This window comes from Mesorhizobium sp. LNJC391B00, assembly GCF_000502535.1.
Lineage (GTDB): Bacteria > Pseudomonadota > Alphaproteobacteria > Rhizobiales > Rhizobiaceae > Mesorhizobium.
In genome coordinates, this window is sequence record NZ_AYWI01000001.1 from 56,051 (window position 1) to 113,229 (window position 57,179).

Annotated in this window: 51 protein-coding genes and 1 tRNA gene (1 of these 52 cut by a window edge); 32 read left to right on the forward strand and 20 right to left on the reverse strand. The window is 64.2% G+C overall.

From position 1 onward, the window contains the following. From X750_RS162270 to speB, 5 genes are all read right to left on the reverse strand, one after another. On the reverse strand, nt 1-386 hold the 5' end (the start) of the coding sequence (locus X750_RS162270) for an extracellular solute-binding protein (RefSeq protein ID WP_031193903.1). Its footprint begins 694 nt before the window's first position; 386 of the gene's 1,080 nt are visible here — the first part of the coding sequence; its start codon is at nt 384-386; its stop codon lies beyond the left edge, outside the window. Between the two features lie 77 nt (nt 387-463). Then, nucleotides 464-1,111: an amino acid ABC transporter permease gene (locus tag X750_RS162265; RefSeq protein ID WP_023746517.1), complete on the reverse strand. Its 648-nt coding sequence runs from the start codon at nt 1,109-1,111 to the stop codon at nt 464-466. Next, nucleotides 1,108-1,764 carry an amino acid ABC transporter permease gene (locus tag X750_RS162260; protein ID WP_023746518.1) on the reverse strand — a complete coding sequence of 219 codons (657 nt, stop codon included), beginning with the start codon at nt 1,762-1,764 and terminating at the stop codon, nt 1,108-1,110. The genes X750_RS162265 and X750_RS162260 overlap by 4 nt, the downstream gene beginning before the upstream one ends. A gap of 6 nt (nt 1,765-1,770) precedes the next feature. Next, nucleotides 1,771-2,565: a transporter substrate-binding domain-containing protein gene (locus X750_RS162255; protein WP_023739695.1), complete on the reverse strand. Its 795-nt coding sequence runs from the start codon at nt 2,563-2,565 to the stop codon at nt 1,771-1,773. A gap of 83 nt (nt 2,566-2,648) precedes the next feature. Further along, nucleotides 2,649-3,710, reverse strand: coding sequence for an agmatinase (speB, locus tag X750_RS162250; protein WP_023695895.1), 1,062 nt, complete (start codon nt 3,708-3,710; stop codon nt 2,649-2,651). A 207-nt stretch (nt 3,711-3,917) separates the two neighbouring features. On the opposite strand from speB, the gene gcvA reads away from it, so the two are divergent. The 8 genes from gcvA (at nt 3,918) to X750_RS162210 (ending at nt 12,906) form a co-directional block, all read left to right on the forward strand. Continuing rightward, entirely contained in the window at nt 3,918-4,886 is a 969-nt protein-coding gene (gene gcvA, locus X750_RS162245) for a transcriptional regulator GcvA (protein WP_023746519.1), read from the forward strand. A 168-nt stretch (nt 4,887-5,054) separates the two neighbouring features. Continuing rightward, nucleotides 5,055-6,359 carry a nicotinate phosphoribosyltransferase gene (pncB, locus tag X750_RS162240; RefSeq protein WP_023683568.1) on the forward strand — a complete coding sequence of 435 codons (1,305 nt, stop codon included), beginning with the start codon at nt 5,055-5,057 and terminating at the stop codon, nt 6,357-6,359. A gap of 191 nt (nt 6,360-6,550) precedes the next feature. Continuing rightward, nucleotides 6,551-7,993 carry a hypothetical protein gene (locus X750_RS162235; RefSeq protein ID WP_023746520.1) on the forward strand — a complete coding sequence of 481 codons (1,443 nt, stop codon included), beginning with the start codon at nt 6,551-6,553 and terminating at the stop codon, nt 7,991-7,993. A gap of 152 nt (nt 7,994-8,145) precedes the next feature. After that, a complete protein-coding gene (locus tag X750_RS162230; RefSeq protein WP_023689191.1) occupies nt 8,146-9,450 on the forward strand; it encodes an ABC transporter substrate-binding protein in 1,305 nt (434 codons plus the stop codon). Nucleotides 9,451-9,609: 159 nt separating this feature from the next. Then, nucleotides 9,610-10,491 carry a branched-chain amino acid ABC transporter permease gene (locus X750_RS162225; RefSeq protein WP_023671284.1) on the forward strand — a complete coding sequence of 294 codons (882 nt, stop codon included), beginning with the start codon at nt 9,610-9,612 and terminating at the stop codon, nt 10,489-10,491. Beyond that, nucleotides 10,488-11,450 (forward strand): branched-chain amino acid ABC transporter permease, encoded by a 963-nt coding sequence (locus X750_RS162220; RefSeq protein WP_023689192.1) that lies wholly within the window; start codon nt 10,488-10,490, stop codon nt 11,448-11,450. Before X750_RS162225 ends, X750_RS162220 begins: the two co-directional genes overlap by 4 nt. After that, entirely contained in the window at nt 11,447-12,172 is a 726-nt protein-coding gene (locus tag X750_RS162215) for an ABC transporter ATP-binding protein (protein ID WP_023693111.1), read from the forward strand. Before X750_RS162220 ends, X750_RS162215 begins: the two co-directional genes overlap by 4 nt. Continuing rightward, nucleotides 12,169-12,906, forward strand: a complete 738-nt coding sequence (locus tag X750_RS162210) for an ABC transporter ATP-binding protein (RefSeq protein ID WP_023707773.1) — start codon at nt 12,169-12,171, stop codon at nt 12,904-12,906. The genes X750_RS162215 and X750_RS162210 overlap by 4 nt, the downstream gene beginning before the upstream one ends. 161 nt (nt 12,907-13,067) lie before the next feature. On the opposite strand, the gene X750_RS162205 is transcribed toward X750_RS162210, so the two are convergent. Beyond that, a complete protein-coding gene (locus tag X750_RS162205) occupies nt 13,068-14,435 on the reverse strand; it encodes a sodium:proton antiporter (protein ID WP_023823943.1) in 1,368 nt (455 codons plus the stop codon). Nucleotides 14,436-14,520: 85 nt separating this feature from the next. Next, entirely contained in the window at nt 14,521-15,135 is a 615-nt protein-coding gene (pncA, locus tag X750_RS162200; RefSeq protein ID WP_023683560.1) for a bifunctional nicotinamidase/pyrazinamidase, read from the reverse strand. A 283-nt stretch (nt 15,136-15,418) separates the two neighbouring features. Between pncA and X750_RS162195 the strand changes: the two genes are divergently transcribed. From X750_RS162195 to X750_RS162170, 6 genes are read left to right on the forward strand one after another with little or no spacing between them, the layout of a single operon-like run. Continuing rightward, nucleotides 15,419-16,282, forward strand: coding sequence for a xanthine dehydrogenase family protein subunit M (locus X750_RS162195; RefSeq protein ID WP_023745842.1), 864 nt, complete (start codon nt 15,419-15,421; stop codon nt 16,280-16,282). A gap of 11 nt (nt 16,283-16,293) precedes the next feature. Beyond that, complete coding sequence (locus X750_RS162190; protein ID WP_031242442.1) at nt 16,294-19,257, forward strand: molybdopterin-dependent oxidoreductase; 2,964 nt, start codon at nt 16,294-16,296, stop codon at nt 19,255-19,257. Next, nucleotides 19,254-20,795 carry a hypothetical protein gene (locus X750_RS162185; RefSeq protein ID WP_023703689.1) on the forward strand — a complete coding sequence of 514 codons (1,542 nt, stop codon included), beginning with the start codon at nt 19,254-19,256 and terminating at the stop codon, nt 20,793-20,795. Before X750_RS162190 ends, X750_RS162185 begins: the two co-directional genes overlap by 4 nt. Beyond that, nucleotides 20,795-21,679: a thiamine biosynthesis protein ApbE gene (locus X750_RS162180; RefSeq protein WP_023703688.1), complete on the forward strand. Its 885-nt coding sequence runs from the start codon at nt 20,795-20,797 to the stop codon at nt 21,677-21,679. The genes X750_RS162185 and X750_RS162180 overlap by 1 nt, the downstream gene beginning before the upstream one ends. Next, nucleotides 21,672-22,256 carry an amino acid synthesis family protein gene (locus X750_RS162175; RefSeq protein ID WP_023746523.1) on the forward strand — a complete coding sequence of 195 codons (585 nt, stop codon included), beginning with the start codon at nt 21,672-21,674 and terminating at the stop codon, nt 22,254-22,256. The genes X750_RS162180 and X750_RS162175 overlap by 8 nt, the downstream gene beginning before the upstream one ends. Next, nucleotides 22,253-22,714, forward strand: coding sequence for a MarR family transcriptional regulator (locus tag X750_RS162170; RefSeq protein ID WP_023689200.1), 462 nt, complete (start codon nt 22,253-22,255; stop codon nt 22,712-22,714). Before X750_RS162175 ends, X750_RS162170 begins: the two co-directional genes overlap by 4 nt. A gap of 1 nt (nt 22,715) precedes the next feature. Here the strand turns inward: X750_RS162170 and X750_RS162165 are convergent, their stop codons facing one another. Continuing rightward, a complete protein-coding gene (locus tag X750_RS162165; RefSeq protein ID WP_023703685.1) occupies nt 22,716-23,831 on the reverse strand; it encodes an aminomethyltransferase family protein in 1,116 nt (371 codons plus the stop codon). Between the two features lie 70 nt (nt 23,832-23,901). Continuing rightward, nucleotides 23,902-24,672, reverse strand: coding sequence for an ABC transporter substrate-binding protein (locus X750_RS162160; protein ID WP_023671296.1), 771 nt, complete (start codon nt 24,670-24,672; stop codon nt 23,902-23,904). A gap of 254 nt (nt 24,673-24,926) precedes the next feature. On the opposite strand from X750_RS162160, the gene X750_RS162155 reads away from it, so the two are divergent. Then, the gene (locus tag X750_RS162155) at nt 24,927-25,817 is read left to right on the forward strand and encodes an SGNH/GDSL hydrolase family protein (RefSeq protein ID WP_023703684.1); all 891 of its coding nucleotides are present in this window, start codon (nt 24,927-24,929) and stop codon (nt 25,815-25,817) included. A 22-nt stretch (nt 25,818-25,839) separates the two neighbouring features. On the opposite strand, the gene X750_RS162150 is transcribed toward X750_RS162155, so the two are convergent. Together X750_RS162150 and X750_RS162145 are read right to left on the reverse strand one after the other, a co-directional pair. Then, on the reverse strand, nt 25,840-27,522 hold the full coding sequence (locus X750_RS162150; RefSeq protein WP_023746524.1) for a hydantoinase B/oxoprolinase family protein: 1,683 nt from the start codon (nt 27,520-27,522) through the stop codon (nt 25,840-25,842). Nucleotide 27,523: 1 nt separating this feature from the next. Next, nucleotides 27,524-29,608, reverse strand: a complete 2,085-nt coding sequence (locus X750_RS162145) for a hydantoinase/oxoprolinase family protein (protein ID WP_023746525.1) — start codon at nt 29,606-29,608, stop codon at nt 27,524-27,526. 219 nt (nt 29,609-29,827) lie between these two features. Here X750_RS162145 and X750_RS162140 point away from each other — a divergent pair, with 219 nt between their 5' ends. The 5 genes from X750_RS162140 (at nt 29,828) to X750_RS162120 (ending at nt 36,539) form a co-directional block, all read left to right on the forward strand. Further along, complete coding sequence (locus X750_RS162140) at nt 29,828-30,655, forward strand: ferredoxin--NADP reductase (protein WP_023700427.1); 828 nt, start codon at nt 29,828-29,830, stop codon at nt 30,653-30,655. A 218-nt stretch (nt 30,656-30,873) separates the two neighbouring features. After that, on the forward strand, nt 30,874-31,923 hold the full coding sequence (gene deoC, locus X750_RS162135; protein WP_023703681.1) for a deoxyribose-phosphate aldolase: 1,050 nt from the start codon (nt 30,874-30,876) through the stop codon (nt 31,921-31,923). A 226-nt stretch (nt 31,924-32,149) separates the two neighbouring features. Next, the gene (locus tag X750_RS162130) at nt 32,150-34,522 is read left to right on the forward strand and encodes an aldehyde dehydrogenase family protein (RefSeq protein WP_023746526.1); all 2,373 of its coding nucleotides are present in this window, start codon (nt 32,150-32,152) and stop codon (nt 34,520-34,522) included. Between the two features lie 293 nt (nt 34,523-34,815). After that, nucleotides 34,816-35,547: an SDR family oxidoreductase gene (locus X750_RS162125; RefSeq protein ID WP_023746527.1), complete on the forward strand. Its 732-nt coding sequence runs from the start codon at nt 34,816-34,818 to the stop codon at nt 35,545-35,547. A 146-nt stretch (nt 35,548-35,693) separates the two neighbouring features. After that, on the forward strand, nt 35,694-36,539 hold the full coding sequence (locus tag X750_RS162120) for a fumarylacetoacetate hydrolase family protein (protein ID WP_023746528.1): 846 nt from the start codon (nt 35,694-35,696) through the stop codon (nt 36,537-36,539). An 81-nt stretch (nt 36,540-36,620) separates the two neighbouring features. Here X750_RS162120 and X750_RS162115 read toward each other — a convergent pair whose 3' ends face one another. Next, entirely contained in the window at nt 36,621-37,640 is a 1,020-nt protein-coding gene (locus X750_RS162115) for an LLM class flavin-dependent oxidoreductase (protein ID WP_023746529.1), read from the reverse strand. A 340-nt stretch (nt 37,641-37,980) separates the two neighbouring features. On the opposite strand from X750_RS162115, the gene msuE reads away from it, so the two are divergent. The 5 genes from msuE to X750_RS162090 are packed head-to-tail and all read left to right on the forward strand — an operon-like array spanning nt 37,981 to nt 42,674. Then, nucleotides 37,981-38,538 carry an FMN reductase gene (gene msuE, locus X750_RS162110; protein ID WP_023671307.1) on the forward strand — a complete coding sequence of 186 codons (558 nt, stop codon included), beginning with the start codon at nt 37,981-37,983 and terminating at the stop codon, nt 38,536-38,538. A gap of 58 nt (nt 38,539-38,596) precedes the next feature. After that, nucleotides 38,597-39,973 (forward strand): LLM class flavin-dependent oxidoreductase, encoded by a 1,377-nt coding sequence (locus X750_RS162105; RefSeq protein WP_023746531.1) that lies wholly within the window; start codon nt 38,597-38,599, stop codon nt 39,971-39,973. Nucleotides 39,974-39,997: 24 nt separating this feature from the next. Beyond that, on the forward strand, nt 39,998-40,846 hold the full coding sequence (locus X750_RS162100; RefSeq protein WP_023746532.1) for an ABC transporter permease: 849 nt from the start codon (nt 39,998-40,000) through the stop codon (nt 40,844-40,846). A gap of 40 nt (nt 40,847-40,886) precedes the next feature. After that, nucleotides 40,887-41,885 carry an ABC transporter substrate-binding protein gene (locus X750_RS162095; protein WP_023746533.1) on the forward strand — a complete coding sequence of 333 codons (999 nt, stop codon included), beginning with the start codon at nt 40,887-40,889 and terminating at the stop codon, nt 41,883-41,885. A 24-nt stretch (nt 41,886-41,909) separates the two neighbouring features. Beyond that, nucleotides 41,910-42,674: an ABC transporter ATP-binding protein gene (locus tag X750_RS162090; RefSeq protein WP_023683542.1), complete on the forward strand. Its 765-nt coding sequence runs from the start codon at nt 41,910-41,912 to the stop codon at nt 42,672-42,674. Nucleotides 42,675-42,716: 42 nt separating this feature from the next. Here the strand turns inward: X750_RS162090 and X750_RS0132090 are convergent, their stop codons facing one another. The 4 genes from X750_RS0132090 to X750_RS162075 form a co-directional block, all read right to left on the reverse strand. Continuing rightward, the gene (locus tag X750_RS0132090; RefSeq protein WP_245261929.1) at nt 42,717-43,052 is read right to left on the reverse strand and encodes a hypothetical protein; all 336 of its coding nucleotides are present in this window, start codon (nt 43,050-43,052) and stop codon (nt 42,717-42,719) included. 1,088 nt (nt 43,053-44,140) lie between these two features. Beyond that, nucleotides 44,141-44,797 carry an outer membrane protein gene (locus X750_RS162085; RefSeq protein ID WP_023688264.1) on the reverse strand — a complete coding sequence of 219 codons (657 nt, stop codon included), beginning with the start codon at nt 44,795-44,797 and terminating at the stop codon, nt 44,141-44,143. A gap of 196 nt (nt 44,798-44,993) precedes the next feature. Continuing rightward, nucleotides 44,994-45,069 (reverse strand) — tRNA-Ala (locus tag X750_RS162080). Between the two features lie 173 nt (nt 45,070-45,242). Then, nucleotides 45,243-45,635, reverse strand: a complete 393-nt coding sequence (locus tag X750_RS162075; RefSeq protein WP_023683538.1) for a TIGR02300 family protein — start codon at nt 45,633-45,635, stop codon at nt 45,243-45,245. A gap of 206 nt (nt 45,636-45,841) precedes the next feature. Between X750_RS162075 and aroA the strand changes: the two genes are divergently transcribed. The 4 genes from aroA (at nt 45,842) to X750_RS162055 (ending at nt 51,075) form a co-directional block, all read left to right on the forward strand. Then, nucleotides 45,842-47,200 carry a 3-phosphoshikimate 1-carboxyvinyltransferase gene (gene aroA, locus X750_RS162070; RefSeq protein WP_023746535.1) on the forward strand — a complete coding sequence of 453 codons (1,359 nt, stop codon included), beginning with the start codon at nt 45,842-45,844 and terminating at the stop codon, nt 47,198-47,200. Nucleotides 47,201-47,458: 258 nt separating this feature from the next. After that, nucleotides 47,459-48,103, forward strand: coding sequence for a (d)CMP kinase (gene cmk / locus X750_RS162065; protein WP_023746536.1), 645 nt, complete (start codon nt 47,459-47,461; stop codon nt 48,101-48,103). Between the two features lie 204 nt (nt 48,104-48,307). Beyond that, nucleotides 48,308-50,005, forward strand: coding sequence for a 30S ribosomal protein S1 (gene rpsA / locus X750_RS162060; RefSeq protein ID WP_023703671.1), 1,698 nt, complete (start codon nt 48,308-48,310; stop codon nt 50,003-50,005). Between the two features lie 248 nt (nt 50,006-50,253). Then, entirely contained in the window at nt 50,254-51,075 is an 822-nt protein-coding gene (locus X750_RS162055; RefSeq protein WP_023746537.1) for an MOSC N-terminal beta barrel domain-containing protein, read from the forward strand. A 137-nt stretch (nt 51,076-51,212) separates the two neighbouring features. Here X750_RS162055 and X750_RS162050 read toward each other — a convergent pair whose 3' ends face one another. The 4 genes from X750_RS162050 to X750_RS162035 form a co-directional block, all read right to left on the reverse strand. Beyond that, on the reverse strand, nt 51,213-51,920 hold the full coding sequence (locus X750_RS162050; protein WP_023739672.1) for an SDR family NAD(P)-dependent oxidoreductase: 708 nt from the start codon (nt 51,918-51,920) through the stop codon (nt 51,213-51,215). A 187-nt stretch (nt 51,921-52,107) separates the two neighbouring features. Next, on the reverse strand, nt 52,108-53,688 hold the full coding sequence (locus X750_RS162045; RefSeq protein ID WP_023746538.1) for a 5-guanidino-2-oxopentanoate decarboxylase: 1,581 nt from the start codon (nt 53,686-53,688) through the stop codon (nt 52,108-52,110). Beyond that, complete coding sequence (locus tag X750_RS162040) at nt 53,685-54,353, reverse strand: TetR family transcriptional regulator C-terminal domain-containing protein (protein WP_023746539.1); 669 nt, start codon at nt 54,351-54,353, stop codon at nt 53,685-53,687. The genes X750_RS162045 and X750_RS162040 overlap by 4 nt, the downstream gene beginning before the upstream one ends. Beyond that, a complete protein-coding gene (locus X750_RS162035; protein WP_023746540.1) occupies nt 54,323-55,195 on the reverse strand; it encodes a dimethylarginine dimethylaminohydrolase family protein in 873 nt (290 codons plus the stop codon). Before X750_RS162035 ends, X750_RS162040 begins: the two co-directional genes overlap by 31 nt. Between X750_RS162035 and X750_RS1000000166285 the strand changes: the two genes are divergently transcribed. From X750_RS1000000166285 to X750_RS162025, 3 genes are all read left to right on the forward strand, one after another. Beyond that, nucleotides 55,122-55,277: a hypothetical protein gene (locus X750_RS1000000166285; protein ID WP_196813766.1), complete on the forward strand. Its 156-nt coding sequence runs from the start codon at nt 55,122-55,124 to the stop codon at nt 55,275-55,277. The genes X750_RS162035 and X750_RS1000000166285 overlap by 74 nt on opposite strands. Before the next feature lie 144 nt (nt 55,278-55,421). Beyond that, nucleotides 55,422-56,237: an ABC transporter ATP-binding protein gene (locus tag X750_RS162030; RefSeq protein ID WP_023729738.1), complete on the forward strand. Its 816-nt coding sequence runs from the start codon at nt 55,422-55,424 to the stop codon at nt 56,235-56,237. A 54-nt stretch (nt 56,238-56,291) separates the two neighbouring features. After that, on the forward strand, nt 56,292-57,092 hold the full coding sequence (locus X750_RS162025) for a transporter substrate-binding domain-containing protein (protein WP_023671323.1): 801 nt from the start codon (nt 56,292-56,294) through the stop codon (nt 57,090-57,092). The last annotated feature ends 87 nt before the right edge of the window (nt 57,093-57,179 follow it).

Genomic DNA, 57,179 nt, shown 5'->3' on the forward strand with positions numbered 1-57,179 from the left:
TTGACGAAGCGCGGCAAGAGGTCGTTGTAGTGCTTGAACTTCGACGTATCGAGCGGCGTCCACAATTCGGTCGACTGGCCCTTCAGCGTCGAGGTCTGCGACATCATCGAAAGGTCCGCCGGCGCCTGGCCGGCCTTGGACGCCTGTTCGAGCTGCACCAGCCAGGCTTCGCCGGTCGGCTCGGCGACCGATTCCACTGCAATGCCGGTGGCCTTGGTGAAATCTGGGAAGACGTGCTCGTCGAAGGATTTCTTGAAATAGCCGCCATAGACGCCGACCTTCAGCGACTTGTCCTGCGCGCGCAGGATCGACGGCATGGCGAGCACGCCGGCTGTAGCGAGGCCCGCACCAAGCACGCCGCGCCGTGTCAGGGATTTTCCAATCAGTCTGTTCATCTGGTTTCTCCTCAGTTGATGCCGTTCTATTCCGGCAGGTTCCCTTCACGCACTGTCGCCGCCTGGCGTCAGTGGGCCGCCGCTCGTTGTTCGAGCGTACGGGCGTATTGCGTCAGTGGAAAGCACATGACGAAGAAGATCAGCGCCACCAGCCCGTAGACCTTGAACGGTTCGAAGGTGGCGTTGTTGATGGCGTTGGAGGTTCTGACCAGCTCCTCGAAGCCGATGATCGAGGTCAGCGCCGTCGATTTGATCAACTGCACCAGGAAGCCGACGATCGGCGCCCTTGTGATCGAGAACGCCTGCGGCAGGATGATCAGCCTGAGCTCCTGCAGACGGTGCAGCCCAAGGCTGGCGCCAGCGTCCCACTGCCCGCGCGGCAGCGCATTGACGCCGCTGCGCCAGATCTCGGCCAGATAGGCGCTGGCGAAGAAGGTCAGGCCGAGCACCGCTGCCGTCCATGGCTCGATGCGCAGGCCGAGCATCGGCAGGCCGAAGAACATCAGGAACAGCTGCATCAACAGCGGCGTTCCCTGGAACAGGGCGATGTAGCCGGAAGCGATGCGCCGGCTCCATTTATTTTCGGCGATGCGGAAGAACAGCACGATCAGCCCTACCACCGCCCCGCCGACAAAGGCCGCCAGCGACAACAGCACCGTCCAGCGGGCGGCGAGCAGCAGATTGCGAACGATGTCCCAGAAGGTGAATTCGATCATGTGACACCTGCCCTCAATACGCGGCGCCCGCCTGTGACCAGCAGCCGGCGCAAGGCCATGGACAGGACGAGGTAGACCAGGGTCACGACGAAATAGGTTTCGAAGGAGCGGAAGGTGCGGGCTTGCAGCATGTCGGCCTCATAGGTCAGCTCACGCACGGCGATCTGCGACACCACGGCCGATTCCAGCATCATGATGACGATCTGGCTGGTCAGCGCCGGGTAGATCACCTTGAGCGCCTGCGGCAGCACGATCTTGATGAACACCTGGCGCGGTCTCAAGCCCAGTGCAAGCGCTGCTTCCGTTTGTCCGCCGGGCACGGCATCGAGACCGGCGCCGACGATTTCAATGGTGTAGGCTGCCATGTTGAGCGTCATTGCCAGCATGGCGGCCAGGATCGGATCGAGCCTTATGCCGAGGCTGGGCAGGCCGAAGAAGATGAAGAACAGCTGCACCAGGAACGGCGTGTTGCGCATCACCTCGACATAGACCGCGATGGCGCGCTTCACGAATACCGGGCCGTTGCGCCGGCCGGCAGCGCCCAGGATGCTGAGCAGCGTGCCCACGAGCGTGGTCACGACGATCAACAGGATCGTCGTGGCCGCGCCGCGCGCGATGTCGCCCACAGCGCCTGGGAGCCAGGCAAAGGCCACGAGAACTCAATCCTTGAGGTTGTCGGGATTGAGCGGCGTCTTCAGCCAGGCCTTCGAGCTCTCATCGAGCTTGCCGTCGGCCAGCATCTTGGCAACCGCATCATTGACCGCCGTCTTCAGCCGGTCCTCTTTCTTGTTGAGGCCGATATGCGAAGGCGAGGTCAGAAGCTGGAACTTCTGCTCCGGCTTCAGCGCGTCCTGCTTGGCCAGCACCTGGGCGCCGACATCATTGCCGACCACCATCAGCTGGGTCTGGCCCGAGATGAAGGCCTGGATGACGGAATTGTAGTTGTCGAAGCGCTTGATGTCGGCCGATGCCGGCGCCGCTTCGGTCAGCGACGTATCCTCCAGCGTGCCGCGATTGACGGCGATCGACTTGTCGGCAAGGTCTTCCTTGCCTTTGACGGAGAGCGCTGCCGGACCGATGACGGCGATGTAATAGGGCGCGTAGGCGGCGGCGAAATCGATCACCTCCTCGCGCTCCTTGGAATAGCCGACGCTCATCAGGATATCGACGCGCTTGTCGGTGAGATACGGGATGCGGTTCTGGCCGGTGACGCTGACCAGATTGAGCTTCACCTTGAGTGAATCGGCGATCGCCTGCGCGACGTCGACGTCGTAACCCTTGATGCTCATATCGGCGCTGGCCGAGGAGAAGGGCGGAAAGTCGGAGAAGATGCCGACATTGATGGCGCCGGCCTTGGTGATGTCGTCGACGGCGTCGGCATGGGCCTGGGAGGCGAAGCCGAGGCCGGCGAGCATCAGCGCGGCGGCGATGGTTGATTTCATTTGGATTGTCATTGGTATTCCCCTTCTGGAAGCTTGTTTGTTTTGGAAACGGCCGCCGGCTCCAGCGCGGCGGCCGCCTTTGCGTGTGAAATCCGTCAGGCCCCCTTGCCGGTGATCGCCGGGCTGAACACCATCAGGCTCAGGATCTCGAACAGGACCTGGGCGCCGACATGGGCGGTGTTGGTGGTCGCGTCATATTGCGGCGCCACCTCGACGACATCGCCGCCGACAATGTTGAGACCTTTCAAGCCGCGCAGCAGTTCGAGCACCTCGCGCGTCGTCAGGCCGCCTATTTCCGGCGTGCCGGTACCCGGCGCGAAGGCCGGATCGACACTGTCGACGTCGAAGGAAATGTAGGTCGGGCCGTCGCCGACTATTCTGCGCGCCTTCTCGATGATGGCCGGGATGCCGAGACCCGTCACCTCTTCGGCATGCACGACCGTCATGCCGGATTCATAGGTGAACTCCCACAGATACTCCGCCGAGCCGCGGATGCCGATCTGGATAGTGCGGGTCGGGTCGAGCACGCCGTCCAGCACCGCGTTGCGGAACGGTCCGCCATGATGGAACTTGGTCATGTCGAACAGCCCGCTTGTGTCGCAATGGGCGTCGATATGGATCATGCCGACCGGCGCCTTCTTGCCGACCGCCTTCAGGATCGGATGGCTGATCGAGTGGTCGCCCCCGACCGAAAGCGGCAGCACGCCGGCATCGACGATCTGGTTGGTGCGGCGCTCGATGTCTTCGTGGCTGACCTCCAGCCGGTAGCGGCTGCGGAACGGCGTATCGCCGATGTCGGCGACGCGCAGCTCATGCGTCGGCGCGCATTCCAGCACATGATTGTAAGGGCCGATGCGCTCGATGGCGCGCAGCGCCCTTGGCCCGAAGCGCGAGCCGGGCCGGTTGGTGACGCCGAGATCCATCGGCACGCCGATGATCGCCACCTGCAAATCGCCGAAATCCGGATTGTCGGCAGCGATTTCACGGTAGGGCGCGGCGAGGAAGGTCGGGATGCCGGCATAGGGCGCGAGTCGGGTGCCGCTCTTGGAGAAGATCTTGTCGGCGACCTTGCGGAACTTCGGGTCGAACATCTCGCCGCCATGGCTCTCGCCATATTTGCGGCGCAGCGCGTCGAGCTTGCCTCTGTCATAACCCATGTCGGTCTCCTCCTGCCGGGCTGGTGCATGCGGCAGCGTCTGCAAACTGACCATTATCCGGCCGGGTCGCTGTCCCGCTGGCTGCCTGTAGATTTCACGTCATTGATGCTGTTGACCTGCCAAAGTGTCCGGCAGCCGCATTGAAAAATCAATTGATATTGTTACGGTGCTGATTGTGAGAAAATCTCACAGAGTATCCGGTTGCTCATGGCCAAGCGTCTGCCCCCCTTGAATCCCTTGCGCGCCTTCGAGGCGACGGCGCGGCATGCCTCGCTGACCAAGGCGGCGAGTGAGCTCAACGTCACCCACGGCGCGATCAGCCACCAGATCAAGGCGCTCGAGCAATCGCTCGGCGTAAAACTGTTCGAACGCACCGGACAGCGGGTAAAGCTCACCCCGCACGGCGCCGAATTGCTGCCGGCGGTCTCGACCGCCTTCGACGGCATCGCCGCCGCCACCCAGCGCATGACCAGGCCAGCCAGCGCCGGTACGCTGTCGGTCTCCTGCGTGCCGGCGCTGCTGCTTCTGTGGATGACGCCGCGGCTCGGCAGCTTCATGGCGCAATATCCTGATATCAGGTTGACGCTGATCCCGTCCAACGACCCCAAGGACATCCGCGCCCCACAGGTCGATGTCTGCGTGCTCTATGGCGACGGCAGCTGGACCGATTGCTGGATGCGCAAATGGTCGGGCCTCGAACTGTTCCCGGTGGTCAGCCCGACGCTGATCAACAACCGGCCGCTCCGCATCTGCCGGGATCTTGCTGGCCATGTCATCCTGCATGGCGATGATGGCCGCGAATGGCACACCTGGCTGGCCGCCGCCGATGGGCTCGACCTCGAACGTGGCCGCCGCCACCATCTCGGCGACGCCCGTACGGCGATCGAAGCCGCGGTGCACGGACATGGCGTGGCGCTCGGCGATTCCGTCACCGCCAGCATGCTGCTCGCCAGGGGCCTGCTGGTGGCGCCGTTCAGCCTGTCGGTGCCGGCGGTCGATGATTTCTACGTCGTCTGCCGCAACGAGATGCGTTCGGCCCCTATCGTGCAATTGTTCGTCGACTGGCTGTTTGCCGAAAAGGAACAGGCCGACAGCCGGGCCGACGCGCCGGTGGCCGGCCGCATCGGCAGCCGCAGGAAGCGTCCGGCGCTGCGGATGGTGGGCGCCAAGAGTTGAGGCTGGACCTGAGCGGCTGCTTTTTGTCGGGCCAGCCCGGAAAGCGGGAGGCGCTTTCAAAAATTCAATGCTAATAAGCTCTTGCCCGGCAATTCCAGGAAAACTGTGCGGCGGTTTCCCGTCCGGAATTGCGTAAGAAGACGTGAGCAGCGAAGGCGACGGCAGGACATGGCAAGAACCGATATAGCGCGGCGCGTCTACAACCACACCTGGAAGCTGGACCCGATCGTCCGCAGCCTGCTCGACACCGATTTCTACAAGCTTCTGATGCTGCAGATGATCTGGGGCATGTACCCCAAGGTCGACGCCACCTTTTCGCTGATCAACCGCACCACCTCGGTGCGCCTGGCCGACGACATCGACGAAGGCGAATTGCGCGACCAGCTCGACCATGCCCGCACGCTGCGCTTCTCCAAAAAGGAGATGATCTGGCTTGGCGGTAACAATTTCTATGGCCGCAAGCAGATCTTCGAGCCGGAATTCCTCGCCTGGCTGGAAGGTTTTCGGCTGCCCGACTACGAGCTCTCCAAGCGCGACGGGCAGTACGAGCTCTCCTTCAGTGGCCCCTGGATGTACACTACGCTGTGGGAAATCCCGGCGCTGGCGATCATCAATGAGCTTCGCTCCCGCGCCGCCATGCGCGCCTTCGGTCCCTTCGCGCTTGACGTGCTCTATGCACGCGCCAAGGGGAAGATGTGGGCCAAGACCGAACGCTTGAAGGCGCTGCCCGGCATCCGCATCTCCGATTTCGGCACCCGCCGCCGCCATTCCTTCCTGTGGCAGCGCTGGTGCGTCGAGGCGCTCAAAGAAGGTATTGGCGAAGCCTTCACCGGCACCTCCAACGTGCTGCTGGCCATGGACAACGACCTCGAAGCGCTCGGCACCAACGCGCATGAACTGCCGATGGTTTTTGCCGCCCTTGCCAAGTCGGAAAAGGAATTGAAGGAATCGCCCTACAAGGTGCTGCAGGACTGGCAGCGTTATTATGGCGGCAACCTGCTGATCGTGCTGCCCGACGCTTTCGGCACCGCATCCTTCCTGCGCGACGCGCCGGACTGGGTCGCCGACTGGACCGGCTTCCGCCCCGACAGTGCGCCGCCGATCGAAGGCGGCGAAAAAATCATCGACTGGTGGCGCGAGAAGGGCAAGGACCCCAGGCAGAAGCTGCTGATTTTCTCCGACGGGCTCGAGGTCGAGACCATCGAGGAGACCTACAGGCACTTCAAGGGCAAGGTGCGCATGTCCTTCGGCTGGGGCACCAACCTCACCAACGATTTCGAAGGCTGCGCGCCGACCGAAACCAACAGCCTGGATGCGATATCGCTGGTCTGTAAGGTGACGGAGGCCAATGGCCGGCCGGCGGTGAAGCTGTCGGACAATCCGGCGAAAGCGACGGGCGACAAGAAGGAGATCGAGCGCTATCTCCGGATTTTTGGGGCGAAGGACCGCGTGGAGCAGCTGGTCAAGGTTTGAGGGTCGGCGGGTGCCTTGCTGGACGAAATGGAAATCGCGATAGCGTGAGTTCCCGCCCACCCCCCTCTGTCCTGCCGGACATCTCCCCCGCAAGGGGGGAGATTGGCAGCGTCGAGTACCGCGCCTCTTTCTTTACCCTTGAAAGTTGGCGAAAGCCCCGGCGACATCCAATCTCCCCCCTTGCGGGGGAGATGGCCGGCAGGCCAGAGGGGGGTGTGAAGGATCGCATCAGGCTGACATATGTCGCCTGCTCCCCCACCCTCACACTCCTCCCCAACCCTGCCTTCGCCCACGCCTCCGACCGCGGCCACGTCCTCCTCCTGCCCACCGGCTACTACATCGCCGGCGGCGCGCTCGCCGTCGCCCTCAGCTTCCTCGTCCTCGCCCTGCTGCCACCCGCAACCCTCGACCGCTTCTGGCGCCGCCGCCTGCCGCTCTTCCCATTCGCCGACACCGCCCGCACAATCATCAGCCTCATCTCCTTTGCCGGCTTCGCAACCCTCGTCGCCGCCGGCCTGTTCGGCAGCCGCGACCCGCTCTCCAATCCGCTGCCCCTGATCATCTGGACGCTGCTCTGGGTCGGCCTTGCCATCGCCCAAGGCCTGTTCGGCGATCTCTGGTCGTGGCTGAATCCATGGTATGGCCCGTGGCGGATCGTAAGCCGCCTGTTCAAGCTTCGTGGCGGTGAGGGACAGAAATCGCGTTTGCCTTCATGGCTCGGCCGCTGGCCGGCCGTTATCCTGTTCTTCGCCTTCGCCTGGTTCGAACTGATCTACCCGGCGCCCGACGACCCGGCGCGGCTTGCCTATGTCGCTGGCCTCTACTGGTTGCTTACCTTCATCGCCATGCTCGCCTTTGGCTACCGCGATTGGAGCCGGCGCGGCGAATTCCTGACGATCTTTTTCGCCATGGTGGCTCGTTTCGCCATCGTCGAGCGCGATGAACACGGTCGCCTCGCTCTCTGCTGGCCGGGCTCAAAACTGCTCGGCGCAGCGCCCCTGCCGGCAAGCGGTATGGCCGTCCTGCTGCTCAGCCTGTCATCGGTGTCCTTCGACGGCCTGTCGAAAACCTTCTTCTGGCTCGGCCTGTTCGGCATCAACCCGCTGGAATATCCCGGCCGCACGGCGCTCATCGGCATAAGCAGCTTTGGCCTCGTGCTGACCTTCGTCCTGCTCGCGGCGGCATTCCTGCTGGCCGTCATACTCGGCCAGCGCCTTGCCGGCAGCCGACATTCCCACGGCGAGGCCGCCGGGCTGCTGGTCTGGTCGATCGTACCGATCGCGCTCGCCTATCATGTCGCGCACTATCTGACGGCGCTGCTGGTCGACGGCCAGTATGCGATTGCCGCTTTGTCCGACCCGTTCGCGCTGGGATGGAACCTGTTCGGCGCCGCCGACATGCAGATCGAGGCCGGCATCGTCGCCGGGGCCCACTCCGCCTGGTGGCTGTGGAACCTGCAGGCCGGCATCATCATCGCCGGGCACATGCTGGCGGTGCTCGTTGCCCATGGACTGGCCTGGCGACTGCACCAGGTGCCATCGCGCGCCGCCCTCAGCCAGTTGCCGCTCACCATGCTGATGATTGCCTACACGATCTTCGGCCTGTGGTTGCTTGCCACGCCGACGGCCGGATGAGACAAGCTGATCCACATGCCTTTGCGGAAAGCCCGCTTGCAAGCTCTGTGCTTTGGTGATTTAGTTTGTACACATGCAATTTCTGCCCCTCCTGCAAGGGAGTGGCCTTGCCTCGTTACAGACAGTCAAAACTCAAAAACAGGGGAACTGCCGTGACTGACAAGAATGGGTTTTTCGATCTCTCCAAATCCACCCTTAGCCGCCGCACCGCGCTGAAAGGTCTCGCCGCCGGCGCCGGGCTGACGCTCGCGCCCGGCTTCGTCCGCTACAGCCAGGCGCAGAGTTCGGCGCCAATCAAGATCGGCTTCCAGTCGCACCGCACCGGCATCGGCGCCGCCTATGGCCGCTGGTATGAAAAGACCAGTGCCGCCGCGGTCAAGGCGATCAACGACGCCGGCGGCATCAATGGCCGACCTGTCGAACTGGTGATCGAGGATGACGGCACCGATCCCGGCCGTGGCGCCGAGGTGGTCGGCAAGTTCGCCACCCAGCACAAGACCGACATCGTCTTCGGCACGCTGTTCTCGCATGTGGTGATCGGCTCGGCGCCGGCCGCCGGCGAAAACAAGATCCCGTATTTCGTCGTCAGCGAAGGCCACCACGTCGCTTCGACCAAGCTCAACCGCTACGTCTTCCAGCCTGGCATCACCGATGTGAAGAGCCAGATCCAGTCGATGGCGCCGTGGATCGCGGCCAATGCCGGCAAGAAGGTGACGCAGATCTTCCCGGATTTCGCCTTCGGCTACGACCATCGCGACTACCTGCCGCCGGCGCTGAAGGCCCAAGGCGCCGAGGTCATCGCCCAGATCGCCATCCCGCCGACAGAGTCGTCTTTCACGAAATACTTCCCGCAGATACCCGCCGAGACCGAAGTCATCTACCACGTGATGGTCGGCCCGGCCGTGCTCACCTTCGTCAAGGAACTCGGCGAGTTCTACGGCTCCAACCGGCCGCAGCTGTTCGGCTTCATCGATTCGCTCGAAGCCACCGACATCAACAGCCCCGGCCTCGAATTCCTGGACGGCAGCCATTTCTGGGAAGGCTCGCCGCGCTATGCCCAGGCCAATGACTCGGCCGCGCAGAAAGCCTACCGCGCCGCCGTTGGCATCGACGAAAATGGCGCTGCCGTTGGCGACCCCAAGGACGTCTCCACCGCCGCCCACATGTTCGGCTGCTGGGAGACGCTCTATGTCGTCAAGAAGGCGATGGAAGACGCCGGCTACAAGGGCCCGGAAGACCGCGCCAAGCTGGTCGAGGCGACCGAGGCGCTGACCGAATTCGCCGAAGGGCCGGAGCATCCGCAGGGGCCGAAGACCTTCAACGGCAAGATCCACCAGTGTTTTGGCATCCAGAACATCTCCAAGGTCGAAGGTGGCAAGCTGAATGTCGTCCACAAGACCAAGATCGAGGACGGGCTTTACGAGGCCGAAGGGGATTATACGACGCAGGCGCTGTGAGGCGCCTTACCCTCCCCCTTGTGGGGAGGGTCGGCACGCAAGCTTCGCACTTTTGCGAAGCTTGCGAGACGGGGTGGGGGTCGCGACGGCCCGTGCCCAACCCCCACCCGACCGCTGCGCGGTCACCCTCCCCACAAGGGGAGGGTAAGGGCGCCCTGAATGCATTTCGGACCCCATCTCCTCCTCGCCGCCCTCGAAGGCCTTGTCACCTCCGCCGTGTTGGCGCTGACGGCGCTTGGGCTGTCGCTGGTGTTCGGCGTCATGCGCGTCGTCAACGTCGCCCATGGCGAGTTCTTCATGCTGGGCGCGGTGCTGGCCTGGGCGATCTCGACGGCGATACCCGGCCATCCCACGCTCGGCTTCCTGGCGGCGCTGGTGATTGCGCCGCTGATTGTCGGCGCCATTGCGCTGGTCGCCGAGCGGCTTGTGCTGCGCCGGCTCAATTACAATCCGGAAGCCACCATCGTCGCCACGATCGGCATGCTCTACATCATCCAGCAGCTGGCGTTGAGCTTCTATGGCCCGGAAGCCCGCCCGGTGGAGCCGCCCTTCAGCTACCGCATCCTTTTACCCTGGTTCGGCTATTCCGGCTACAAGCTGTCGATCATTGCCGCTTCGGCCCTTCTGCTCATCGCCACCTGGCTGGTGCTGACGCGCACCAAGATCGGCCTCATCATGCGCGCCACCCAATATGACAGCGAGACGGCGCAGGCCTTCGGCATTCCGGTCGACCGCGTCTATGCCGGCGTCTTCGGGCTCGGCGCCATGCTGGCGGCCATCGCCGCCGTGCTGATCGTGCCGATCAGTCAGGCGCATTATCTGATGGGACAGGACCCGCTGCTGTTGTCCTTCATCGTCGTCATCATCGGCGGCCTCGGCTCGCTGCGCGGCACCGTCGTCGCCGCCGTGCTGATCGGCCTGTCCGACGGCATCATCTCGGTGTTCTTTTCGCCGACTTTGGCCAAGATCATCGCCACGCTGCTGGTGGCCATGGTGCTGGTATTCCGGCCGCAGGGCCTGTTCGGGCAGGCGTCGCGATGAGCGAAGCTTCGCCGGCAAAAGCCTATGCATTGCATCTCGGCGTCATCGCGCTACTGTTTGCGCTGAGCTTCGTCCTGCCCGACTACCATCATGGCCTGCTGGCCCGAATCATGGTGCTGGCGGTGTTCGCCATGGGCTACAACATGCTGTTCGGCTATGTCGGCCTGCTCAGCCTCGGCCACGCCATGTTCTTCGCCGCCGGGCTCTATGGCGCTGGTCTCGCGGTCATCCATCTCGGCTGGAGCGTGCCTTTGGCTTTCCTCGCCGGCATCGCCTGCGGCGCGCTGCTGGCACTGGTGATCGGCCTGCTGGCGCTGCGCACCACCGGCGTCGCCTTCATGATCGTCACCATGATGTTCGCGCAGGTGTTTTACCTCGTCATCCTCTATTTCGCCGCCTGGACCGGCGGCGACCAGGGTCTGGTCGTGCCGCAGCCGGCGCGGGTTCTGGCCTTCGGCGCGACATCGCTCGACCTAACCAACCCGACCGTGCGCTACATGAGCGCGCTGGCGCTGTTCTCGGTCGTGCTGCTGATCACCCTCGCCATCGTCCGCTCCCGCTATGGCCGCGTGCTGGTCGCGGTGCGCGAGAACGAGGAGCGCACGAAAATGCTGGGCTACGACACCTTCTCCAACAAGCTGATCGCCGTCGTCGTCTCCGGCACCATCTGCGCCGCCTCGGGTGCGGCCTATGCGCTGCTGTTCGGCTATGTCGGCTCGAGCTTTGCCTCGGTGCAGTATTCCATCCTGCCGCTGCTCTGGGTGCTGCTCGGCGGCGCCGCCACGACGCTGGGCGCGCTGCTCGGCACGGTGTTCATGTACTATGTCATCGACACCGCCAGCGGCTACACCTCCGCCTATCTCCTGATCGTCGGTATTGCGCTCATCCTGCTGGTGCTGTTTTTCCCCAAAGGCATTCTGGGCACCATCCGCCAGCGCTGGCTCGGGTGGCTCCCATGATGCCGTTGCTGACCACCAAAGGCCTGGCGCGCAGTTTCGGCGGCCTGCGCGCCGTCGATGGTGTCGATTTTCAGCTGATGCCGGGCGAGATCCGCGCCGTCATCGGCCCCAATGGCGCCGGCAAAACCACCTTCGTCAGCCTGGTCAGCGGCCGCATTCAGCCATCGTCCGGCATGATCGTCTTCGACGGCGCCGACATCACCAGCCAGCCGGCCTATCTCAGGGTGCGCCGGGGCATCGCCTACACCTTCCAGATCACCAGCGTCTTCGCCAACCTCTCTGCCTACGATAATGTCGCGTTGCCGGTGCAGCGCACGCTGACCGATGGCCGCTCGAAAGGTGCGGTGCGCACCGGCGTCATGGCCGCGCTGGAACGCACCGGACTTGCCGGCCGCGCCCATATGCCGGCCGGCCAGCTTTCCTACGGCCACCAGCGCCTGCTGGAAGTCGCGATGGGCCTGGCGCTTAAGCCGCGGCTTTTGATCCTCGACGAGCCGACGCAGGGGCTGGCCGACAGCGAGATCGACAATTTCATCGGACTGGTGCGCGAGATTGCCAAGAGCGCCACCGTGCTCCTGATCGAGCACAACATGCCGGTCGTCATGCAGCTGGCCGACCGCATCACCGTCTTCAACGCCGGCAGGATCCTGGCCGAAGGCACGCCCGAACAGGTTCGCGCCAACACACAGGTGCAGGAAGCCTATCTGGGGACGGCGCCATGAGCGAAGCCCCCAAGACTGAGGCCCACGAGACTGAAGCGTTGACCATCTCCAGGCTCGATTGCTTCTATGGCGAGGTCCAGGTGCTCTACGAGCTTGATCTCGTGCTCAACAAGGGCGAGGTGCTGTGCCTGTTCGGTCGCAACGGCGCCGGCAAGACGACGGCGCTGAAAGCGATCATGGGGCTGGTTCCGTCGAGCGCCGGCTCGATCCGGCTCGCCGGCAAGGAGTTGACCGGCCTGCCGGCGCATGAGGTGCCCAAGGCCGGCGTCGCCTATGTACCGCAAGGCAGGCGGCTGTTCGCCGAGATGACGGTGGCGGAAAACATCGAGATCGGTCTGATGGCGCGCGGCAAGGGCAGAGCGACGCGCGAAAGCGTGCTCGATCTCTTCCCGCTGCTGCGCCAGCGGCTGCGCCAGCGCTCCGGCACTTTGTCCGGCGGCGAGCAGCAGATGCTGGCCATGGCCCGTGCGCTTTGCCTTGAGCCGCAGGTGCTGTTGCTAGACGAGCCGACGGAGGGGCTGATGCCGTCGATGATCGCCAAGATCCGCGAGACGGTGGTGAAGCTGCGTGAGCTAGGTGTCTCCACCATTCTGGTCGAACAGCGCGTCGACGCCGTGCTGTCCGTCGCCGACCGCGTCTGCTTCATCGAAAACGGCCGTAACCGCGAGACGGTGGATGTCGAACAGCTTCGCGCCGATCCGTCGGCGGTGCGCCGATATGTGGGCGTCGGCTAAGATTACCCTCCCCCTTGTGGGGGTCCGAAGGACGGGCGAGACCCGTGGCTCGCCCCGACAAGTGGCTGCGAAGCAGCCGGGTGGGGGCGGCACCGACCCCCACCCGGACCTTCGGTCCGACCTCCCCACACGGGGTAGGTAAGGGCCCAGCGCCCTTCGCATCACGCAAAGAAGACAAAACCTGTAATCAGAAATATCGGGATCAGCACCACGCCCGACCACGCCATGTAGCCGAAGAAGCCCGGCATTTTCACGCCGCGATGCCGGGCGATGGCGTAGACCATGAAGTTGGGGGCATTGCCGATATAGGTGTTGGCGCCCATGAACACCGCGCCGGCCGAAATGGCAGCCAGCGTCGAGGCCGCCTCCGTCATCAGGTGCCGCGCGTCGCCGCCTGCGAGTTCGAAGAACACCAGATAGGTCGGCGCATTGTCGAGGAAGGACGACAGCCCGCCGGTCAGCCAGAAATAGGCGAGATCATTGGGCTGGCCGGTGGGTGACGTCACCAGCGCGACCAGCGGCGCCAGCGCCCCGTCATGGCCGGCGCGAAGGATGGCGATGACCGGCACGATGCAGACGAAGATGCCGGCAAACAGTTTTGCCACCTCCGCGATCGGGCCCCAGGTGAAGCCGTTCGCCTCGCGATGGCTCTTGAGGGAAACGACAAGCGACAGTCCGGCGAGCCCCAGGATGATGGCGTCGCGCGCCAGGTTCTGCAATTCGAGGCTGACGCCCAGCACTGAAAAGCTCACGCCCGGCTTCCACGCTGCCGACAGCAGGATGGCGGCGATGACGCCGGCCAGCAGCGGCAGATTGGCCAGGCCGCGCAGACGCACCTTCGTATCCGGCGTCGGATCCTTGATCTTCGGCGCGCCGCCTTCACGGCGATGCAGCATGATGTCGATGGCCAGGAAGACAAGCAGCACCAGGCCGCCGGTAAACAGCGTCTCGCGCCAGAGGTTCGCCGTCGTCCAGAAGAAGTCGACGCCGCGCAGGAAGCCGACGAACAATGGCGGGTCGCCCAAGGGCGTCAGCGAGCCGCCGATGTTGGACACCAGGAAGATGAAGAAGATGACGACATGGGCGTTGAACTGCCGGTTGTCGTTGGCGCGCAGCATCGGCCGGATCAGGATCATCGAGGCGCCGGTGGTGCCGATCACCGAGGCCAGCATTGCCCCGACGAGCAGCAGCCCGGCATTGACCAGCGGCGTGCCATGGATGTTGCCGGCCACAAGGATGCCGCCCGAAATGGTGTAGAGCGCGAACAGCAGGATAATGAACGACATGTATTCGGTGAGCAGCGTGTGCAGCACGGCTTCGCCGGCTACCGGAACGCCGAATGCAACCATCAGGGGGATGATCGCCAGCGCTGCCCAGCCGGCGGCGATCTTGCCGTAATGATGCTCCCAGACATGGTGGAACAGCAGCGGTCCGGTGGCGATCGAGAGCAGCAGGCCGGCGAAAGGCAGCGCCCACCACAGCGACATGGCAGCATCGGGCAGGCCGCGGGCCTCGGCCGCGAAGGCCATTTGCGGAGACACAGCGGAAGCGAGTACACCTGCCGCGAAAGCCTTCCCCAACTGTGTGCAGCCCCCTCGATGCGTCACGATCCAGTCACTCCGAGATCGGGTCTTCGAGCTTCACCCCGGCATCGCGCATCCTCTTCAGCATCGCCTCGACCGAACCGTTTAGATCGATGCCGCGGCACGCGTCGAGCCGCACCGTCGTCTTGAAGCCTTGCTTGACCGCGTCGAGGGCCGAAAAGGCAACGCAGAAGTCGGTCGCCAGGCCAACCAGGGTCACACTGTCGATGCTGCGCTCCTTGAGGTAGCCGGCGAGCCCCGTCGGCGTCTTGTGGTCGTTCTCGAAGAAGGCGGAGTAGCTGTCGATATCAGGGCGAAATCCCTTGCGGATCACCAGCTCGGCCTTGGTCCAGGCGAGCCCCGAGTGAAAATCCGAGCCGAGGCTGCCCTGGATGCAATGGTCCGGCCACAGCGTCTGCGGCCCATAGGGCATCTCGATCGCGCTAAAGGGCTGCGCCCCCGGATGGCTGGAGGCAAAGCTCGAATGTCCGGCCGGGTGCCAGTCCTGCGTCAGCACGACATGCTCGGCATGCCGAATCAGATCGTTGACCAGCGGCACGATTTCGTCGCCGCCGGCAACCGCCAGTGCGCCGCCGGGGCAGAAGTCGTTTTGCAGGTCGATGACAACAAGCGCTTCGTCGGCCATGGCGCCTCTCCTCTTCTACGTCTCGAACGGGGGATCGAGTGAAATACGCCGCTGATGCGACCGGATGCTGAAACTTGACCGGATGGCCGCCTGCGTCAACCTCTGCAAGCGTAAGAAATGCTTGGCGGCCGGGTTCCCTTAAACTCCGGCTTTGACAATTTCCGCCAGCTTGATATCATTTGCATACGAATGAATTTGGCCTGATCAGACATTGGCGGGGTTCGGGAAGACCCCACCTTTTGAAGGTCCCAATGGGAAGGCCTATTTTTTTGGAAGGCAAAGCGTGATCCGTTACGCGAAACCCGCCACGCTCGACGAGGCGCTCGCTCTGCTGGGCGAGGGCGCCTGGCGCGTGCTTGCCGGCGGCACCGATTTCTATCCGGCGCAGGGCGCCAAACCGTTCCGCGACAATGTTCTCGATATTAACGGCCTGGTCTCGCTGCGCGGCATTGCCGAGACCGAAACCCATTGGGTTTTGGGCGCCCGCACCACCTGGACCGACCTTGTCCGCCATCCATTGCCGGCGGCTTTCGATGCGCTGAAGCAGGCCGCGCGCGAAGTGGGCTCCCTGCAGATCCAGAATGTCGCCTCGATCGCCGGCAATCTCTGCAATGCTTCGCCTGCCGCCGATGGCGTTCCGGGACTGCTGGTGCTGGACGCCGAGGTCGAGCTGCGCTCTGCAGCCGCGACGCGTCATCTGCCGCTGCAGGAGTTCATTCTCGGCAACCGCCGCACCGCTTTGCTGCCGGGCGAACTGGTCACCGCCATCCGCATCACGAAGCGGGCCTCTGCCGGCACGTCGGCCTTCGTCAAGCTCGGTGCGCGGCGCTACCTCGTCATCTCCATCGCCATGGTGGCGGCGCGCCTCGTTGCCGAGAGTGGCATAGTCATGGAAGCCGCTGTCGCGGTCGGGTCCTGCTCGGCCGTCGCCAGGCGGCTCGCCGCTGTCGAAGCCGTGCTGGTGGGCAAGCCTGTCGGCCCGGCACTCGCCGATGCTCTCCTGTCCGCGCCGATGGCCGAGCTCTCGCCGATTGCCGACGTGCGCGGCAGCGCCGAATACCGGCTCGACGCAGCGCGCGAGCTTGTCGCTCGCGCCGTGCTGGGGGCCTGCGGGCTGACGAACGACAACAGCATGGTGGCGGCATGAGCCACTCTGAGATGATTGAAGCCCTGCCCGACCTCGTGCCGGGCCTCGGCATCGAGCGCGCCGAGATCGCCTTCGCCGTCAATGGCGCCGCCGTCTCGGTCAATGTGCCGCCGCTGCGCCGTCTGTCGCAGGTTTTGCGCGACGAATTGCAGCTGACGGGCACCAAGGTTGGCTGCGATGCCGGCGATTGCGGCGCCTGCACGGTGCTGGTCGACGGCGACGCCGTCTGCGCCTGCCTGATGCCGGCGGCCTCCGCAGCCGGGACGTCCGTAACGACCGTCGAAGGCCTCGCCGATCGCCGGCTGTCGGCGCTGCAGGCGTCTTTCCTGGCGCATGGCGCCGCGCAATGCGGCATCTGCACGCCGGCGCTGCTGGTCGCGGCAACGGCGCTGCTGGATGGCACGCCGAATCCGACCGAGACCGAGGTGCAGGATGCGCTGGGCGGCATCCTCTGCCGTTGCACCGGCTACAGAAAGATCGTCGCGGCAGTGATGGATGCGGGACGGTTCGGGACGTCGACCGACGGCGCTGCCCCTCATCCGCCTGCCGGCACCTTCACCCCGTATAGTGACGGGGAGAAGGGAAGTGCTCCAGCGCCGACGCTCCCCTCTCCCCGTTCTTCACGGGGAGAGGGTAAGGGTGAGGGGCAGCGCCAACGTCATTCGTTGGAATTCAACTTTGAACGTAGAATGCCAACCACAGGGAATGCTGTAGGCGCCTCCCCGGTCCGGCTCGACGGCGTGCCAAAAGTCACCGGCGCTGAAAAATTCGGCGCCGATGCCTTTCCCGCCGATGCGCTGGCCGTGCTGGTGGTCCGCTCGCCGCATTATCATGCCGGCTTCGCCTTCGGCGACCTGGAGGGCTGGGTGAAGTCGCATCCCAGCATCGTCGGCGTCTTCACCGCCGCCGACATTCCGGGAAAAAACTGTTTCGGCGTCATCGGTCCGTTTGCCGACCAGCCGGCGCTGGCCGAAGGCTTTGCGCGGCTGCGCGGCGAGGCAGTGGCGCTGGTCGCCGGCGAGCGCGAGGCCATGCTCGATCTCGACCTCCAGGATTTCCCGGTCCGCTGGACCGAGCTGCCGCATTTTCTGCAGCCCGGCGACGCGCAGGCAGAAGGGGCTGCGCTCATCCACGCGAACCGCCCGGCCAATTTGTTGACCAAGGGCTTTGTCGAGCGCGGCGACCCCGAGGCGGCGCTTGGCGAGGCTGCTTACACGGTGTCCGGTGCCATCGACACCTCCTATGTCGAGCACGCCTATATCGAGCCGGAAGCCGGCCATGCCTACATGGACGGCGACACGCTGGTCGTCGTCGCCTGCACCCAGGCCCCCTATATGGACCGTGACGAAACGGCAAAGGTGCTCGGTCTTGCCGTCGACAAGGTGCGCATCGTGCCGACCGCGACCGGCGGCGGCTTCGGCTCGAAACTGGACGTTTCACTGCAGCCGCTCATCGGCCTTGTGGCGCTGAAAACCGGCCGGCCGGCGGCGCTTGCCTACACCCGCACCGAATCGATGATGTCGACCACCAAGCGCCACCCAGCCGAGATGAAGGCGACGATCGGCACTGACGCCGAGGGCCATGTCACCGGCATGATCTTTTCCGGCGATTTCAACACCGGCGCCTATGCCAGCTGGGGCCCGACCGTCGCCAACCGCGTGCCGGTGCATGCCTCCGGTCCCTATGCGACGCCGAATTACCGCGCCGAAGGCCGCGCCATCCACACCCACGGGCCGATTTCCGGCGCCTTCCGCGGCTTCGGCGTGCCGCAGGCGACGATCATGCAGGAGACGCTCTATGATGAGCTCGCCGGCAAGCTGGGCATGGACCGGCTCGATTTTCGGCTGAAGAACTGCCTTCGGAACGGATCCGAAACGGTTACCGGACAGCGACTGGAGTCGGGCGTCGGCATATTCGAGTGCCTCGACTCCTTGCGGCCGCATTGGGCTCGCGCGACGGCCGACGCAGATACATTCAACAATGCCAATACGAGCAAAAAGCGCGGCGTCGGCATCGCGTCCTGCTGGTATGGCTGCGGCAACACCTCGCTGCCCAATCCGTCGACCATAAGGGTCGGTATCTCGCCGGAGGGCGACGTCATCCTGCACCAGGGCGCCGTCGATATCGGCCAGGGCTCCAACACCGTCATCGCCCAGATCTGCGCCGACGCACTCGGCCTGCCGCTGGAAAAATTCAAGCTGAAGAGCGCCGACACCGCGATCAGCCCCGACGCCGGCAAAACATCGGCCTCGCGCCAGACTTTTGTCACCGGCAGGGCGGCCGAGAAGGCCGGCCGCGCCTTGCGCGAAAAGATCCTGCGTTTTGCCAATGTCTCGGAGAACGCGAGCCTGCAATTGGACGGCCCGGCGATCGTCATTCGCGAGGGCGAAGCCACTCGGCGCATCGATCTCCCCGCCCTCGATGTCGATGCGGACGGCTACGTCTTCCGCGCCGAGGAAACCTACGACCCGCCGACGCTGCCGCTCGACGCCAAGGGCCAGGGCAAGCCTTACGCCGTCTATGGCTATGGCGCGCAGATCGCCGAACTGGAGGTCGACCTCAAGCTCGGCACGGTGAAGCTCTTGAAAATCACCGCCGCGCACGATGTCGGCAAGGCGATCAACCCGCTTCTGGTCGAAGGCCAGATCGAGGGCGGCATCGCGCAAGGCATCGGCATGGCGCTGATGGAGGAATACATCCCCGGCCGCACCGAGAATCTGCACGACTATCTCATTCCGACCATCGGCGACGTGCCTGAGATCGAGCACATATTGATCGAGGTTCCCGATCCCGAGGGGCCGTTCGGCGCCAAGGGCCTGGGCGAGCATGTGCTGATCCCGACCGCACCCGCCATCCTCAATGCCATCCGCCACGCAACCGGCCTTCTCATCACCAAGGTTCCGGCGACGCCGACGCGCATCCGCGCCGCCATCCGCGAAAAAGATGGCATCCGCGACAAGGAGGCACGCCGATGAGCGAGCTTGCCGAACGCTTCGAAACCCACGATCCCGGCGAAAAGCTGGTGGCGGAAAAGATCCGCTGCGATGCCTGTCCGGTGATGTGCTACATCGCCGATGGCCGCACCGGCGCCTGCGACCGCTACGGCAATGTCGGTGGCCGCATCGTGCGTATGGACCCGCTGACCATCCTCGACCATGCGGCAGAGAGTGGCGCCGCGGTCGTGCCCTTCACCGCCGAGGGCGAGCAATGGGACGGCGAACTGGTCAACACCGGCCGCCGCTTCGTCACTGCGATCGGCGCCGGCACCACCTATCCCGACTACAAGCCGGCCCCCTTCATCGTCAGCCAGGAGGTCGAGGGCGTCGATCTGGTGACCGTGGTCACCGAAGGCATTTTTTCGTACTGCGGCGTCAAGGTGAAGATCGACACCGACCGCCATCTCGGTCCCGAAACGGCAATCGTGCGCGCGCAAGGCGAGCCGATCGGCCACGTCACGACAGGCGAGTATGGCTCGCAGATGCTGTCGCTGGGCGGCGTGCATCATCTGACCGGCGGCTCCAAGGCCGAAGGCCGGGCAACCTGTGACGCGATGCTCAGTCTGTGCAATCGCAAGCCGGTCGAACTGACCATCGATGGCGGCGCCACCATCATCGTCGAAGCCGGCAAACCACCTGTCATCGACGGCAAGCAGGAACACCGTATGCGGGTCGGCTGCGGCTCGGCCACGATCGGCATGTTCGCCACGCAATGGCGCGGCCTAGTCGACGAGGTGGTGGTGGTCGACGACCATATCACCGGCGTTGTCTCCGAGCATCAGGCCGGCAAGGTGCTGGGCTGGCAGGACACCGGCATCAAGATCATCGGCCGCCGCTCGACGCCGGGCCGCTATTTCAAGGTCTCCGAGCCCGGCCTTGGCTGGGGCGGCACCTCGATTTCCGACCCGCTGTCGATCCTCGGCGGATGGAACGCCAAGAAGGGCGCCCGCCCCGGCCTGTCGCTGCTGATGGTGTCGACCACCGGCGAGCAGTTCGCCTATTACGAACTCGACGACGAGTTGAAGCCGGTTGAAAAACCGTTCCCCGAGCGGCTGCAGAAATCGGTCGGCCTGATCGAGGACAATTGCGAGCCGGCGCTCTGCACCGTGCTGTTCATCGGCGGCGCCGGCGGTTCGCTGCGCGCCGGCGTCACCGAAAACCCGGTCAATCTCACCCGCTCGGTGCAGGGCTTGAAGACCTATGTTACCGTTGGCGGCGCGCCGGTCTATGTCTGGCCGGGCGGCGGCATCACGCTGATGGTCGACGTCATGCGCGTGCCGGAAGGCGCGTTCGGTTATGTCCCGACCCCGGCACTGGTGGCGCCGATCGAATTCACGCTGCGTCGCGACGACTATGTCCGGCTGGGCGGCTACGAGGCCGAGATACGAAGCGTCGAGGATATCGTTGCCAAAGGCGGCGAGTATCTCAACCCGCGTCGCGGCTCAGCCGCCGAGGCTCAAAACCCATGGCCGCCGCTCGCGCAATTGCGCCGCGTCGGCTCGAACGGGGCCACCTGATGCAAGGCCCGCAAGTCCACTGGCTGCAGGACGGTAAGCGGCTGCACCTCAACCACGGGCCGATCGACCTGATCGTCGAAGCCTTTGGTGAGGCGGCTGAGTGTCGTGCCGCCTACGATCAGGCGATCGAGCGCTTCCAGACGATCCTGATCGAGTTGGTCGAGGAGCTTCCCGAATTGCGGCTGCCGGCATTTTTCCTGGCGCCGCGCACCTTCGCCGGCCCGACGGCGCGGCGCATGGAAGCAGCCGTCATGCCCTTGGCGGAATGCTTCATCACGCCGATGGCCGCCGTCGCCGGATCGGTAGCCGACGAAATGCTCGCCGCGCTGCTTGCCGGTCGCAGGCTCGACCGCGCCTATGTCAACAATGGCGGCGACAGCGCACTCCACATCGGCAAGGGCCAGTCGATGAACCTGGCGATCGCCGGCACCGGCAACGGCATGGCCGACCGCCTCGCCATTCGCTCGGCGGACGGCGTGCGCGGCGTCGCCACCAGCGGCTGGCGGGGCCGTTCGTTCTCGCTTGGCATTGCCGACGCCGTCACCGTGCTGGCGCGCACCGGCGCCGAGGCCGATGCGGCGGCGACACTCATTGCCAACGCCGTCGACCTGCCCGGCAATCCTGCCATCAAGCGCATTCCCGCGCAGGACTTGGCGCCCGACAGCGACCTCGGTGCACGGCTGGTGACACAAGCCGTCGGCATGCTCGCGCGTGGCGATGTGGAGCGGGCGCTGGACAATGGCCTTGCCGTCGCCGAAGATTTTCGCCGGCGCGGCCTGATTGCCGCATCGGCGCTGTTTCTAGGTGGGGAAGCGCGCATCAGTGGTTCCATGGCGCTTGCCGCGCCCAACAAAAATCCAGGGAAGGAAGTTGCCCATGCCTGAGTTTCCGATCCGCAAGATCGCGGTTCTGACCGAAGAGATCTTTCACGATGGCGGGCCGGTCGCTGCTCTGCCGCGCCGCCGCGCTGCAGCCGTGGCCCTGGTGAAGAACCCGTTCGCCGGCCGCTACGTCGAAGAACTGCAGAGCGCCATGGACGATCTGAAGCCGCTTGGCCTGCTGCTCACCGACAAGCTCATTGCCGCATTGGGCGGCGACATCAAGCAGATCGACGCCTACGGCAAGGGCACCATCGTCGGCTCGTCAGGTGAACTCGAACACGGCGCGCTGTGGCACGTTCCTGGCGGCTACGCCATGCGCGAGCGGCTGGGCGACGCCAAGGCGATCGTGCCGTCGGCAACCAAGGTCGGCGCCTTCGGCTCGCAGCTTGACGTGCCGCTCGGCCACACCAACGCTGCCTATGTCCGCAGCCATTTCGACGCCATGGAGGTCGGTCTCAGCGACGGGCCGCGCGCCGACGAAATCCTGTTCTGCCTCGCCATGAGCTGCGGCCCGCGCGTGCACGACCGCATGGGCGGCCTGGCTGCAGGCGACATCAAGGCCTGGGATGGCTTGCGATGAGCGGCGGTGACAATCTTCTCAAGCTGGTCGAGGCCGAAGAGCCCGACGAACACGATTACCGCCTGCAGGAGCAGGTCGGCTTCATCCTGCGCAAGGCGCATCAGCGCCATGTCTCGATCTTTGCCGCCCAGATCAGCGACCTGACGCCGCCGCAATTCGCTGCACTCGCCAAGCTGCACGATGTCGGCGAGACCTCGCAGAACCAGTTGGGAACGCTGATCGCCATGGATGCGGCGACCGTCAAGGGCGTGATCGATCGGCTGAAGGCGCGTGGCCTGGTCGACCTGACCAAGCATGAGGTCGACAAAAGGCGCCTGCTGGTCAGTCTCACGCCAGAGGGACGCGAGGCGATCGAACGGCTGATCCCGTTGGCCCGCGCCATCACCCAGGAGACACTGGCGCCGCTGACGGCCAAGGAAGCGGCCACGTTTATGCGGCTGCTAGCGAAGTTAGCCTGATTTAGGCCCGCAGCCGAGCGCCTTCAGGATCGAAGAATGGCATCGGCGCCACCACCGCGCGGGTCGGCTTGCCGTCAATGTCGATGCTGAGTTCGGTCCCGATGGCGGTGAACGGCAGCCGCAAATGCGCCGTCGCCAGAACTTTGCCTAAGGAATAGCCGTGATCGCTGTAGGTGACGACGCCGGCATCCTCGCCGTCGGCGAAAACCCTGGCATCCGTCGCGGCCGGCTTGTCACCGTCGAGAATCAGCCCGGTCCAGCGTTCGTCGAGCCCCTTGTCGCGAATTGTGAGCAATGCCTCGCGGCCGATGAACTCGCCCTTGTCGAACTTGATCCAGCGATCGAGCCCGACATGGAAGGGCGTACGGCTCTCGTCCATGTCGATGCCATGCGCCGGATAGGCCTTTTCCAGCCCGAGCGTGAACATGGCCAGCACGCCGTATGGCTTCAGGCCGAAATCGCTACCGGTCCGCATCAGCGCGTCCCAGACGGAAGTGGCCTCGTCCGCCGGCACGAACAGTTCGAAGCCGAGCTCGCCGGTCACCCCGGTGCGTGAGATCATGACTTTGGTCTCGCCGACGCGCCCTGAAGTGAACGCCCAGCGTTTCAACTCATCGAGATCGGCATCCGAAACCAGTGCTTTCAGCAGCTCGCGTGAACGCGGCCCCTGTATCGTCGGAAAGGCGACGGCCGCGGTGATGTCGGTGACATAGGCCTTTCGCGCTTCAGCATGATGCTGCAGCCAGGGCAGCATCTTCAGTCGGTTGACCGAGCCGGTCACCAGCATGAAATGCTCTGATGCCAGCCGAAACACGGTGAGGTCGTCCATGATGCCGCCATCGTCGCGGCAGACGGTGGAATAGCGCACCTGGCCGGGCTTCATCGCGGCGGCATCGTTGACGATGACGTGGTTGACCAGCGCCTCGGCTTCCGCCCCCTTGATGTCCATCTTGCCCATGGTGCTGAGATCCTGCACGCCGACATTCTTGCGCGTGTTCAGATGCTCGTCGGCGATGCCGGAATAAGTTTTGGCCGAGACGAAGTCGCCGCCGACCCGGCCCATCGTGGCGCCGAGGCCAACGATGCTGGTGTAGAAAGGGGAGCGCCGCTCAACCAAGAAACTTCTCCGTCATCTCATGAAAACGGCAGCGCCGGGTGGCGCTGCCGAGGTCGGGTTGGCTGAGGGATTAACCCCCGTAGACGTCGAAGGCGAAGTACTTGTCGTTGATTTCCTTGTACTTGCCGTTGGCGCGCAGCGCCTCGATTGCGGCATTGAACTTGTCGGCAAGTTCCTTGTTGCCCTTTTGCAGGGCGATGCCGACGCCGGGGCCGTGAATGGCCGGATCGGCGGTCAGCGTGCCGAGCAATTTGCAGCAGGCGCCATCGGGCTTCTTCAGCCATTCGGTCAGGATGATCGAGCCGTCCATCATCGCGTCGAGCCGGCCATTGGCCATGTCGGTGCGGGCGTCGTCGCCCGTCGGATAGGCTTTCACGGTCGAGCCGGAGTATTTCTGCTCGGCGAAATTCTGGTGGATGGTTGCGCTCTGCACGCCCAGCACCTTGCCCTTCAGATCGTCCGGCGATGTGCCGGCGATGGTCGAATCCTTCGGCACGGCGATGGCCGGCGGCGTCTGGTAATATTTGTGGGTGAACTCGACCTTCTCGGCCCGTTCCGGCGTGATGGTGATGTTGATGATGGCGTCGAACTTGCCGGCCTGCAGCGCCGGAATGGAACCATCGAAATCCTGTACGGAGAATTCGCACTCGGCCTTCATCTCGGCACACAGCGCCTTGCCGAGGTCGATGTCGAAGCCGCCCAGCGTGCCGTCCGAATTGGCATAGTTGAAAGGCGGATAGGCGCCCTCGGTCCCGATCCTGAGTTTCTCGGCGGAGGCAGCACCGGTCCCAAGCAGCAGGGCGGCGGAAGCGGCAAGCACGAAACGACCGAAAAGACGCATGTTCCTGATCTCCGTTGACTAAGCAATTCCAGGGAAGGTGTTGGCGGTTTCCCGTCCGGAATTGCGCGAAAACAAGGATAGAAGTCTATGGTCTTTTGCAGGCCCCACGGAGACGGAAACGACATGCTCTGCGGCGATCACGGCGCGGCAAGCCGTCCTTCCCCAGGAATCTTACTGTGATCTAAATTACAGACCGATCATGGACATGGGCGCATGTTCAGCTGGAAGTAGACGGTCGTGGGAGGGACCTGGGGATGGACCAGCAGGAATTCGTGCAGGAAGCCGCGCAGCGGCGCATAGACGACGACATCGCCAAGCGCATCAAGGTTCACCAGGCCAACATCGAGCGGCTCGAAACCGCAAGGGAAAGCGCCGGCAATCTCGAGGCGGCCGTCGCCAACCGGCCGCTGGTGATGCTGGCGCAGGGCGATTCCTGGTTCGACTATCCGCTCACCGGCAACGGCTTTCCGTTCGTCGACACCGACGTGATCGCGCAGCTGCGCCGCATCGGCTCGATGCCGCCGACCATCCTCAACCTTGCCCATCATGGCGATGCGGCGACCGACGAGATGTCGCTGCCCAAGCAGCAGCGCATGATCGCCGCCCTGCGCAACAAGGCCAACTGGCTGGACGGCAAGCCCGATGCCATCCTGTTCTCTGCCGGTGGCAACGACATTGCCGGCGACCAGTTCTGCATCTTCCTTGACTTCAATGACGGCCACGCCCCCGGGCTGAACAAGAACCGCTTCACCAAGGCGCTCGGCATGGTCGAGGCCTGCTATCTCGATTTGTTCGCGCTGCGCGACCGCGTCGCGCCAGGCGTGCCGATCTTTGGCCATTGCTATGATTTTCCGATCCCGAACGGAGCGCATCCGTCCTGTGTCGGCCCGTGGCTGAAACCGTCGCTCGATTTCTGCAACTGGACGGTCGGCAAGGGCACGGTCATCGTTCACGACGCGCTGGCGGCGTTCCGCGATGTGGTGAAGCGCCTGGCCGACGATCCCAACAACAATTTCCATCTGGTCGACACGCAGGGAACGTTGAAGGTGGCCGACTGGGCCAACGAACTGCATCCCGATCCCGCCGGCTTCAAGAAGATCGCGCAAAAATTCGCCGATGCGCTGAAGGCCAAGCTGCAGACCTGACGCGGCTCGGGCCTGTCGGCTGTCAGGTTCCGAACAGCTCTTTGGCTTGTTCAACGGTGTAGTAACCAAGCCTGATGTCTTCGGCGACCAGTTTCGGGTCGCGCTCACGCGGATCACCATAGCCGCCGCCCCCGGGCGTGCCGACCCTCACGCGGTCGCCGGCCTTGAGCGCGATGTCCTGTTCCTTGGACAGATGCGGCGGCACATGTGCCTCGCCGTCGCGGAACACGGTCACCGTGTTCACCGCGCCGTCCTTGCCGCCGAGCGCGCCTTGCGGGCCGAAACGGCCATGGTCCATGACGAAGGACGCGCGCGCCTCTCCTCGCAATATCTCGACCTCATAGGCGAGGCCAAAACCGCCGCGCTGCTTGCCGGCGCCGCCGGAGCCTTCGCGCAAGGCATAGTGGCGGTAGAGAACCGGAAAGGCCTGCTCCATGATCTCGACCGGCGGCGATTTCGAAATGCCGATGGTCGAGCAGCCATTGGTCAGGCCGTCATGGCCGGAATTGCCGCCATAGCCGCCGCCGGAGATCTGATACATCACATAGTCGCGGCCGCGGGCCGGATCGTTGCCGCCGAGCGCGAAATTGCCGCTGGAGCCGGCGGGCGCGGCCGTCACCTTTTCCGGCAGCGCCTGCACCATCGCCGCGAACACCGCCTCGGCGATGCGCTGCGAGACTTCAGCCGCACAGCCGGAGACGGGACGGGGGTATTTGGCGTCGAGGAACGTGCCTTCCGGCCGCTTGACGATCAGCGGCTCGAAAGCGCCGGCGCTGATCGGCACATCAGGGAAAATATGGCGCATGGCTAGATAGACCGACGACAAGGTCGTCGCCAGCACGCTGTTCATGGGCCCCGCGCATGGTTTTGACGAGCCGGTAAAGTCGAAGGTCAGCGTGTCGCCCTGCTTGTCGACGGCGAGCGCGATGGTCAGCGGCTCGTTGACCACGCCGTCCGAGTCGACAAAGGCCTTCGAACTGTATGTGCCATCGGGAATGGCGGAGATGTTGGCGCGCATCTGCTCGGCGGCGCGGCGACGCAGTTCGGCGATCGCCTCGACAACAGTTTCGTTGCCGTAACGATCGAGGATTCCATTGAGCCGGTCCTGACCGATCAGCAGTGCCGCGGCCTGCGCCCTTATATCGCCGATGCGCTGGTCGGCGACCCGGATGTTGGAGCAGATGATGGCGTAGATTTCCGTGTCCAGCACGCCCTTCTTGAACAGCTTGACCGGCGGCAGCCGCAGGCCTTCCTGCTCGACGGCTGTGGCGGAGGCGGAGAAGCCGCCCGGCACCGAGCCACCGATATCGGGCCAGTGGCCGGTATTCGATAGCCAGCAAAATATCTTGCCGCCGCGGTAGACCGGCATGGCGAAGCGCACGTCCATCAGATGCGTGCCGCCGAGATAGGGATCGTTGACGATGTAGATGTCGCCGGGTTCCGGCGGCAGGCAGCGGCCGTCGGCGATCATCTCGATCACCGTTTTGGTCGAATACTGCATGACGCCGACGAACACCGGCAGGCCCTGGCTGCCTTGTGCGATCAACGAACCATCGACGGCCGAGTAGATGCCGTCGGAGCGGTCATTGGCCTCGGCGATGACAGGCGAGAAGGCAGCGCGGGAGAAAGTGAGATCCATCTCGTCGCAGACCTGCTGCAAGGCTGCCTGCAGGACCGAAAGCGTGATGGCGTCGAGCTTTTGCATCTCAGGCCTCGCCGATATCGATGATGATGTTGCCGTCGGCGTCCGATCTTGCGCGGTCGCCGGGTTCGAGCACGGTGGTGGCGTCCATCTGTTCGAGGATCGCCGGCCCTTGGATAACGGCATCGAGCGGCAATTTTTCGCGTGCGTATATCGGCGTATCGTGCCAGCGTCCGGCATACCAGACCGGCCTTGTCTCGCGCAGCGCCTCGTCTAGCGTCTTTGTACGTCCGGCCGGGTCGATCAGCCGTGACAGGTCGATTGCCGGCCGCACGCCCGTCACCGACGTGTTGAGGTTGACCAGATTGGCGCGGATCTCCGGCAACTCGACCTTGAAGCGGGCGAAATAGGCTTTTTCGAACAGCGCCTGCAACTCCTGCCTTGTCACCGATGAAGACGGCAGCGCCACGTTGATGATGTGGGTCTGGCCGACGAACTGCATGTCGGCAGAGTGCGTAACGCGGATCGTTTCCGGCTTCACCGCTTCCTTGCCGATCAGTTCCTCGCCTTCCCCGCGGTGACGTTCCAGCACCTCGCGAAGCCGGGCTTCATCAAGCACGGCGACCGGCTGGTTGATGGTGTTGACGAAGTCATGGCGCAGATCGGCCACGACGCAGCCGAGCGCGTTGGTGATGCCCGGACGGGCCGGCACCAGCACGCGGGGCAGGCCGAGTTCGCGCGCCAGCGCGGTTGCATGCAGCGGCCCGGCGCCGCCGAAGGCGAACAGCGCGAAATCACGCGGATCATGGCCGCGCGACACCGAGACCATGCGGATGGCGCCGGCCATTTTCATGTTGCCGAGCCGCAGGATTGCACCCGCCGCCTCGACGCCGGAGAGGCCGGCGGCCTTGCCTATTCTGTCTTCGAAGATCCCGGTGACGCGCTCGACGGTGACCGGATTTTCGACCGCCAGCAGTTTTTTCGGCGCCAGCCGTCCCAGCACCAGATTGGCATCGGTGATGGTCGGCTCCAAGCCGCCGCGGCCGTAGCAGATCGGACCGGGATTGGCGCCGGCACTTTCCGGGCCGATCTGGATCAGGCCGGCCGCATCAACGCGCGCGATCGAGCCGCCGCCGGCGCCGACCGTATGCACCGCCACCATCGGCACATGGATCGGCATCGCATATTCGATCTCGATCTCGTTGGAGACCGCCGGCTCGGCGTTGCGGATCAGCGCCACATCGGTCGAGGTGCCGCCCATGTCGTAGGTGACGAGGTTTTCAAAGCCGGCGCGCTTGCCCGTATAGGCGGCCGCGATGACACCCGAAGCCGGGCCTGACATCACGGTCTTGGCCGACTCGCGCGTGACGAAGCGGGCCGAGATCATGCCGCCATTGCCGTTCATGATCAGGAAGTCGCGGGCATAGCCCTTGGCAGCCAATTCCTTGCGCAGCCGCTCGACATAACGCTCGAGGATCGGCTGCACCGAGGCGTTCACCGCGGCGGTCACGCCGCGCTCGAATTCGCGGGCTTCCGACAGCAGCGCATGGCCAGTCGTGATGTAGCCGTTCGGCCAAAGCTCGGCGGCGATTTCGGCCGCGCGCCGCTCATGCGAAGGGTTGGCGTAGGAATGCAGGAAATGGATGACCAGGGACTCGCAGCCGGCCCCGATCAGCGTCTTCACGGCGTCGCGCATCTCGGCCTCGTCGAGCGGCGTGCGCACCGCGCCCGACGCCTCGACGCGCTCCGACACTTCGAGCCGGAGATCGCGCGGGATGATCGGAACGAAGCTTCCGGTCATGCCGTAGGGCTGCGGCCGTGTGCGGCGGCCAAGCTCGATCACGTCGCGAAAACCGCGCGTGGTGATCATGCCGGTTTTCGCCAGCCTGCGTTCCAGCACCGCATTGGTGGTGGTGGTCGTGCCATGCACGATGAGGTCGATGCCGTCTATGGCAAAGCCTGTGGCGCCCAGCGCTGAAACCACGCCGAACGCCTGGTTGTCGACCGTCGTCGGCGTCTTGGCGATATGCACCTTTCCGCCGTCATTTCCGTCGATCAAAATGAGGTCGGTGAAGGTTCCGCCAACATCGATGCCGGCAACGACGTCGCCTGCGGAATCCGGCTGCTTCACCGAAAAATTCTCTTTCATTGTCGAAATCCGAAATGGCGGAACTACGAATATGCCGCAGTTTGGAAAGCTGTTTTAGCGTGGTATCTTGACACAAATATCGTTTGTATACTAATAAATTTGGGACACAAGAGCTCACTGCTTTGGAGTGTGTGAACGGCTCGCCGGGACCTGAATGGTCTGGGCGCGCAGGAAACGGTTTGGCGCCCGCACAGGCGTGGGCAAGACAGAGTTGGATTGATGAACACCACATCCGCACTCAACACAGCCGGCGCCCGTCCGCTGCAGTTTCCGATTCCGGCCAATGTCTATGCCGAAACCGTCGTCTCGGTGAAGCATTACACCGACCGCCTGTTCTCGTTCCGCATCACCCGTCCGCAGTCGCTGCGCTTCCGCTCCGGCGAGTTCGTCATGATCGGGCTGCCCAATGCCGAAAAGCCGGTGTACCGCGCCTATTCGGTCGCCAGCCCGGCCTGGGACGAAGAGCTGGAATTCTTCTCGATCAAGGTGCCGGATGGTCCGCTGACCTCCGAACTGCAGAAGATCCAGGTCGGCGACACCGTCATCATGCGCCAGAAGTCGACCGGCACGCTGGTTGTCGACGCGCTGACCCCGGCAAAGCGCCTGTTCATGATCTCGACCGGCACCGGCATCGCGCCCTTCGCCAGCCTTCTGCGCGACCCCGATACCTACGAAAAATTCGATCAGGTCATCCTGACCCACACCTGCCGCGACAATGCCGAACTGACCTATGGCCAGGAACTGGTGGCCGCGCTCGAGAACGATCCCCTGATCGGCGAACTGACCGGCGGCCGCGTCACCCTCTACAATTCGACGACCCGCGAAGAATCGGCGCGCATGGGCCGCATCACGGCGCTGATCGGCTCGGGCAAGTTCTACGCCGACCTCGGCATCGAGAAGCTCAATCCGGAGACGGACCGCATCATGATCTGCGGCTCGATGCATATGCTGAAGGACGTCAAGGAAATGGCCGAAGGCCTCGGCTTCCATGAGGGCTCGCTCAGCCATCCCTCGACCTTCGTCGTCGAGCGCGCTTTCGTCGGCTGACATCAGCAGGCGCCTCGGCGCCTGCTTCTCGATTGGAATTTTGACCATGCGGTCAAAATTCAGCTGCTTTCGCCGCCTTTTTCCGCTATGACCGCTTGAAGGACTCGTGAAGCGATGCTTCACGGGCTATCTTCGGTGTGCGTCGCCTAAAGCCGCCGTGCGGTCCGGGAGCAACGACACGCACCACGACGTAAAATCGTCGAGCGAAAGGGCAGGAGATGAGCAGCACAATCCGCGAAGCCGATCTCGGCGCGTCCAAGGTCACGCCGCTGCCGGCGCGTGCCGCAGCCAACACGCCCGTTCCGCAATCGCATGGCATCGCCCGCAACACCGGCATGCGGCTCGATCTCGGCTTCATGGAATCGGTGCGCTCGGTCAATCGCTCGGCGCTGGAGCGCCGCGTCGCCAGCCTGACCAAGCGTCGTTCGATCAAGGCCGACAACCAGGCGGCATGGCTGCTGCGCGCCGTCTCCTGCATGGATTTGACGACGCTGAATTCCAACGACACCGAAGAGCGCGTGCGCCGCCTGTGCGCCAAGGCGATCAACCCGTTCCGCCGCGACATCGTCGAGGGGCTTGGCATCGAGGGCGAAAAAATCCGCCCGGCGGCGGTCTGCGTCTATCATCCATTCGTCGCGACGGCTGTTGATGCCGTGCGCGGCACCGGCATCCATGTCGCCGCCGTCTCCACCGCTTTCCCGCACGGCCTTGCGCCGCTGTCGACCCGCCTGCAGGAGATCGAGGCATCGGTGCGCGACGGCGCGGACGAGATCGACGTCGTCATCCCGCGCGGCCTGGTCTTCGGCGCCAAGTGGCAGGAGCTCTACAACGAGATCGTCTCGATGCGCGAAGCCTGCGGCGATGCGCATCTCAAGGTCATTCTCGGCACCGGCGACCTCGCCACGCTGCGAAATGTCATGCTAGCCTCGATGGTGGCGATGATGGCCGGCGCCGATTTCATCAAGACCTCGACCGGCAAGGAAAGCGTCAACGCCACGCTGCCCGTCGGCCTTGCCATGGTGCGCGCCATCCGAGCCTATTTCGAGGAGACCGGCTTTCTCATCGGCTTCAAGCCGGCCGGCGGCATCTCTACCGCCAAGGCCTCGCTCGACTGGCTGGTGCTGATGAAGGAGGAGCTCGGCCGGCCCTGGCTGGAGCCAGACCTGTTCCGCTTCGGCGCCTCGAGCCTGCTCACCGACATCGAGCGCCAGCTCGAGCATCATCTGACCGGGCATTATTCGGCCAATCACCGCCACGCAATGGCGTGAGGCGGATGAAGGCCTTGAACGTCGTGTTCCTTCGCGCCTCCCTCTGTCCTGCCGGACATCTCCCCCACTTGGGGGGAGATTGGCTAACGTCGGCGATTTCGCCAATTGTCGACGTTTCAGAGCCGACAGGCGCGAAGGCTAATCTCCCTCCTTGTGGGGGAGATGTCCGGCAGGACAGAGGGGGGCGCCACAGAGCGCCTGCCAAGACGATTATCTGGAGCGCGTCATGAACATTCTCGAACGCTATCACGCCATGGAATACGGCCCGGCGCCGGAAGCCCGCACCGAGGCCGATGCCTGGCTTGCCGGACGCGATTTCGGCAAGGCGCTGTTCATCGACGGCGGCTGGAAGGCAGCAGGCGGCGGCAAGACCTTCGAGACCAGCGAACCCTCATCCGGCAAGCTGCTGGCCAAGATCTCCGATGCCGGCGCCGCCGATATCGACGCAGCCGTCGCCGCAGCCACCAGGGCGTTGCCGAAATGGTCGGCATCCTCGGGCTACCAGCGCGCAAAAGTGCTTTACGCCATTGGCCGCGCGATGCAGCGTCATCAGCGCCTGTTCGCAGTGCTTGAGTCAATCGACAACGGCAAGCCGATCCGCGAAAGCCGCGACATCGACGTGCCGCTGGCCATCCGCCATTTCATCCATCATGCCGGCTGGGCGCAGGCGCTGGACAAGGATTTCCCAGGCCACAAGGGTGTCGGCGTCGTCGGCCAGATCATCCCATGGAATTTCCCGCTGCTGATGCTGGCCTGGAAGATTGCGCCGGCGCTCGCCGCCGGCTGCACGGTGGTGCTGAAGCCGGCCGAGTTCACGCCGCTCACCGCCATCCTGTTTGCCGAGATCTGCGAGCGTGCCGGCGTGCCCAAGGGCGTCGTCAACATCGTCCAGGGCGGGCCGGAAGCGGGCGTCGCCATCGTCAACCATCCCGGCATCCAGAAGATCGCCTTCACCGGCTCTTCGGAGGTCGGCAAGATCATCAGGAAAGCCACGGCTGGATCGGGCAAGAAGCTGTCATTGGAGCTTGGCGGCAAATCGGCCTTCATCGTCTTCGAGGACGCCGATCTCGACAGCGCCGTCGAAGGACTGGTCGACGGCATCTGGTTCAACCAGGGCCAGGTCTGCTGCGCAGGCTCGCGGCTTCTGGTGCAGGAAGGCATTGCCGACGCGTTGATCGCAAAGGTCAAGGTCAGGATGAGCCGGCTTCGCGTCGGCAGCCCGCTCGACAAGAACACCGATATCGGACCGCTGGTCGACGCCACACAGCTCGACCGCGTCAAGGGCCTGGTCGCAGAAGGCGCCAGACAGGGCGCCGTCTGCTGGCAGCCCGACGCGGTGCTGCCGTCTTCCGGCTACTACCACCTGCCGACGCTCGCCACCGGTGTTTCGCCGGCAAATATATTGGCGCAGGAAGAGGTGTTCGGCCCGGTTCTGGCCACCATGACCTTCCGCAACACCGAGGAAGCGGTCGAACTCGCCAACAACACGCGCTATGGGCTGGCCGCCTCGGTGTGGAGCGAAAACATCAACCTCACGCTGCATGTCGCGCCGCAGCTGAAGGCCGGCGTCGTCTGGGTCAACGGCACCAACATGTTCGACGCCGCCTGCGGCTTCGGCGGCTATCGCGAAAGCGGCTTTGGCCGCGAGGGCGGGCGCGAGGGCATGTTCGAGTATCTCTCGGCAAAGCTGCCGCTCGGCCCGGTGATCAAGCCGACGGCGGCTTCGGCGCAGCCGGTCGAGCAATCGGATGGCGGCGCCATCGATCGTACCGCAAAGCTGTTCATCGGCGGCAAGCAGGTGCGGCCCGACGGCAATTATTCGCTGGCGATAGCCACTGCCAAGGGCAAGCTCGCCGGCGAAGTCGGTCTCGGCAGCCGCAAGGACATCCGCGACGCCGTTGCCGCCGCCCGCGCCTGCAAGGCCTGGCCGGAGGCGACCGCCTACAATCGCTCCCAGGTGCTATATTATCTCGCCGAAAATCTGTCCGGCCGTGCCGGCGAGTTTACCGCACGCTTGACCGAACTGACCGGCGCCAACGCCAAGGCCGCGCGGGAGGAAGTGGAACAATCGATCGAGCGCCTGTTCCTCTATGCCGGCCTTGCCGACAAGTATGAGGGCAGGGTGCATCAGCCACCGGCCCGCGCCGTCACGCTCGCTTTGCACGAGCCGGTCGGCGTCGTCGGCATCGTCGCCCCGGACAGCGCGCCGCTGCTCGGCTTGATCTCCCTGATCGCACCTGCGCTTGCCATGGGCAACACGGTGGTGGCCGTGCCGTCGGAAAAATACCCGCTGCTCGCCACCGATCTCTACCAGGTGATCGAATATTCCGACGTTCCGGCAGGCGCCATCAACATCGTCACCGGCCGCACGGCGGAGCTTGCCGGCGTGCTGGCCAAGCATGACGATGTCGACGGGCTCTGGCTGTTTGCCGATGCCGACACTTGCGCCAAGGCGGAGGCCGATTCCGTCGGCAATCTCAAGCGCGTCTGGACCGGCAACGGCCGCAGCCTCGACTGGGCGTCCGACGAGGCCGCCGGCGATGCCCTGCTGCGCCGCGCCGTCGAAGTGAAGAACGTCTGGGTGCCATACGGCGACTAATGCCGCCTGAAGCGCGCTGTGCTTGAGTGAACCATGGCAGCGTGACTCGTTGTCCGGTTGTCATACATGTTGTTGCATCAGAGCAAGCGATGTGCATTACATCAGCCGTCGCGAAGGTGATCGCGTTCGGGCTTGACGCCCGGACATGTGTTCTTTAACCAGAAAAAACATTTGTTGTTTATGGACTGATGGATTGTGCAGGCCGCATAGTCGCGCCTGTGTGGCACAGGACGCCCCGGTTAGCCGGCAGTAAATCGGGCCGAGAAGTGGCCAAAGAGGGCGAGGAGAAACGCATGGCGGATCTGGCAGGCAAGGTCGTTGTCGTCACGGCGGCGGCGCAAGGCATCGGCAGAGCGAGCGCATTGGCCTTCGCCAAGGCAGGTGCCGTCGTGCACGCCACCGACATCAACGAGGCGCTGCTGGCCGAACTCGCCAAGACCTCCGGCATCAAGACCCGCAAGCTCGACGTTCTCAACGACGATGCGGTGGCATCCGGCTTCGCCGAAATCGGCCGCGTCGACGTGCTGTTCAACTGCGCCGGCTTCGTCCATTCGGGGTCCATCCTCGAGATGAAGGACGCCGATCTCGATTTCGCCTTCAACCTCAATGTCCGCGCCATGATCCGCACCATTCGGGCCGTACTGCCCGGCATGCTGGAGCGCGGCGATGGCTCGATCATCAACATGTCGTCCGTCGCCGGCGCCGGCAAGGGCGTGCCCAACCGCTTCGCCTATGGCGTCTCCAAGGCGGCCGTGATCGGTCTCACCAAGGCGATTGCCGCGGACTATGTCGCCAAGGGCATTCGCTGCAACGCCATCTGCCCCGGCACCGTCGAGAGCCCGTCGCTGCAGGACCGCATGCATGCGCAGGGCGATTACGAGGCGGCCCGCGCGGCCTTCATTGCCCGCCAGCCGATGGGCCGTCTCGGCACGCCCGAGGAAATCGCCGACCTTGCCGTCTACCTCGCCGGCGCCACGTACACCTCAGGCCAGGCCTATAATATCGACGGCGGCTGGTCGATCTGAGCAATAGCCTCGATCCGCAGGTCCAGGCTCGAACAGTTCTAAAGTCCGGCTTGCCCCAGGTCGGGTCCGATAGCCAGAGTCCGCCCAGTCATCGCTTGGCGGAGCGAGTTTTGAAAACGGCCTTGGGCCGCAATTTGGAGAGCAAGATGAAACTGCTGCGCTATGGCGAGATAGGGAGCGAACGCCCCGGCCTGCTCGATGCGGATGGAACGATCCGCGATCTTTCGGGTCATGTCGCCGACATTGCCGGCAAGGCGCTCGATCCGGCGTCGCTCGAGACATTGTCGAAGCTCGATCCGAACTCGCTGCCGGCGGTTTCCGGCAAGCCGCGCCTCGGCGCCTGCGTCGCCGGCACCGGCAAGTTCATCTGCATCGGCCTGAATTATTCCGACCATGCCGCCGAAACCGGCGCCACCGTGCCGCCGGAGCCGATCATCTTCATGAAGGCAAGCTCGGCCATTGTCGGTCCCGACGACGACGTGCTGATCCCGCGCGGTTCGGAAAAGACCGACTGGGAGGTTGAACTCGCCGTGGTCATCGGCAGAAAAGCCAAATATGTCAGCGAAGCCGAGGCGCTGGATTATGTCGCCGGCTATGCCGTTGCCCATGACGTGTCCGAGCGAGCCTTCCAGGCCGAGCGCCAGGGCCAGTGGACCAAGGGCAAGAGCTGCGACACGTTTGGTCCGACCGGCCCGTGGCTTGTCACCAAGGACGAGGTTGCCGATCCGCAGAACCTCAAAATGTGGCTGACGGTCAACGGCAAGACGATGCAGAACGGCTCGACCAGGACCATGGTCTACGGCGTCGCCTATCTCGTTTCCTATCTCAGCCAGTTCATGTCGCTGCATCCTGGCGACATCATCTCCACCGGCACCCCGCCCGGCGTTGGGCTGGGCATGAAGCCGCCCGTGTTCCTGAAGCCCGGCGATGTGGTGGAACTGGGCATCGAGGGGCTAGGCCAGCAGAAGCAGACCTTCAAGGCGGATGCCTAGCCGCCTCTTCCCTTAGAGCGTTTCACCGTTTGCCGGCGAAACGGTCTATCTCTTTGTTTGCCGGGCGGCTGGCGCCTCTTGTCAGCGCCAGCCCAGAGCCGGCGCGACGTGCTTCAGGATCGCCTCGATGACGTGGGCGTTGTACTCGACGCCAAGCTGGTTGGGGACGGTCAGAAGCAGCGTGTCGGCCTCGGCGATCGCTTCGTCCTCTTTCAGCTGATCGATCAGCACATCGGGCTCCGCGGCATAGGAGCGGCCGAAGACGGCAAGCTTCTCAGGCTCGATATAGCCGAAATGATCTTCGCTGCTGCCGCCGCCGAAATAAGCGCGGTCGCGGTCGTTCACCAGCGCAAAGATGCTGCGGCTGACCGACACGCGCGGCTCGCGTGTGTGGTCGGCCGCCTTCCACGCCGCGCGATAGGCGCGGATCTGTTCGGCCTGCTGGATGTGGAGCGGCTGGCCGCCCTCATCGAACTTCAGCGTCGAACTTTGCAGGTTCATGCCGAGCTTGCCCGCCCATTCGGCGGTCGCGTTGGTAGCGGCGCCCCACCAGATCCGGTCGCGCAGGCCGGCCGAGAACGGCTCGAGCCGCAGCATTCCCGGAGGATTGGGGAACATCGGCCGCGGATTGGGTTGCGCGAAACCTCCGCCGCGCAGCACATTCAGGAAAACCTCGGCATGATTGCGCGCCATGTCGGCATCGCTTTTGCCGTCCTGCGGCACGTAGCCGAAGTAGCGCCAGCCGTCGATCACCTGCTCCGGCGAACCGCGGCTGATGCCAAGCTGCAGCCGGCCACCGGCGATCAGGTCGGCAGCACCCGCATCCTCGGCCATATACAGCGGATTCTCATAGCGCATGTCGATGACGGCGGTGCCGATCTCGATGCGGCTGGTGCGGGCGCCGACCGCGGCCAGAAGCGGAAACGGCGAAGCGAGCTGGCGGGCAAAATGATGGACGCGGAAATAGGCGCCGTCCGCGCCCAGCTCCTCGGCGGCGACGGCCAGGTCGATCGACTGCAGCAGCGCGTCGGACGCCGAGCGCGTCTGCGATTGCGACGAGGGCGACCAATGGCCGAAGGAAAGAAAGCCGATCTTTTTCATGCGCGCATCCTGTTCTTTGATTGCAGTTGCCTACTTCATCGCCCACGCGATCGGGTTCAATCGACACTCACACAACGCAGTGTCAATGCCGCCGGCCCTTGACGGTTTCGCGACGATACCCATCAGTGCGCAAAGGACCAAGGCCATGGTCCCCGGCGATGCCTTTCGCGACCGCGTCAGCATCTGCCGCGGCGCTTTTGGGGCCAAATGAACCAACCAAAGGCGATGTACCGCAAACTCCATTCGCTTCAGAGCCCGGTTTTGAAATCTTCTCGCTCATTTAATTCTACAAAATCGGTAGGCTTAATGCGGATAGTGCGTTTGCGAGAAGGAGCCTCGGATGTCAAAAAAGCTGGTGGTGGGGTGGTCCGGCAACCTGACCCGTCCGTCCAAGACGAAGGCATTCGTCAGCCACATCGCCGGTGAGGTGGCGAGCCGGGCCGGCTCGGCTTTGAGCGTTTTCGACATCGAGGATCTCGGCCCGTCCTTTGCGCCTGCAAGACAGCTTGGCGATCTCGATCCGGCGGCGCGCGGTATTATCGAGCAGCTGCTCGGCGCCGACGTGCTGGTGGTCGGCTCCCCGACCTTCAAGGGCAGCTACACCGGGCTGTTCAAGCACTTCTTCGACCTGCTCGACCCGTCGTCGCTGCGCGGCAAGCCGATCATCCTGGCGGCAACAGGCGGCGGCGAGCGTCATTCGCTTGTCGTCGAACACCAGTTGCGGCCGTTGTTCGGCTTCTTCGAGGCGCAGACCCTGCCGACCGCGATCTACGCCTCGGACAAGGACTTTGCAGATGGCGTGCTGGTGTCAGAGGCAGTCAAGGCGCGAGCCCGGCAGGCGGTCGCTGAGGCATGCCGGGTGGCCGGCGTGCCCTACAGCGTCGTCCTTGCCGCCTGAAAACCAACGATCCGCGACGCAATATTCCATCCCGCATAGACCAGAAGGACGCCTGCAAATGACTCGAGCCAGCAAGTCCGATAGCAAACCGCGGCAGATCAAGCTCGGCGCCTTCCTGCCCGGCGGCGGACAGCATATTGCCGCCTGGCGTCATCCCGATGCGCCGGCCGACGGCGCCACCAATTTCGAGTTCCACAAGCAACTGGCGCTGACCGCCGAGCGCGGCCTGTTCGACGCCTATTTCCTGGCCGACAACCTGACCGTCGGCCTCGGCGCCCGCGAGGGCGGCAACGCCAAGATCGCCGGCTTCGAGCCGGTGACGCTGTTTGCGGCGCTGGCGCCGCTGACGACGCATCTCGGCTTCATCGCAACGGCGTCCACCACCTATGAGGAGCCTTACACGCTGGCGCGCAAATTCGCTTCGCTCGACCTGTTGTCGAACGGCCGCGCCGGCTGGAACGTGGTGACCTCGGCCGGCGACGAAACGGCACGCAATTTCAACCGCGACGTCCAGCCCAGCCATGCCGAGCGCTATGCCAGGGCGCATGAGCATGTCGAGACGGTCAAGGCGCTGTGGGACAGCTGGGAGGATGACGCCTTCATCCGCGACAAGCAGTCGGGCCGTTTCTACGACAAGGACAGATTGCACGACATCGACCACAAGGGCGAGCATTTCAGCGTCAAGGGTCCGCTCAACGTGCCGCGCCCGGTGCAAGGACATCCGGTTGTCGTACAAGCGGGGCAGTCGGAAGACGGCCGTGGGCTTGCCGCGCACTCGGCCGAGGTCATCTTCACGGCCCATCAGAAGCTCGAGACGGCGCAGGAATTCTACCGCGACATCAAGGCGCGCGTGGCTGAAGTCGGCCGCGATCCCGACCAGGTGCTGATCATGCCGGGCGTCGCGCCCTTCGTCGGCCGCACCGAGGACGAGGCCCGCGCCAAATACCAACAGCTCAACGACCTTATCCTGCCCGAGGACGGTGTTGCGCTCCTCAACGGTCTTGCCGGCCAGACGCTCGACATCAGGGGCTATCCGCTCGACGGCCCGTTGCCGCCGAGCAAGGAAACCGAAGGCATGAAGAGCCGCCAGGCGCTGATCCGGCAGATTGCCGACGAGCACAATTTCAGCATCCGCCAGCTTTACCAATGGGTAGCGACGGCGCGCGGCCACTACACCATCGTCGGCAGCGTCAGGCAGGTCGCCGATCAGCTGGAGGAATGGTTCACCAGCGACGCGGCCGACGGCTTCAACATCCTGCCGCCCTGGCTGCCCGGCGCGCTCGACGATTTCGTCGACCTGGTCATTCCCGAGCTGCAGCGGCGCGGCCTGTTCCGCACGGCTTACGAAGGCCGCACGCTGCGCGAGAATCTCGGCCTCAGGCGCCCGGAAAATCCATGGACCGTCGCCCGCTCGACCGTCCTTGCCGCCGAATGACCTTGGCATCGAAGGGGTGAAGCAATGACGTTGCAGCACATCGATCGGCAAATCACGGTTCGCCGCGGTGGTGGCGAAACCGGGCTCGGCACCGACTTCCTGAACCTCGGTAGCAAGGCGGCTTTTCGCTTCCTGAAGCGCTACGGCGTGCTTGCCGGCTTCCTGGCGCTCTGGCAGGTGGCGAGCAGCGTCGGATGGGTCAACGCGGCGGTGCTGCCGCCGATCGACATGATCGTCGAAGCGCTCTGGAAGGGGCTTGCCGGCGGCAGCCTGCTCGGCGACATCGCCATCAGCCTGCAGCGCGCCGGCATCGCCTTTGCCGCAGCCGTCGCCGTCGCCATTCCGCTCGGCCTGTTCATGGGCCAGGTGCGCCCGGTCGAAACCGCGCTCGATCCGATCCTGCAGGTGTTCCGGCAGACCTCTGCACTGGCGCTCTACCCGGTGTTCATCCTGCTCTTGGGACTTGGCGAGACCTCGAAGATCTTCGTCATCTTCTGGGCGACGCTGTTTCCGCTGCTGCTCAACACCACCAGCGGCGTCAAGGAAGTCGATCCCAAGCTGCTTGAAATGGCGCGCGTCTATGGTGCGAGCCGGCTCACCGTGTTTCGCCGCGTCGTACTGCCGGGCGCCGTGCCGTCGATCTTCGTCGGCTTGCGGCTGAGCGCCACCACGGCGCTGCTGCTGCTGATCGCGTCCGAGATGATCGGTGCCAACAAGGGCATCGGCTTCCAGGTGATGAACGCGCAGTACAATTTCCAGATCCCGCTGATGTTTGCGGCAATCGTCATCCTCGCCGGGCTTGGCCTGATCGCCAATCAGGCATTGGTCACCCTGCAGCGGCGGCTCTGTCGCTGGAGCAATCCTGTCAACTGAGCAGTCCGCCCCTCACCGTTTACCTCACAAGGACCCGATCATGAAAATCACCCGCCGTTCGCTGCTTGCCGGCGCGCCGCTTGCCGCCGGCCTCATCGCCGCCGGCCTGCCGCGCCTGGCCTTTGCGCAAGCCGCAGCCGTCAAGTTCCGCTACCTCGCCAGCCGTGGCAGCATCTCCCCGCATGAGCTGGCCGACGAGCTCGGCTACTTCAAAGGGCTCGGCGTCGAGCTGGAGAATGTCGGCTATTCCTCGGGTGGACCGGAATCGCTGTTTGCGCTGTCTTCCGGCAGCGTCGACATCGGCTCGGCCGCCACCGCGGCGGTGATCAACTCGATGTCGGGCGGCAACGACTTCGTCGCGGCGTATCCGAGCAACGGCATCAACAAGGATGTGAAGAGCGTCTTCTACGTGCTGGAAGACAGCCCGATCAAATCGATCGCCGACATTGCCGGCAAGACCATCTCGGTCAACACGCTCGGCGCTCATCTCGACTATACGGTGCGTGAGGCCCTGCACAGCGTCGGCCTGCCGCCGACCGCCGCCAACCTCATTGTCGTGCCCGGCCCGCAGCTTGAGCAGACGCTGCGCTCGCGCCAAGTCGACATTGCCGGCCTCGGCTACTGGCAGGCGACCTTTGCCGGCGCGCTGGTCGCCAATGGCGGCGTGCGCGGCGTGTTCGACGACACGCAGGTGCTCGGCGAACTCGCCGGCGGCTTCGTCGTGCTCAGGCGCGACTTCATTGCCGCCAACCCGGATGCGGCGCGCAACTTCGTCGAACAGTCGGCGCGCGCCTCGGACTGGTCGCGCCAGAACCCGGACGAAGCCCGCAAGGTGCTGGCCACTATCCTCGACAAGCGCGGTGAAAACGGCGATCTCGCCCGCTACTGGACCGGCTTTGGTCTGCGCGAAGGTGCGCAGGCGACCGACCGCGACATCGACTTCTGGGTCGCCGTGCTGGAGCGCGACGGCCGTCTGGCCAAGGGCAAGCTGAAAGCCGCCGACATTCTGTACCGGCCCGGCGAAACCAAGATCAACTGAGCTCTGAAATAGCTGAGAGATGAGATGACCGGTTCCAACCGCGGCGGGGAGGTCTCGATCCGCGACCTGTCCAAATCCTTCAGCCTCGGCGGGCGCCAGCTTGCCGTGCTGCGGACGCTCAACCTCGACATTCGTTCGGGGGAATGCCTGGTCATTGTCGGCGCCAGCGGCTCCGGCAAGACCACGCTGCTGCGTATTCTGGCCGGGCTGGAGGCGGCCGACAGCGGCGGTGTCGCGATCGACGGCCAGCCGGTGCATGGCGTCGGCGCCGAGCGTGCCGTGATCTTCCAGGAGCCGCGGCTGCTGCCGTGGCTGAGCGTGCTCGGCAATGTCGCGTTCGGCCTCGAAGTGCGCGGTGTTCCCAAGAGGCAGGCCGAGGAACGCGCCCGCTTCTACGTCGCCCTGGTCGGCCTTGCCGAATTCGCGGATGCTTTTCCGAGCCAGCTTTCCGGCGGCATGGCGCAGCGCGTCGGCATCGCCCGGGCGCTCACCGTGCAGCCCGAAATCCTTCTGCTCGACGAGCCGCTCGGGGCGCTGGACGCCATGACCAAGATCGGCATGCAGGAGGAACTGGCGCGCATCTGGAGCGAAGAGAACGTCACCATGGTGATGGTCACCCACGATCTGGAGGAGGCGATCTATCTGGCTGACCGCGTGCTGATCCTGCCCAAGGAGAAAGGCGGCGCGGCGCGGTTGATCGACATCGACCTGCCACGCCCGCGCGAGCGCAGCGAGAGCCGCTTCGTGCGCTATCGCGAAGAACTGCTGCGCGAATTCGGCCTGCACTGATCGGGGCAGGCGCGAACCGTAGGCTGACACTCGCTCTCGCGATTACTGCTTGGTGAACGTGCCCGTATAGGTGCGGTCGGCAAGCCCATAGGTGACGGCCAGCGTTCCGTCCGCCTGAATGACCGCGCTGACGTCCGCGCCATTGGGAAGGCGCCGCAGTTTCAGCGTGTTGCCGAAAATCTTGCCTTCGCCATCTGCCACGCCCGGTTTGTTGTCGCCGACATTGCCCCAGGCATAGGTGGCGGTGACATTGCCGCCGCGCGTAATCGTCAGCACGGCGAGCTTGCCGTCATACATCCCGTCCAGCTGTCCGCCCCATATGCCGGAAAACGCGACATATTTGGCCGGGACGCCTTCGCCCGGGGGCATGACCCGCACGGATGGATCGAGGACCGCCGCACCATCCGGAGCAGAGATCGCGGCAGGCGCCATGGGCTGAGGTGCGGGCGCTGGCGGCGGCGATGATGGTTCAGGCGCCGACTGGCAGGCGACAAGCATGAATGCCGCGAAACCGAGCGTCGGAAAGAGACTGTTTGGTGGAGCCAATCGGGATCGAACCGACGACCTCTTGAATGCCATTCATAGGGCCTTTCTTTCGTTCTGTTTCCGTGCGTTGCAGCCAGTGTCCGGGAAGTTATTAGTTTCAACGCAAATCAGCTACGGTGCTTCCGTGAGTGTCGCCGGGTTGTCTATTTTATGGTGCCCTGGCGGTGCCCCGACCCTCCAAGCGGTGCCACAGTATGTCCGAAGGCGCCAAATCAGTCAAAATCACAAAGCGCGTGGTGGGCGCTACGAAGCCGAACGGCACGGACTTCTGTATTCGACAGCGAGCGGATCGGGTTTGGCCTTCGCGTTCGCGCCACCGGCGGCATTTCGTGTTATCTTGCGCTACCGAGCCTGGTCCGGGCGATCTGCGTGACAATTGCCAAGGTTGGCAAGGTGACGGCCACTCACGCGCTCGACGTGACGACTTAGCAGGCGTAGGTCTATGGGAGCCTTGGAGAGCGGTGGCTGGTAAGCCAGGCAGGTAAAGGGACCATCCAACCCGCCGCTCGTTCGTCTATGCTGGCTCATTCCAGCTACTCCAGACCGATTGCCCCCAGCTCAAGCTGGCGGGCTTTTTCGTGCGGCCCAAGAACATCCTTGGAGCGAGGATGTTCAGTCGCACCCGGACGTTCTTCATCGGTCGCCCGTGCTTTTCGCCCTTATTATTTTCTCTGCCGCCGGCGCCACTGTCTGTTGTCGGTGGCGAGGCCGCTATCACCTTCTGAGCGGGCTAGCGAGGGAGTGCCTTCGACGGTGAAGACGATTCCGGCCTCTTCAAACGCTTTGCGGACTGCCGCGATATCGTGAGGACGCGATTTCCTGAATCCGTTCTCGAGACCGCTGATCGCCATTCCGCTAAGGTCGACCTTTGCGGCAAGTCGCACACGCGACCAGTTCAGCAAGGCTCGTGCTGCTAACAGCTAGAATTTCATCGCGACGCCGACGCGGAAGTCGTGCGTCTGAACCGTGTGTTCGAGTGTGCACCCGCCACCGCAATATTCTAGCGATTTCTTGCCAAAGAAGGAGAAATCATACTCTCCGCGCAAAAACACGTTGTGGGTGAGTGCGACGTCTAAACCTGCTCCAACGATGCCGCCTACCAAGGTGGCATCGCGCTCCGCGTCACCACCTGGATAGAACGTCTTCAACTTTGCGGCGGTTACCCCCGCCGTGACGAACGGCATGTACGCTCCCATGTCCATTCCGACTCGACCCTTTACAGAGCCAAACAACCCGGTGGAAGCGTCGAGGACGCCTGGGCCAGGAATGTCGTTGAAGGTGTTCTTCTTGAAGCGATACCCAAGCTCGCCTTCGACGCCGTAGACAATCTTGCCCGACTGGAAGTTATAGCCCGCAAAGCCGCCGATTGTTGCCGAGCCGGGGCTGTGGGTAGCTCCGGCGCCAATGTTCGGCTCATGGATCTTGTAGTGCTCCAGCGTTCCCGCGCCGAAGATACCAGCGTAAGGTCCTTGCCAGGTCCATTCAGGGGTGTCCACAGGAGCAGTAATGGTGTCGGCGGCGATTGCCGGCGCGGTCACCGATAGCGCGATAAGTGAAGCGAAAAGAAAGGCTTTCATCGGAATCCCCAGCACAATGTCAGGCAACTAGTAGAATATGCCTGCAACTTTGTATGTAGCTAGGAAGCCACACCTGTCGGCAAAGTGCCCGCAGTGGAATCCGTCGACGTGAAACACTGCGGTGCCCCGGAACTAATCACAGTAACAGCGTTAAGCCAGCCGCGATGCTAAATGCATGGAAACATTGCAGACTGTTTGGTGGAGCCAATCGGGATCGAACCGACGACCTCTTGAATGCCATTCAAGCGCTCTCCCAACTGAGCTATGGCCCCACTCCGGCAGTCAGCCGTCGCCGTTGCCGGCGAGAGGTCCGGCGCGGGTTTCAGGACCGCGCCGTTTAGTGCAGGCGGCTTCTAACCCCGCCTTCCCTGAAGATCAAGCCTTCGAGGGCCGCTTTTTCGTCATAGCCCGTCAACGCCGCTAAATGCATGCGTTCGAAGCGTTCTTAGACTTCGTCGTCGTCGTCGCCGACGCCGATCATGTCGGCGACATCGTCGTCTTCTTCCTCTTCGTCGGCAAGGAAAGTATCGTCCTCATCGTCGCCTAGATCGACATCGTCCTCGTCGTCGCCCAGGTCGGGAAGCTCGTCGCCGGCCTTGACGTCTTCGTCGGCCTCTTCAAGCGAGACGACTTCAACGCCTTCTTCTTCCTCGGCGTCCACTTCCTTCTCGGCCACTTCCTCTTCCTCTTCGAGGGCGGCGATCTTGCCGTCCTCGAAATAGGAACGAGGATACGTCTTGCCCGTATAGGGCGAGACGATAGGGTCCTTGTTCAGGTCGTAGAATTTTCGGCCCGTTTCAGGGTCGACACGCTTTGTGCCAAGTTCGTTTTTTGCCACGTCAAGCCTCGTCAGTAAAAGAGTGGTCCCCTTAACCACAGTTTACCGCGCTGTCAAAGCGAAAAGCCGGCGTCACAAAACCAAGCACTGAAAGGCCTCGCGCCAAGCGACGACCATGGGGATGACCATTCGTGCCCGCCGTGATACGAGACCGCCGCAACAAATGAAAAGCGCCGGTGCGCCGGCATTCCGTCCAGGGAAATTCCATGTCTCACGCCGCCGCTGCCAAGCCGGCCACCGCCCGCAAATCATCCGCCCTTTCCGGCACCGCTCGCGTGCCGGGCGACAAGTCGATTTCGCACCGTTCCATGATGTTCGGCGGCCTTGCCTCCGGCGAAACCCGCGTCACCGGCCTGCTCGAAGGCGAGGATGTGATGCGCACGGCGGCCGCCATGAAGGCGATGGGCGCGCATATCGAGAAGCGCGGCGCCGAGTGGGTGATCCGCGGCACCGGCAATGGCGCGCTGCTGCAGCCGGAAGGCCCGCTCGATTTCGGCAATGCCGGTACCGGCTCCCGCCTCACAATGGGCCTCGTCGGCACTTACGACATGGAAACGACCTTCATCGGCGACGCATCGCTGTCGGGACGGCCGATGGGCCGCGTGCTCGAACCCTTGCGCCAGATGGGCGTGCAGGTGCTGAAGGCGACGCCGGGCGACCGCATGCCGATCACGCTGCATGGGCCGAAACATGCCGCACCCATTACCTACCGCGTGCCGATGGCCTCGGCGCAGGTGAAGTCGGCCGTGCTGCTGGCAGGCCTCAACACGCCCGGCATCACCACCGTGATCGAGCCGGTGATGACGCGCGATCATACCGAAAAGATGCTTAGGGGATTTGGCGCCAATCTCTCGGTCGAGACCGACGAGCGCGGCGTGCGCCACATCTTCATCGAGGGCCAGGGCAAATTGACGGGGCAGACCATCGCCGTGCCCGGCGACCCCTCCTCGGCCGGCTTCCCGCTGGTCGCGGCACTGATCGTGCCGGGTTCGGACATCGTCATCGAGAACGTGCTGATGAACCCCACCCGCACCGGCCTGCTTCTAACGTTGCAGGAAATGGGCGGCCAGATCGACATCTTGAACCCGCGCAATGCCGGCGGCGAGGATGTCGCCGATCTGCGCGTGCGCTACTCCGAGCTCAAGGGCGTCACCGTGCCGCCCGAGCGGGCGCCGTCGATGATCGACGAATATCCGGTGCTGGCGGTTGCCGCGAGCTTCGCCGAGGGCGAGACGTTGATGCAGGGGCTGGAAGAGCTGCGGGTGAAGGAATCCGACCGACTGGCAGCGGTTGCCAATGGGCTGAAGCTCAACGGCGTCGACTGCACCGAAGGCGAAGCTTCGCTCGCGGTGCGCGGAAAGCCCGGCGGCAAGGGGCTGGGCGGCCATCGCAATGGCCAGGACACGACGGTGCAGACGCATCTCGACCATCGTATCGCCATGAGCTTCCTGGTGATGGGGCTGGCAACGGAAAAGCCGGTAACCATCGACGACGCCGCCATGATCGCGACGAGTTTCCCGGAGTTCATGGGCCTGATGACGGGGCTCGGTGCGGAGATTGGGTAGGTTGATGCCAAGCGCAAAGCAAGCAGAGATGTCGGCGGGACAGCGCCCCCCTCTGTCCTGCCGGACATCTCCCCCTCAAGGGGGGAGATCGGCCGTCACAGCGGCTTTCGCCAGTTTTCGAAATTGCAGGAAAGAGTGGGGCGCAGAAGCTTCTGATCTCCCCCCTGGAGGGGGAGATGTCCGGCAGGACAGAGGGGGGCGCGAAGGATCGCGGCGTCTGTCTTTTTCATCGAGCCTTTCGATTGTGTTGGCCCGCCAATGACCTTCACCATAGCCATCGACGGACCCGCCGGCGCCGGCAAAGGCACGCTGGCCCGACGTCTGGCCGACCACTACCGCCTCAACCTGCTCGACACCGGCCTCACCTACCGCGCCGTTGCCTATGCGCTGCTTCAGTATGCGCTGCCGCTCGACAATGTCTCGGCGGCCGAAACCGCCGCGCGCCAGGTCGACCTGGCACAGCTCGACCGGGCGGTGCTGTCGGCGCATGCGGTTGGCGAGGCGGCCTCGAAGGTCGCGATTTACCCTACCGTCCGGCGCATCCTGGTCGAAAAGCAGCGCGATTTCGCCAGGACACCGCCAGGCGCGGTGCTCGACGGGCGCGACATCGGCACGGTCGTGTGCCCTGACGCCGACATAAAGCTCTATGTGACGGCGAGCGCCGAAGTGCGGGCGCAGCGCCGGCTGGCCGAGATCGAGAGCATCGGCGGCACCGCCGATTTCGCCGAAATCCTTGCCGATATTGTGCGCCGCGACGAGCGCGACATGGGCCGCGCCGACTCGCCGCTGAAGCCGGCGGCGGACGCGCACTTGCTTGATACCTCCGAAATGGCTATAGAGGCCGCGTTTCTAGCGGCCAAAGCGATCATCGACGACGCCCTGGCCAAGAGAGACAAAGCCTGATCCAGGGTTTTCCCGCTCCACCGATTGCCGGAAGCGAAGAAAATACCCATATCGGGCACGAACCAGCCTGCCAGCATTCTTCATGCGCCGGAATTGCCGCTTAGGCGGCCCAGGGCTTTTGTAGCCCGGAACGCCGGCAGGCCAACGCAACGCTAACCCACGGCGCCCGTCCCGCAAGAGATGCGGGGCACTCCAGGAGAAAATATGTCAGCTGCAAATCCCACTCGCGACGATTTCGCGAGCCTGCTCGAAGAATCATTTACCGCCGGCCACTCCGGCGAAGGTCAGGTCGTCAAGGGCACGATCCTGGCGATCGAAAAAGACATGGCCATCATCGATGTCGGCCTCAAGGTCGAAGGCCGCGTGCCGCTGAAGGAATTCGGCGTCAAGGGCAAGGACTCGACGCTCAAGGTCGGCGACACGGTCGAGGTCATGGTCGAGCGCATCGAAAACGCGCTGGGCGAAGCCGTCCTGTCGCGCGACAAGGCCCGCCGCGAAGAGAGCTGGGTCAAGCTCGAAGAGAAGTTCACCAAGGGTGAGCGCGTCGAAGGCGTCATCTTCAACCAGGTCAAGGGCGGCTTCACCGTCGACCTCGACGGCGCCGTGGCCTTCCTGCCGCGCAGCCAGGTCGATATCCGCCCGATCCGCGATGTCTCTCCGCTGATGCACAACCCGCAGCCCTTCGAGATCCTCAAGATGGATCGCCGCCGCGGCAACATCGTGGTGTCGCGCCGCACCGTGCTCGAGGAAAGCCGCGCCGAACAGCGTTCGGAAATCGTGCAGAACCTCGAAGAAGGCCAGGTTGTCGAAGGCGTCGTCAAGAACATCACCGATTACGGTGCGTTCGTCGACCTCGGCGGCATCGATGGCCTGCTGCATGTCACCGACATGGCATGGCGCCGCGTCAACCACCCGACCGAGATCCTCAACATCGGTCAGACGGTCAAGGTGCAGATCATCCGCATCAACCAGGAAACCCACCGCATCTCGCTCGGCATGAAGCAGCTCGAGAGCGATCCGTGGTCCGAGATCGGCACCAAGTTCCCGATCGGCAAGAAGATCAAGGGTACCGTCACCAACATCACCGACTACGGCGCGTTCGTCGAGCTGGAGCCGGGCATCGAAGGCCTCATCCACGTTTCGGAAATGTCGTGGACCAAGAAGAACGTGCACCCCGGCAAGATCCTGTCGACGACGCAGGAAGTCGACGTTGTGGTGCTCGAGGTCGATCCGGCCAAGCGCCGCATCTCGCTCGGCCTCAAGCAGACGCTGGAAAACCCGTGGCAGGCTTTTGCCGCGAGCCATCCGGTCGGCAGCCAGGTCGAGGGCGAGGTCAAGAACAAGACCGAGTTCGGCCTGTTCATCGGCCTCGAAGGCGACGTGGACGGCATGGTGCACCTCTCCGACCTCGACTGGACCCGTCCGGGCGAGCAGGTCATTGAAGAGTACAATCGCGGCGACATGGTCAAGGCGCAGGTGCTCGACGTCGACATCGACAAGGAGCGCATCTCGCTCGGCATCAAGCAGCTGGCCAAGGATACGGTCGGCGAAGCCGCGACTTCAGGCGAACTGCGCAAGAACGCCGTCGTCACCTGCGAAGTCACCGGCATCAAGGATGGCGGTCTGGAAGTGCGGCTGGTCGACAGCGGCATCGAGACCTTCATCAAGCGCAACGACCTCAGCCGTGACCGTGACGAGCAGCGCCCCGAGCGCTTCTCGGTCGGCCAGAAGCTGGACGCCCGCGTCATCGCCTTCGACAAGAAGACCCGCAAGCTGCAGGTCTCGATCAAGGCGCTGGAAATCGCCGAAGAGAAGGAAGCCGTCGCACAGTACGGCTCGACCGACTCCGGCGCTTCGCTGGGCGACATCCTTGGCGCCGCGCTGAAGAAGCAGGGCAGCTAAGCCGCTTCGCGCGCAGCGCGTAAGTCGCTTCGCGCAAGCGTAAACCTCGGCTGCGCCTCACGCGCGGCTTGAACAAGAAGACCCGCGGGCCGCAAGGCTCGCGGGTTTTTTCATGCTCGGCGACGCGGTTGGCACAAGACAAAGACGGCGGAACCCCTTCAATTCCGCATGCGCGGCTGTAGGCTCGGCTGTCGTTGCAGACGTAAACACGGAAGTCCGGCCCTTCGGGCAACAGGGAAGCATGCGCGATGAAGGTCGTCGAACTCTATCGCTATCCGGTCAAGAGCCTGCGCGGCCATGCCGTGCCGAGCGCCGACATCGAGACAATGGGCATGGAAGGCGACCGCCGTTGGATGGTGATCGACAAGGATGGGCAGTTCCTCACCATTCGCCAGATACCTGATATGACGACGATCGACGTCGAGCATCGCGGAACGGGCATCCTGTTGAAACATGACAGGCATGGCTCGCACTTCGTCGAGGCACCGGCTCCCGGCACCGCGCTCCGGCAAGTCAAGATCTGGAAGGATATGGTTGCCGCGCGGCCGGGCGATCCGGCCGCCGGCGCCTATCTCTCGGCTATTCTTGGCCGGCCCGTCGATCTCGTCTATTTCGACGATCCGCGAAACCGGCCGGTCGATGCGGAATTCGGCCAGCCTGGCGATTACGTCGGCTTTGCCGACGGTTTTCCGCTGCTGATCGCCACGACGGGCTCGCTGAACCATCTGAACAGCCATCTTGGCAGGCGCATCGAGATGGCGCGGTTCCGGCCAAACATCGTCGTCGACGCAGACGGCGCATGGCTCGAAGACAGCTGGAAGACGATCCGCATCGGCGCTGTCGAGTTGCGCATCGCAAAGCCCTGCTCGCGCTGCGTCATCACCACCCGAGATCCGTTGAGCGGCGAGCAGCCGGACCCGCGCGAGCCGTTGCAGACGCTTGGCAAACTCCACCGCTCCGCCAAGGGCGGCATCATCTTCGGCCAGAATGCCATTCCCAACAACGCCGGCACGATCGCCATCGGCGACGCAGTCGAGGTCGTGGAAGCGGGGGTCTCGAACCTGACGTAGTCGCAGCCCTTCTAATGCCGTGGAGGCGTCGGCGGGTCGCCATGATTGAATGGCCAACCTCCGCTGTAGATCAGGCGAGGTCGGCAAAGGCCGCCATCGGAAGCCAAACCAAATGAGCCGCTCTGCGCGGCGGAACTTCAGGCGCGGCCGTAGAGCGGCGCCAGCGTTCCGCTCATTGCCAGATTGGCCGGTGATGCCAGATAGGCGATTGCCTCGGCGGCGGCTTCGAGGCTGACCCATCTGCCGAAATCGGCGTCCGGCATGTCGGCGCGGTTGGCTGGCGTATCGAGCGTCGAGGGCGCCACCGCGTTGACCAGTATGCCTTTGTGCTTCAGCTCTTCCGCCATCGCCACGGTCATCGCCGCCACCGCCGCTTTGCTGGCGGTATAGGCGACCATGCCGGCGCCTCGGCGCGGGTCGAGCCCAGCACGCGCCGTGACATTGACGATGCGGCCTGCAGTGGCCGAGCCAAGCATGGAGCGCACCGCCGCGCGGCAGCACAGAAAGGCGGTGCGGGCGTTGGTGTCCATCATTTCGGCAAAGGATGCGGATTCGATTTTCTCGACGGGGGCCATGGCAAAGCCGCCGGCCAGATGGATGGAGGCCCACAATTCGGGAACGCTGTCATAGAAGGCATCGACCTTGGCAGGATCGGCGAGATCGACATTATGCGCCAGCCGGACGCGATCATGGGCCGCGAAGGGGAAATGCGTGGGGGCCGACGCGTGGGCATTGGGCACATGGCAGATCGCGCCGTCCGCCAGCAATTTGCCGACGACCGCGGCACCCAGCGCCCCGGTGCCACCGGTCACCACGATATGCTTGCCCTGAACTGTTTCCGTCATCCTGGACGCTCCTGTCGTTTCTTATATTATGTCGCTTGTCGTGCCGCGCCGACGCAGAGCGTCGCGCCTTTTGCACGATCACTCAACCGACATCTCGACATGGCAGTTGTTGCGTCTTTGCATCGCTCGAAGCCGCCGACCGCCCCTTCCGACCCCCGCGCATGGACGTACGGCGCGCGGCCAGGCGTCAGTCGATGGTGATTTCGAGGACGTGCGGCAGTCTGGTTGCGCGTGCGCGTTTGAGCGCATCGGCGAGACCGGCAGTACCGGCAAGCCGCTCGGCTGATATGCCGTAGGCCTCGGCCAGCTTGCAGAAATCCGGCGGCGCCGGGGACACGCCGACCGGCTCGACGCCGACATCGAGCATCGACGTTTCGATCTCGCGATAGCCTCTGTTGTTCCAGACGACGAAGATGACCGGTGCGGGTGCATCGAGCGCCGCGCCTAGCTCCGGCAAGGTGAACTGGAAGCCGCCGTCGCCGGTCAGGCAAACCACCGGCACGCCGGGCATGGCGAGCGCTGCGCCGATCGCCGCCGGCGGCCCGTAGCCGAGCGCGCCGAAACCGGTGGCGGCGTTGAACCAGCCGCCTGGCCGGTCATGGTCGTAATAGAGATTGGCGGCGTAGATCGGCTGCGTGGAATCGCCGACGATGATTGCGCCCGGCAGTGCGTCGCGGATGGTTTCCACCGCACGCACCTGCGCGGCATAGGCCGGGCTGAGCTCGGCAAAGGCCGCCTTCCTCGACGCGGCTGCGCGGCTCTCGCCGTTCTTCGCCGCGGCATGATCAGGGTGGAGCGCGCCAAGCAGTGCGCCAAGCGCCTCCGCGCAATCGGCCTGGATGCCGACGCTCACCGGGCGGCGGGCGAGCTGGTCGGCGCCGATATCGATGCGGATCAGGTTGGCGGGCAGCACGAAGCCGCCGTCGCTGTAACCGTCATAGTCGGTCGGGCCGAATTCGGTGCCGGCAGCGATGACCAGATCGGCGTCTGCCATCAGCGCACGCACCGCCTTCAGGCTGGGGCTGGCCGGCACGCAAAGCGGATGCGCGTGCAGCAGACCGCGCGCATTGGCGGTCTGGACGACAGGTGCGCCGAGCCGCTCGGCCAGGCGCTGCAGTGGCTGTTCGGCGCGCTTGGCGCCGCCACCGGCAAGGATCAGCGGCCGGCGCGCGGCTGCGATCAGTTTGGCTGCCTCGGCAATGGCTGCGCCATCCGGCGCCGGCGGCGCCGCATTGGTGAGCGAAGCAGCGATGCCGTCGGCCGGTTTGACCATGACGTCGGTCGGGATCTCGATATGGACGGGGCCCGGCCGCGACGACGAAAACAGCGCGAAGGCCCGCGCCAAAGCGCCCGGCAATTCGCTGGCCTCGGTGACACGCTGCGAAAACAGCGCCACTTTCTCCATCATGCCGCGCTGGTCCGGCAGCTCATGCAGGAAGCCCAGCCCCTTTCCCAGCGTCGGCATCGCGTTGACGCCCGAAATCACCAGCATCGGCACCGAATCGGCGCGCGCCTGGCCCATTGCGGTGATGGTGTTGGTCAGCCCCGGTCCGGTGATGACAAAGGCAACGCCCGCCCGGCCGCTGGCGCGGGCATAGCCGTCGGCCATGAAGCCGGCGCCCTGTTCGTGACGCGGCGTGACATGGCGTATCTTTGAACGCGCCAGCCCGCGGTAAAGCTCGACAGTGTGGACGCCAGGAATGCCGAAAACGGTGTCGACGCCATGCGCTTCGAGCAGCGTGATCAGCGCTTCGCCGATGGTGGTCATGGCTTCTCTCCCTTTTGCGGCGCGAGGCCGAGCTCGGCCTCTATGGCTTTGACGCCGATCGCCGCCAATTCGCCAGGCGAGAACATCTCTGCGGCCAGACAGCCTTCGATCCAGAGCCCGTCGATGATCGCGTTGATGGCAATGGCATGGCGGCGCAGTTCATCTGCGTTTGGCCTGCGCTGCTCGGCGCCGAGCACTTCGGCAACGACTGCTTCCACCTCGTTGCGAAAGCCGAGATAGCCTTCGCGGTGGGCGCGAGCCAGGCTCGGATCCGCGCCGGCGCGGCCGATGAAGGTTGCCCACAGCGAAAACACGCGTGCATCGATGATCGGCGCGTTGAGGTTGGCAGTAACGAAGGCCGCAAGGCGCTGGCGCGGCGAGGCGTTTTCCATGAGCAATGCCGCCTTCGCCTGCTCGATCATGCGGCCCATCAGCGCCGCGTAGGCTTCCTGCAGCAAGTCTTCCTTGCCGGGGAAATAGTGCCGGATCAGCCCGGCGGTGACGCCGGCGCGCAATGCGATGGTGCGCAGGCTGGCGCCCTCCAGCCCATGTTCGGCCACGCTGTCCAGGGTCGCGTCGATCAGATCCTGCCGCCGCCGCTCCTCGCCCTCGCGGCGGAACTTGCGGCGCTCATTCATTGCCGCAGGATGGGCCGCGTCAGGCATGTCGGCCCACCTTCGCAGGCGATGCAGAGCGCATCCGCCTCGAAGATTTGAACCGTGCAGCCGGCGGCTTCCATCGCGGCCTTGGTCTTGGGAAAGCCGGCGACGGCAATGACCTTATGCGGGCTGGTCGGCAGCACGTTCAGGCTGAGGCCGTTCGAAGCGGCAAACTCTTCGGCGTCGCCTTCCACCAGCCGGATGCCGCGCGCCTTCAGCAACTGATAGAACGGCGCCGGCAAAAGCGGTGAATAGACCAGGGCCAGGTCGTCGGCCAGCGGACTGATCACCGACATCAGATGCAGGCACGCCTCCTCGCCCTGCCACAGCGGCAGATCGAAGCCGTAGACGGAAATGCCGAGCGGCGTCAGCAGGTTGGAAACCTGCTGTATGCCTTCCTGGTTGGAGCGCACCCCGCGCCCGATTACCAGCGTGTTTTTATCCAGCCATACGCAATCGCCGCCTTCGACCTGGCCGGGAGCCTCGACGCGGCCGAGGATAGGAATACCCAGGCGTGTGTAGGTTTCCTCATGCAGCGATGGCTCCCGGGCGCGCAATGGCTTGCCCATGGATAGGATCAGCGCGCCGCGGTCGGTCATCAGCGACGGGTCGTGGGTGAATACGGAATCCGACAGCCCGTCGGCCTTGTCATCGATCCATTCGATTTCGGCGCCGGAGGCCGTTACCAGTTCAGCAAGAGCCGCGTGCTGCGCCGCCGCTTTCACCGCATCGAAACCCGGGCCATAGTGCCAGGTAGCCCGGTCGGCGCCGCGCATGGCATTGGCCGCCGACCGCATCAGCACGCGCCGCAACGGCGCCGCCATGGACTGTGATCCGAAAGCGCTCATCGGTGCCCTTTTCAATGCCGTGTTCAGGGTGAAAAAAATGGAAGAAATTTCATCGGAAGCTATTTATACACTTGCACAATAAGGCCGCAAGTGCCGTAATGAGCGGGATTGACGGGCTCGCGCTGTTGGGTCCATGCTGAAGTCTGGAGTGGGCATTACAGCGTATGTTGATTAGCCGGATAGACGTTCGACGATCTGCCGTGGACCCTGTGGCAGAGGTTCCCCGGTGAGCGCGGCGGGACCCGCCGCAGTCCAATCCGGCAAGGCGCAGGACGGCGCCGCCGAAGCCATCCATGTCGAGAACCTGCACAAGAAATTCGGCCAGCTGCATGTGCTGAAAGGCGTTTCGCTGTCGGCGCGCGACGGCGAGGTGATCGCCATTATCGGCGGCTCGGGTTCCGGCAAGTCGACGCTGCTGCGCTGCATCAACTGCTTGGAAAATCCGACCAGCGGCATCATCCGCGTCAATGGCGAGGAGATCAAACTCAAGGCCGACAGCCACGGCCACACCGTGCCCGCCGACCGCCGGCAGATCGAACGCATCCGCGCCAAGCTCGGAATGGTGTTCCAGAACTTCAACCTGTGGAGCCACATGACGCTGATCGAGAACGTCATCGAGGTTCCGGTGCATGTTCTGGGCGTAAGGCGCGACGTGGCGATCAGGGAAGCCGAAAAGCTTTTGGCGCGCGTCGGCCTGGCCGAAAAGCGCGACGTCTATCCGGCCTATCTCTCGGGCGGCCAGCAGCAGCGCGCGGCGATCGCCCGCGCCCTGGCCATCAACCCGCGCGTCATGCTGTTCGACGAGCCGACCTCGGCGCTCGACCCGGAGCTGGTCGGCGAGGTGCTGAAGGTGATCGGCGACCTGGCGCGCGAGGGCCGCACCATGGTGCTGGTCACGCATGAAATGAAATTCGCCCGCGAGGTCGCGACCCATGTCGTCTACCTCTGCAACGGGCTGGTCGAGGAAGAGGGGCCGCCGGAGCAGATATTCGGCGCACCGAAATCCGAAAGGCTGAAGCAGTTCATCCGCAACATCGGCTAGGACAAGCCGGGACGGAAGAAAACCGGGAACCAACAACAAACTGGGAGTCGTGACATGAAGACTGTTCTGAAAACATTCGCCGCAGCGCTGCTGCTCGGCGTTGCCGCCATGGGCGTGGCCAAGGCCGATCCGGTCAAGATCGGTGTCGCCGCCGAGCCCTATCCGCCCTTCACCTCGCCGGACGCTTCCGGCAAATGGGTTGGCTGGGAAATCGAGTTCATCGACGCCGTCTGCGCCGAGGAGAAGCTCGACTGCGTCATCACGCCTGTCGCCTGGGACGGCATCATCCCGGCGCTGACGACCAAGAAGATCGACGTCATCGCCAGTTCGATGTCGATCACCGCCGAACGCGAGAAGACCATCGACTTCTCGGATAAGTACTACAACACGCCGACCGCCATCATCGGCCCGAAGGACCAGAAATTCGGCGCCACGCCGGACGATCTCAAGGGCAAAGTGCTCGGCGTGCAGGTGTCGACCACCCATTCGGCCTATGCCAAGAAGCATTTCGGCCCCACGGCCGCCGAGATCAAGGAATACCAGACCCAGGACGAAGCCAACAACGATCTGGCCGCAGGCCGCCTCGACGCCGTCCAGGCGGATTCGATCGCGCTCGACGCATTCCTGAAGTCGGACCAGGGCAAGGCCTGCTGCGATCTGAAGGGCATGGTGGCTCCGGACGATGAAGTGCTCGGACCGGGCGTGGGCGCCGGCGTGCGCAAGGAAGACACCGACCTTAAGGCCAAGATCAACGCCGGCATCAAGGCGATCCGCTCGAACGGCAAATATGACGAGATATCGAAGAAATACTTCGATTTCGACATTTACGGTGGTGGCGGCGCGCAGTCGAACTGACGATCCTCGCATGAGCTGAGGGGCACGGCGCCAACGCCATGCCCCTCCTGCCCGACCTTTCCCAGACATGCTGCCACCGACGCTGCC

Bases quoted from the DNA above. Each gene is read 5' to 3' on its own strand.
- X750_RS162220 (WP_023689192.1), top strand. From the start codon at position 10,488: ATGAGCGAAGCTTCGCCGGCAAAAGCCTATGCATTGCATCTCGGCGTC.
- X750_RS162120 (WP_023746528.1), top strand. From the start codon at position 35,694: ATGAAACTGCTGCGCTATGGCGAGATAGGGAGCGAACGCCCCGGCCTG.
- gcvA (WP_023746519.1), top strand. From the start codon at position 3,918: ATGGCCAAGCGTCTGCCCCCCTTGAATCCCTTGCGCGCCTTCGAGGCG.
- X750_RS162160 (WP_023671296.1), bottom strand. From the start codon at position 24,672: ATGCGTCTTTTCGGTCGTTTCGTGCTTGCCGCTTCCGCCGCCCTGCTG.
- X750_RS162130 (WP_023746526.1), top strand. From the start codon at position 32,150: ATGAACATTCTCGAACGCTATCACGCCATGGAATACGGCCCGGCGCCG.
- X750_RS162175 (WP_023746523.1), top strand. From the start codon at position 21,672: ATGCCTGAGTTTCCGATCCGCAAGATCGCGGTTCTGACCGAAGAGATC.
- X750_RS162145 (WP_023746525.1), bottom strand. From the start codon at position 29,608: ATGAAAGAGAATTTTTCGGTGAAGCAGCCGGATTCCGCAGGCGACGTC.
- X750_RS162085 (WP_023688264.1), bottom strand. From the start codon at position 44,797: ATGAAAGCCTTTCTTTTCGCTTCACTTATCGCGCTATCGGTGACCGCG.
- pncB (WP_023683568.1), top strand. From the start codon at position 5,055: ATGGCAAGAACCGATATAGCGCGGCGCGTCTACAACCACACCTGGAAG.
- X750_RS162140 (WP_023700427.1), top strand. From the start codon at position 29,828: ATGAACACCACATCCGCACTCAACACAGCCGGCGCCCGTCCGCTGCAG.
- X750_RS162150 (WP_023746524.1), bottom strand. From the start codon at position 27,522: ATGCAAAAGCTCGACGCCATCACGCTTTCGGTCCTGCAGGCAGCCTTG.
- X750_RS1000000166285 (WP_196813766.1), top strand. From the start codon at position 55,122: ATGGCATTGGCCGCCGACCGCATCAGCACGCGCCGCAACGGCGCCGCC.
- X750_RS162055 (WP_023746537.1), top strand. From the start codon at position 50,254: ATGAAGGTCGTCGAACTCTATCGCTATCCGGTCAAGAGCCTGCGCGGC.
- X750_RS162180 (WP_023703688.1), top strand. From the start codon at position 20,795: ATGCAAGGCCCGCAAGTCCACTGGCTGCAGGACGGTAAGCGGCTGCAC.
- X750_RS162095 (WP_023746533.1), top strand. From the start codon at position 40,887: ATGAAAATCACCCGCCGTTCGCTGCTTGCCGGCGCGCCGCTTGCCGCC.
- X750_RS162235 (WP_023746520.1), top strand. From the start codon at position 6,551: ATGGCCGGCAGGCCAGAGGGGGGTGTGAAGGATCGCATCAGGCTGACA.
- X750_RS162170 (WP_023689200.1), top strand. From the start codon at position 22,253: ATGAGCGGCGGTGACAATCTTCTCAAGCTGGTCGAGGCCGAAGAGCCC.
- X750_RS162125 (WP_023746527.1), top strand. From the start codon at position 34,816: ATGGCGGATCTGGCAGGCAAGGTCGTTGTCGTCACGGCGGCGGCGCAA.
- X750_RS162115 (WP_023746529.1), bottom strand. From the start codon at position 37,640: ATGAAAAAGATCGGCTTTCTTTCCTTCGGCCATTGGTCGCCCTCGTCG.
- X750_RS162205 (WP_023823943.1), bottom strand. From the start codon at position 14,435: ATGGCCTTCGCGGCCGAGGCCCGCGGCCTGCCCGATGCTGCCATGTCG.
- deoC (WP_023703681.1), top strand. From the start codon at position 30,874: ATGAGCAGCACAATCCGCGAAGCCGATCTCGGCGCGTCCAAGGTCACG.
- X750_RS162210 (WP_023707773.1), top strand. From the start codon at position 12,169: ATGAGCGAAGCCCCCAAGACTGAGGCCCACGAGACTGAAGCGTTGACC.
- X750_RS162155 (WP_023703684.1), top strand. From the start codon at position 24,927: ATGGACCAGCAGGAATTCGTGCAGGAAGCCGCGCAGCGGCGCATAGAC.
- aroA (WP_023746535.1), top strand. From the start codon at position 45,842: ATGTCTCACGCCGCCGCTGCCAAGCCGGCCACCGCCCGCAAATCATCC.
- X750_RS162265 (WP_023746517.1), bottom strand. From the start codon at position 1,111: ATGATCGAATTCACCTTCTGGGACATCGTTCGCAATCTGCTGCTCGCC.
- speB (WP_023695895.1), bottom strand. From the start codon at position 3,710: ATGGGTTATGACAGAGGCAAGCTCGACGCGCTGCGCCGCAAATATGGC.
- X750_RS162215 (WP_023693111.1), top strand. From the start codon at position 11,447: ATGATGCCGTTGCTGACCACCAAAGGCCTGGCGCGCAGTTTCGGCGGC.
- X750_RS162045 (WP_023746538.1), bottom strand. From the start codon at position 53,688: ATGACCACCATCGGCGAAGCGCTGATCACGCTGCTCGAAGCGCATGGC.
- pncA (WP_023683560.1), bottom strand. From the start codon at position 15,135: ATGGCCGACGAAGCGCTTGTTGTCATCGACCTGCAAAACGACTTCTGC.
- rpsA (WP_023703671.1), top strand. From the start codon at position 48,308: ATGTCAGCTGCAAATCCCACTCGCGACGATTTCGCGAGCCTGCTCGAA.
- X750_RS162185 (WP_023703689.1), top strand. From the start codon at position 19,254: ATGAGCGAGCTTGCCGAACGCTTCGAAACCCACGATCCCGGCGAAAAG.
- X750_RS162255 (WP_023739695.1), bottom strand. From the start codon at position 2,565: ATGACAATCCAAATGAAATCAACCATCGCCGCCGCGCTGATGCTCGCC.
- cmk (WP_023746536.1), top strand. From the start codon at position 47,459: ATGACCTTCACCATAGCCATCGACGGACCCGCCGGCGCCGGCAAAGGC.
- msuE (WP_023671307.1), top strand. From the start codon at position 37,981: ATGTCAAAAAAGCTGGTGGTGGGGTGGTCCGGCAACCTGACCCGTCCG.
- X750_RS162035 (WP_023746540.1), bottom strand. From the start codon at position 55,195: ATGAGCGCTTTCGGATCACAGTCCATGGCGGCGCCGTTGCGGCGCGTG.
- X750_RS162225 (WP_023671284.1), top strand. From the start codon at position 9,610: ATGCATTTCGGACCCCATCTCCTCCTCGCCGCCCTCGAAGGCCTTGTC.
- X750_RS162050 (WP_023739672.1), bottom strand. From the start codon at position 51,920: ATGACGGAAACAGTTCAGGGCAAGCATATCGTGGTGACCGGTGGCACC.
- X750_RS162105 (WP_023746531.1), top strand. From the start codon at position 38,597: ATGACTCGAGCCAGCAAGTCCGATAGCAAACCGCGGCAGATCAAGCTC.
- X750_RS162090 (WP_023683542.1), top strand. From the start codon at position 41,910: ATGACCGGTTCCAACCGCGGCGGGGAGGTCTCGATCCGCGACCTGTCC.
- X750_RS162100 (WP_023746532.1), top strand. From the start codon at position 39,998: ATGACGTTGCAGCACATCGATCGGCAAATCACGGTTCGCCGCGGTGGT.
- X750_RS162025 (WP_023671323.1), top strand. From the start codon at position 56,292: ATGAAGACTGTTCTGAAAACATTCGCCGCAGCGCTGCTGCTCGGCGTT.
- X750_RS162190 (WP_031242442.1), top strand. From the start codon at position 16,294: ATGATTGAAGCCCTGCCCGACCTCGTGCCGGGCCTCGGCATCGAGCGC.
- X750_RS162040 (WP_023746539.1), bottom strand. From the start codon at position 54,353: ATGCCTGACGCGGCCCATCCTGCGGCAATGAATGAGCGCCGCAAGTTC.